The following is a 57671-nucleotide window of genomic DNA, read 5'->3' as shown; positions in this document are numbered from 1 at the left end:
AAGTGATCTAAATAACAAGCATATATAATCGATAATCTATCCGTTTCACGTTACGTCCTTTTGCCACATTTCTATCATCGAAATCATGCTTGTTATTTAGTTGAAACATCTGTCACGGTGGAGGTGACACTTCCTTGCTTTAACCGAGTATGAATTACATCACCATTGCTTAATTGATTGGCATTTTCGATAACATGCTCATTGGTACTTGTGATTGAGTAACCTCGGCTCAAGGTTGCCAGCGGGCTGACGGTATCAAGTTTATGGGCGGCCTGTGAAACTCGTGATTCAGCCTGTTTAAAATAGTCTTTACTGGCGTCGTTAAAGCGTTCAACTAAATACCCAAGCCGCTGTTTTTCTATGGTTAAGGTATTAATAGGTGAACGTTGTTGCAAGCGATTATGTAATTGCTGGTGGCGTAAGGTTAGGCGACTGAGTTTATGCTGTAAGGCATTTTCTAAGCGCATTTGCATTTCGTCAAACCGTTGTTCAAATTGTTGCAGTTTACGTTGCGGCTCATGGCGTTGAAGTTGGTGAGATAACTGAGTTAATCGTCCATACTGCTGCAATTGATAGTGTTTCATGCCCTGCTGCAAACGCGATAACAAGAGCAGCAGCTTTTCTGCTTTATTGCCTTTGTCTTTTGACAGTAACTCTGCGCCGGCTGATGGCGTTGGGGCGCGAACGTCCGCTACATAATCACAGATAGTGGTATCAATTTCATGGCCTACAGCACTAACAACAGGCAATGCACTGTTGTAAATCTCATTGGCTAAATGTTCGCTGTTGAAACACCATAAATCTTCTAACGAACCACCACCACGGGTAAGCAACAGCACATCAACTTCCATGCGTTGATTGGCAGTGACAATTGCTTGGCAGATTAATTGGCTGGCTGTAGCACCTTGAACTTGAGTTGGGTACACAATCACTTCGATTGAGGGATCTCGGCGTGCTAATACATGTAATATATCTCGCAAAGCTGCGCCTGTTGCTGATGTGATAACACCAATTCGTTGGATATTAGTTGGAATAGGGCGTTTGGTTTCTAGGGCAAATAAGCCTTCAGCGGCCAATTTTAGCTTTAAGGCTTCAAATTCCTGTGCGAGTAGTCCGTCACCTGCAGGCAACATTGACTCAAGTAGTAGCTGATAATCGCCACGAGGCTCGTAAACACTGATGGCGCCTTTAATTAGTACTTGTTGACCATTAACGGGTTTAAAGCGCACAGATTGATTACGGCCCTTAAACATGGCGCAGCGAACTTGCGAATGAGCGTCTTTTAAGGTGAGATACCAATGCCCTGAACTTGGGGCCGAAAAGTTTGATATTTCACCATTTAGCCAAATTTTGCCAATTTGACCTTCAAGAATATGCCTCACTTCGCTATTTAATTGCGAAACACTATAAACATTGTTTTTTGTGGCACTCATGAGAGTTCTCATTCTAACGTTAATAAAAATCTATTTTCCATTTACCAACTGCAATATGCAAGGTATAATCTCGCCGCAATATTTCACCCAAAATCCTACTTACTAGGGAGATGTTGCCATGCTACGTTTACTGAAAGATGCACTAACCTTTGATGATGTGTTGTTGGTTCCTGCCCACTCGACCGTACTCCCTAATACCGCAGTTCTTAAAACTCGTTTAACCAATAAAATCGAATTAAATATTCCACTTGTGTCTGCTGCTATGGACACTGTGACTGAGTCTCGTCTTGCGATCGCTATGGCGCAAGAAGGTGGTTTAGGATTTATTCATAAAAATATGAGTATTGAGCAACAAGCCGAAGAAGTCCGTAAAGTTAAAAGTTATGAAGCCGGTATTGTTCAAGACCCCGTTACTGTTACGCCTACCACAAGCTTAACTGATTTACGTTTATTAACTGAACATAATGGTTTTGCTGGTTACCCTGTAGTGAATGATGCACACGAACTTGTGGGTATTATTACAGGCCGTGACGTGCGTTTTGTGACTGATTGGAGCAAAACCGTTGCCGACATGATGACCCCAAAAGATCGTCTAGTCACAGTAACTGAAGGTACTAAGTTAGATGAAGTACAAAAACTAATGCATTCTCATCGTATTGAGAAAGTCTTAGTGGTTGATAAAAACTTTAAACTTAAAGGCTTAGTCACCGTTAAAGATTTCGAAAAAGCTGAACGCAAACCAAACGCATGTAAAGACGAATTAGGTCGTTTACGTGTGGGCGCTGCAGTTGGCGCGGGTCCTGGCAATGAAGAGCGTGTTGACGCGCTTGTAAAAGCCGGTGTTGACGTGTTATTGATTGACTCATCACATGGTCACTCAGAAGGCGTATTGCAGCGTATTCGTGACACTAGAGCCAAATACCCTGATTTACAAATTGTTGGCGGCAACGTTGCCACCGCATCTGGTGCAATTGCGCTAGTTGAAGCGGGCGTTAACGCCGTTAAAGTCGGTATTGGCCCTGGTTCAATTTGTACCACTCGTATTGTAACGGGTGTCGGTGTACCACAAATCACTGCGGTATCTGATGCTGCTGAAGCAGTACTCGCCCTAGGCATTCCTGTTATTGCTGATGGCGGTATTCGTTTTTCTGGCGACTTAGCTAAAGCATTAGCTGCAGGTGCATCATGCATCATGGCGGGTTCTATGTTTGCTGGTACTGAAGAAGCGCCGGGTGAAACTGAACTTTACCAAGGTCGTGCTTATAAATCTTACCGTGGTATGGGATCTCTGGGCGCTATGGGCCAAACCCAAGGTTCATCTGACCGTTACTTCCAAAGCGATAACGCTGCTGACAAGCTAGTACCTGAAGGTGTTGAAGGTCGCGTGCCGTACAAAGGTAAGTTGAAAGAGATCATTCACCAACACATGGGCGGCTTGCGTTCATGCATGGGCTTAACCGGTTGTGCCACAATTAAAGAGTTAAATGAAAAAGCACAGTTTGTAAGAGTGACTTCAGCAGGTATGGGTGAGTCACACGTTCATGACGTGACCATTACCAAAGAAGCACCAAACTATCGTTCATAATTACGATAAGGGCGACGTTATGTCGCCCTCGTTTTATTAGCGTTAATTTGCCCGCATCAATTGGATGCGAGTTATTACACTTAATTAATATGTAAAGGTTATTCATGAGTAATATTCACGATCATAAGATTCTAATCCTCGATTTTGGTTCTCAGTACACTCAACTTATTGCGCGTCGTATCCGTGAAATTGGTGTGTATTGTGAGTTATGGGCGTGGGATGTGAGCGAAGCGCAAATTCGTGAGTTTGCCCCAAATGGTATTATTTTAGCCGGTGGCCCTGAAAGTGTCACAGCAGACAATTCACCGCGTGCCCCTGAATATGTGTTTACTGCTGGTGTACCGGTATTGGGTATTTGTTACGGCATGCAAACCATGTCAGAGCAGCTGGGTGGCAAAGTGATTCAAGGCGTTGGCGAAGGTGAGTTTGGTTACGCACAAATTGAATTGCAAACCACATCAGCTTTGTTTAAAAGCATTGAAGATGCCGTTAGCGAAGAAGGCAAACCTTTGCTTGATGTGTGGATGAGCCACGGCGATAAAGTGTCTGCTATCCCTGAAGGTTTTGTGACCGTAGCGAAAACGGCAACTTGTCCGTTTGCCGCTATGGCCAATGAAGAAAAAGGTTTTTACGGCGTACAGTTTCACCCAGAAGTGACGCATACTCGCCAAGGTCAGCGTATGCTAGAGCATTTTGCGCTAGACATTTGTGGCTGTAAAGCCAATTGGAAGCCATCATCAATTATTGAAGATGCTATTGAGCGTTTAAAAAAGCAAATTGGTGATGACGAAGTTATTCTGGGTTTATCTGGCGGGGTAGATTCATCGGTTGTGGCGATGCTATTACATCGTGCGATTGGCGATAAACTAACGTGTGTGTTTGTTGATAACGGTTTGCTGCGTTTGAATGAAGCGGATCAAGTATTAGAAATGTTTGGCGATCATTTTGGACTCAAAATTGTTCACGTCGATGCTGAAAACCGTTTCTTAGATGCGATGGCTGGCGAAGCAGAACCAGAAGCCAAACGTAAAATCATTGGCCGTGTGTTTGTTGAGATTTTCGACGAAGAATCAAAGAAATGCGCTAATGCCAAATGGCTAGCCCAAGGTACTATCTATCCTGATGTTATTGAATCAGCGGGCAGTGCAACGGGTAAAGCGCATGTGATTAAGTCGCACCACAATGTTGGCGGTTTACCTGCCAATATGAAGATGGGTTTAGTTGAGCCATTACGTGAATTATTTAAAGATGAAGTGCGTAAAATCGGTTTAGAGTTAGGCTTGCCTTACAACATGCTTTATCGTCATCCGTTCCCAGGACCAGGTTTAGGTGTTCGTGTACTTGGCGAAGTCAAAAAAGAATATTGTGATTTACTGCGAAGTGCAGACGCTATCTTTATTGAAGAGCTACACAAAGCTGATTTGTATAATAAAGTCAGCCAAGCCTTTACCGTTTTCTTACCCGTTCGTTCGGTAGGTGTAATGGGTGATGGTCGTAAGTATGATTGGGTTGTATCGTTACGCGCGGTAGAAACTATCGACTTTATGACTGCGCATTGGGCACATTTACCGTATGATTTCTTGGGTCGCGTGTCGAATCGTATTATCAATGAAGTTGATGGGATTTCTCGTGTGGTTTATGATATTTCAGGTAAGCCACCTGCAACAATTGAATGGGAATAACGCTGTAGCGTGACTCCTTACTTTAAATAAAAAAGACGCTGCGGCGTCTTTTTTATTTGCTAGAATAGCCGCGTATGACAATTACCTAGGTTTTATAGAGTGACAGATACCCCAAAAAAACACGTTTCCAGCAATACTTGCCCACTTTCTAATGCGCACAATGAGAAATCGAATCAGCTTCAGCGCGCCATTGATGAAAAGTGGATGCGTTTAGCGATGCAACTTGCCGAGCAAGCCGAGCTAAAAGGCGAAGTGCCAGTGGGTGCCGTATTGGTTAAAGACGATGTATTGATTGCCAGTGGTTGTAATTTAAGTATTGTGAATCACGATCCAACCGCTCATGCCGAGATGGAATGTATTCGTCAAGCCGGCAAGGTGTTAGAGAATTATCGTATGCTCGACACGACTTTATATGTCACGTTAGAACCCTGCACTATGTGCGCAGGTGCCATGGTGCACAGCCGTATTGCGCGGGTTGTTTATGGTGCAGATGATTTAAAAACTGGCGCGGCAGGTAGCGTGATTAATTTATTACAACATCCAGTTTTTAATCATCAGCTTGAAGTCAGTTCAGGTGTGTTGGCAGCAGAGTGTGGTGCGCAGCTAAGTGCATTTTTTCAACGACGTAGAGCAGAAAAAAAAGCACTCAAACAGTTAGCTATAAAATAGACTGATTGAGTGACTGGTTTTTATGTGGTTAACGGAAGATTAATTTTCAGTTTGTACCAATAAAAAATGAGCTCGTTGACGATTTTGAATGCGGCTTTTATGTACTTTAAGCATGACGCGACGACGTGACATGGTGTTGCTTATAGCTCTTCTTCTCATACCGTGATCCCTTAATATTGGCTAACCTCATCGAGGTTACTGATAAACCGCATACTTTAGCAGAATGCTTTCTTACGATAAATTCAGCACCATAGTACCTTATATTCGTGACAATTATCGGTCAGGTTTATGACGATAATCGTGTCAGCACAAAAATTAGTGTGCTGCTTCATGGATATTTTTTGAAGCGTCTTCAGCAATGATTTCAATTTGTTGAGGTTCTTCAATAATCTCCAACTTTTGGGTTTGATTATCGATCCACACTAAGGTGTCGTAATAACGACGAATACTGTCAACATAATGAACAGCTTCGCTACCACGGGCATAACCATATCGAGTTTGTTTATAATATTTAGATTGTTGCAGCAAAGGTAATACTTTTTTGACATCACGCCATGCGCTAGGATCCATTCCCATTGATTCAGTTAATCGTCGTGCATCTTCAACATGACCTAAACCGATATTATAGGAAGCCAGTGCGAACCAGATCCGTTGAGCTTCAGAGATGGTGTCAGGCAATCTCTCCATCATGTCTTTTAAATAAAATGCCCCACCACGTATGCTTTGTTCTGCATCTAAGCGATCATCTACACCAACATAAGCCGCTGTAGGTTGGGTTAGCATCATCATACCTCTCACCCCTGTAGGTGAGCGAGCACTCGGGTTCCAGTGTGATTCTTGATAACTAGCAGCCGCTAATTTACGCCAATCTAACTCTCCAGAATACTGCTCGAAAAAACTACGGTATTCGGGCAGAATGTTATCAATTGCGCGGATAAAGGCACGAGTATCAACGTAATCAAAACGCTTAACATGGCCAAAATACTTCTCGTTTAAATGTTCCAGCGTACCCGCACGTCTTTCTTTATGCCAAAAAGCCAATAGTTTACTCATTAAACGGTCGCTGTTATTCGGCGGTAATAGCCACACCACTTCGACCTTTTCTTCTAAAATCATCCCCGCGCGTAGTTCAGGTAAAAAACGCTGATTGATCAATAAACTATTTGAATCTGAAATGGTGTAGTTCAATTCACCGTTGGCAATTAATGCAAACAGTTCTTCATTGTCTTTGTCGTTGACTTGATTCCACATCAACTCAGGATAGTCTTTTTGTAATTTGGTTAAGGTATTGACTGAAGATGAGTTAGCCATGACAGTAATTTCACCTGACAGAGTACTAATATCTTTGGGTTCCGGAGTACCCTCCTTATAGACCAACACTTGGTTGACTTTATATAAGGTGGGTCCGAGCTTAAATTGTTGACTACGGTTAGGGGTTTTAGCGATGCCAGCCGCAATAATATCAATCTTGTTTTCTTTTAATGCCGCGAATAATTGCTTGCGATTGGTGTACGGGATCATTTCTAAAGGAACGGCTAAATAGTCAGCAAAGCGCTGCGCCATTTCGAAGTCGAATCCGCTTTCACCCTGTTCTGAATTAAGATAAATCTGCGGGCCATATAATGTCCCTACCTTTAATACGGTACGCTTAGGTGCGGGGGCAGCAATATCAACATTTTGAATATCAACAGGTTGACAGGCGGATAACATCCCGCAAAGTAAGATTATGAATAAGGTTTTGATCATATTTATTAATTGGTTATCTTAAGTTGTTTCGTTAATGTCACCAGAGTGATGTGTAAAAACGAATGAAATACCGGTTGAATAGCCTTTAAATATGTAGGGGAGTTAGCTTATTTTTTGCTTACTTTATCAGTAGTTTTCCTAAACGCCTATAGTTGAGTAAATAAGCAGCATTTAGTGGTTGTTTTTTGTTAAAAGGTAAAGTGTTTATGTTATTCATTTTAGCATTACTTGAATGGGATATTTTCCCTATCAGGAAACACTGTTTTCACCTGCGCTTGAAGGTGATTTGTAGTGTGCAATTCCCTATAATAGCGCCAATTCTGATCCTCCTATATTATAAAGGTGAATAGACGTGATGGAAATCATTCGCGGAGCCCCAGCACTATCTGCATTTAGAGTTCAAAAACTCATGGAGGCTTGCGAAAACGCAGCGCTTCCTGTATCGCAAATTTATGCTGAATATGTACATTTAGCCAATTTGAGTGAACCACTAGATGATAATGAACGTCTACAGTTAGAAACTATTCTTACTTATGGCCCAGCTATTGAGTCTCATGCCCCACAAGGCACTTTACTGTTTGTTACTCCTCGTCCTGGCACTATTTCTCCTTGGTCTTCTAAAGCAACTGATATTGCCCACAACTGTGGCTTAGGCAAAGTTAACCGTCTTGAGCGTGGTATTGCTTATTATGTAGAAGCGTCAGTATTAACAGCCGAGCAGCAAAAACTACTGCAAGGTTTATTGCATGACCGCATGGTCGAAGTCATGCTGCCGGCGTTTGAAGCAGCTGAAATATTATTTGCTCGTACAGAACCAGCAAAATTTAGCAGTGTGAATATTCTTGCTGAAGGCCGCCGCGCCTTAGAAGTGGCCAATATTAAGCTAGGCTTGGCCCTTGCCGATGATGAAATTGACTATTTAATTGAAAATTTTGTTCGTTTAAAGCGTAACCCTAACGACATCGAACTAATGATGTTTGCTCAAGCAAACTCGGAACATTGTCGCCACAAAATTTTCAATGCAGACTGGACAATCGATGGCGAAGTACAGCCAAAATCATTGTTCAAAATGATTAAAAACACTTTTGAAGTCACGCCCGATTACGTGTTATCAGCTTACAAAGATAATGCCGCAGTGATGACGGGTCCGGTAGCGGGTCGTTTTTTCCCTGATCCCGATGGTGTTTATAACTATCACACTGAACCAATGCATATATTGATGAAAGTAGAAACTCACAATCATCCAACCGCTATTAGCCCATATCCTGGCGCTGCTACTGGTTCTGGTGGTGAAATTCGCGATGAGGGTGCTACTGGCCGAGGTTCTAAACCTAAAGCAGGTTTATCTGGTTTTACTGTTTCTAACTTGAAAATTCCTGGTTTTGTACAACCATGGGAAGGGGATTACGGTAAACCAGATCGTATCGTCACTCCGTTAGAAATCATGCTCGAAGGCCCTCTTGGCGGCGCAGCATTTAACAATGAATTTGGTCGTCCTGCCATTACCGGTTATTTCCGCACCTACGAGCAATTAGTCTCTAGCCACAATGGCGTTGAAGTGCGTGGTTATCATAAGCCGATTATGATTGCCGGTGGCTTAGGCAATATCCGAGAAGAACATGTTCAAAAAGGTGAGATTACCGTTGGCGCTAAGCTTATTGTGCTTGGTGGACCGGCAATGAACATTGGCTTAGGTGGCGGCGCCGCATCTTCTATGGCGTCTGGTCAGTCTAGCGAAGATTTAGATTTTGCCTCTGTACAACGTGAAAACCCAGAAATGGAACGTCGTTGTCAGGAAGTTATCGACCGCTGCTGGCAGTTAGGTGACACCAACCCAATTCAATTTATTCACGATGTGGGCGCTGGTGGATTATCTAATGCGTTCCCTGAGTTAGTGAATGATGCTGATCGCGGTGGGGTATTCAATTTACGTAATGTTCCTTCTGACGAGCCAGGCATGAGCCCGCTTGAAATTTGGTGTAATGAATCTCAAGAGCGTTATGTGTTATCGGTTGCACCAGAGAACTTACAACAATTTGCTGATATTTGTGCCCGTGAACGTGCACCATTTGCGGTGGTTGGTGAAGCGACTGCAGAGATGCATTTAACGCTTGCCGACAGTCACTTTAATAACAAGCCGATTGATTTACCGCTTGAAGTTTTATTAGGTAAAGCGCCTAAAATGAGCCGTGATGTGGTGACAGCCAAAGCAGTATCGCCAGCGTTAGATCAGACTAAAATTGAGCTAAACGATGCCGTTAAGCGCATTTTAACCTTGCCAACCGTGGCTGACAAAACCTTCCTTATCACCATAGGTGATCGCTCTGTCACTGGTTTAGTTAATCGCGACCAAATGGTGGGTCCATGGCAGGTTCCTGTTGCCGACTGTGCAGTAACCGCATCAAGTTATGACAGCTACTGCGGTGAAGCGATGTCGATGGGTGAGCGTACTCCGTTAGCATTACTCGATTTCGACGCCTCTGCTCGTATGGCAGTTGCCGAATCGATTATGAACATTGCCGGTACCGATATTGGCTCGTTCAAGCGTATTAAACTTTCTGCTAACTGGATGTCTCCAGCGGGTCATCCAGGCGAAGATGCGGGTTTATACCAGGCGGTTAAAGCGATTGGTGAAGACCTTTGTCCTGAACTCGGTATCACGATTCCTGTCGGTAAAGACTCCATGTCGATGAAAACCGCATGGGAAGAAAATGGTACTCAGAAAACTGTCACATCGCCTATGTCGTTAGTTATTACCGCCTTTGGTGTGGTGCAAGACATTCGTAAAACGGTAACGCCACAACTTCGCAGTGATAAAGGTGACAGCGCATTATTAATGCTGGACTTAAGCAATGGCCAAAATCGTTTAGGCGGTTCTTGTTTAGCGCAGGTTTATAGTGAGTTAGGCGATATTGCACCCACATTAGATAAAACCGCCAACTTAGCGGGCTTTTTTGAAGTGATGCAGCAGTTAGTCGCCGAGCAAGCGGTTATGGCTTATCACGACCGTAGCGACGGCGGTTTATTTACCACCTTAGTGGAAATGGCCTTTGCTGGTAATACTGGCTTAATGATTGATTTAGCCAGCTTGAATGGTACTGATTTAGAGCGTTTATTTAACGAAGAAATTGGTGCTGTAATTCAAGTCAGTGCTGTTGATGCCAAAGCCATTGCCGCGCAATTTGAGGCTAAAGGTGTCACGTGTCATCACATTGGTGGCTTACAAACGGCAAACAAGATTAGCATTAACGATGGCGAGCGAGTGATATTTGCTGACAGCCGTACTGCACTGCGTACCTTATGGTCAGAAACAACCTATCGCATGCAAGCGCTACGTGACAACCCAGAATGCGCGCGTGAAGAGTATGAGCTTAAACAACAAGCTGATGCGCCAGGTTTAACGGTTAAATTAGGCTTTAATCCAAGTGAAGATGTGGCTGCACCTTATATTCTTAAAGGTGTCGCACCTAAAATGGCTATTTTACGTGAGCAAGGCGTTAACTCTCATGTTGAAATGGCAGCCGCTTTTGACCGTGCCGGTTTTGAAAGCCGCGACGTGCACATGTCGGACATTTTATCTGGCCGTATTAGCCTTGAAGAATTCCAAGGCCTAGTGGCTTGTGGCGGATTCTCTTATGGTGACGTGTTAGGTGCTGGTGAAGGTTGGGCTAAGTCGATTCTGTTTAATGACCGTGCTCGCGATGAGTTTAGCCGTTTCTTCGAACGTGATTCAAGCATTGCCCTTGGCGTGTGTAATGGTTGTCAGATGTTATCTAATCTGAAAGAAATTATTCCAGGAAGTGAGCATTGGCCGCGTTTTGTGCGTAACCGCTCAGAGCGTTTTGAAGCTCGATTCAGTTTGGTTGAAGTGCAACAAAATCCATCGGTATTTTTTGACGGTATGGTTGGCTCTCGTATGCCTATCGCTGTATCGCATGGTGAAGGCTTAGTGGAATTTGCCAATGCTCAAGCGTTAGCAAATGCAGAAGCATCGGGCACTATTGCACTGCGTTATGTTGATGGTCATGGTCAAATTGCCACCCAGTACCCAGAAAATCCAAATGGTTCAGCCAATGGCTTAACGGGTATTTGTACCACTGATGGTCGCGTAACCATTATGATGCCGCATCCTGAGCGAGTATTTAGAACTGTTGCTAATTCATGGCATCCAGATAACTGGGGTGAAGATAGCCCATGGATGCGCATGTTCCGTAATGCACGAGTGAAAATCGGCTAATCGCAAATTAAATTTTTAGTTTAGCTAAAGCACTTGATTTAGCTAAAACACTTAATTTATAAAGCAAAAGGCGACTCCTTTGAGTCGCCTTTTTTATTGGTTTCAATTTGTTTAGCGCTGCTGATTTTATGTTGTCGTGATAAAGAAAAACCCCATAGATTTATTCTATGGGGTTTTCTGATTCGTTATCCTTGGATCATAACGATTACCGCTTAATATTATTTCTGCGCTAACAAAAACATTCACTAAACACGGTATAGATAAAAACGTGAGCTCGCTTATTTCACTTCTTTAGCAGTAAACATTTCAGTAAAAACACGTTTGTACAAGTTGGCAATATGTTCGAATAATTGAGTCATAGCACATTCTCTCTAGGTTAGGTCACTGGAATTAAGACAACGACTCATTGCACTACTTAGTGTTCGTCTTCTTAATTGTGCGCAAATTATACAATTGAACTAATGTATGCTCAAACGAGAAAAAATGATGTTTGACATTAGTTTATTTAATGAATTATTTTATTATTTTAATTTAATTTTTAAAATAAATTTACTTATACATAATGTAAACAGTATTTTATGAATTTCGTGGTGTATTGTTAATTATAGAAATATTTATCTAATATTAATTTTTTGTGTATTTAACTACTTTTTATTAACAATCTGAGTGAGCAGGGTGTTTTGTCAAAAATAATACATGCTTGCTTTTTATTCCTAGCAATTATCCATTTTTTGTCAATACCTCAAGATAGGGGGTCGATGGTTGTACAATTTTTATTACAACGAATACCACAAGTTTCTTGTTGAGTTGTGATCCATCTGACATCAAATGTGCATCGAATAGGTGTGAGATCGACTGTAAAGGACTGATTTTTTAAGTCAAAAAATTATTCATGCAAATAATCTAATGCTTATCACATTTTTGATTAAAAAATATGATCTACCAAGCCATTATACCGTAAGATATAGGGCGTTTAGGACTGGACTTGAAAACACAGGCAAATAGATTAATTTATCATTTTTCACTCTTTGGTGAGTTGTCCACTGCTTCAATATTACCGTTTTCAGGTATAACATCATCATTATGGTAACCGAGTGTTGCTATGTCGTATTTGGTTGTACTGAAGTAAGGAGTCGCCAATGATTATCGAAGAGGTCGTTGAGCTATCGCGTTTTCAATTTGCGCTGACAGCCATGTATCATTTTTTATTTGTTCCACTCACCCTAGGTTTAGCCTTTATTCTTGCGATTATGGAATCACTGTATGTGATGACCAATAAGCAAGTTTATAAAGACATGACTAAATTTTGGGGTAAGTTGTTTGGGATTAACTTTGCCTTAGGCGTAACAACGGGTTTAGCGATGGAGTTCCAGTTTGGTACTAACTGGTCCTACTATTCTCATTACGTAGGTGACATTTTTGGCGCGCCTCTGGCGATTGAAGGCTTAATGGCATTCTTCCTTGAGTCTACGTTAGTCGGGATGTTCTTTTTTGGTTGGGATCGCTTCAGCAAACGCCAACATTTAGTCGTCACTTGGCTTGTCGCTCTTGGCTCTAATATGTCAGCTTTATGGATTTTGATCGCCAATGGTTGGATGCAAAATCCAGTGGGCTCGGTGTTTAACTACGAAACCATGCGTATGGAAATGACCAATTTTGCCGAAGTGGTATTTAATCCCGTTGCGCAAGTTAAGTTTGTTCATACCGTCGCATCTGGTTATGTTGCCGGTGCCATGTTTGTACTTGCCATTAGCTCATATTACATATTGAAAGGCCGAGATTTACCTTTTGCTCGTCGCTCATTCGCTATTGCAGCAAGCTTTGGTATGGCATCTATTTTATCGGTCATCGTGTTAGGTGATGAATCGGGTTATGAAGTCGGTGAAGTCCAACGTGTTAAATTAGCGGCAATTGAAGCTGAATGGCACACTGAACCTGCACCAGCAGCCTTTACGGCATTTGGTTTCCCTAACCAAGAAACTATGCACACGGATTACGCCGTTAAGATCCCATATGCGATGGGTATCATTGCGACACGTTCTTTAGATGGAGAAGTAACCGGTATTAAGGATCTTATTAAAGATCACGAAGTACGAATTCGTAACGGTATGGTTGCGTATGCTTTACTTGAAAAATTACGTGCTGGTGATAAATCGGTTGAGGTTAGAGAGCAATTTGAAGCAACTAAAATCGATCTAGGTTATGGTTTCTTACTTAAGCGTTATACCGACAAAGTGGTGGATGCGACTGAAGAGCAAATTATTGCAGCGTCTTATGACTCAATTCCTACCGTGGCGCCTATGTTCTGGAGTTTCCGCTTAATGGTTGGCTCTGGGATGATAATGCTATTGGTGTTTGCTGCCGCCTTCTGGCAAAGCACTCGTCATCAAATCGCCGAGAAAAAGTGGGTACTTCGTGCTGCTCTTTACAGTTTGCCACTTCCATGGGTAGCCATTGAAGCTGGTTGGTTTGTGTCAGAGTTTGGTCGCCAACCTTGGACCATTTCTGAAGTGCTACCAACATTCATGTCGGCGTCTAGTTTAACGACGGCGGATCTTTGGTTCAGTATTATTTCGATTACGGTGTTCTATACCATCCTGTTGGTGATAGAGGCTTACTTGATGTATAAGTTTGCTCGTCTTGGTCCAAGCAGCTTAAAGACCGGCCGTTACCATTTCGAAACCCAAGATGCTTAATCTGAGGACCTGATTATGTTTGATTATGAAGTATTAAGATTTATTTGGTGGGCGTTAATCGGCGTGCTGTTGATTGGTTTTACCGTGACAGATGGCTTTGATATGGGCGTAGGTATATTGTTACCCGTTATTGGTAAAGATGATACTGAACGCCGTATTATGATTAACACTATCGCACCACATTGGGACGGTAACCAAGTATGGCTAGTGACGGCGGGTGGTGCATTATTTGCTGCTTGGCCTATGGTCTACGCGGTATCGTTTTCGGGCTTTTATGTGGCAATGATGCTAGTACTATTTGCATTGTTTTTACGTCCAGTCGGTTTTGATTATCGCTCTAAAATTGAAGATCCAAGATGGCGTAAGTCATGGGATAGAGCATTATTTGTCGGCAGTTTTGTACCACCGTTAATCATTGGTGTGGCATTTGGTAACTTGCTTCAAGGCGTACCATTTAACTTTGATGAATATTTACGCGCCACTTATCATGGCGGTCTGTTGGGTTTATTGAATCCGTTTGGCTTATTAGCCGGTCTTGTGAGTGTCACTATGGTGATAATGCAAGGCTCTACATGGTTACAAATGAAGACCGACGGAGAGCTGCGCGTTAGAAGCGCTAAAGCATCGCAAATTTGTGGTGGTCTATTAGTGGTTCTGTTTGGTGCTGCAGGGGTTTGGCTTGTAAACGGTATTGATGGTTATGTTATTACCTCAGCCCTCGACCTTGCTGGCCCGTCAAATCCAACTACTAAGACAGTGGCGGTTGAAGCGGGTGCTTGGTTAACCAACTATGATAAATATCCTCTTACCATGTTATTCCCGGTGTTAGGATTATTAATGCCAATATTGGTGATTTTTGCCAGTCGTTTAAATCGTAGTGGATTTGCGTTCTTTTTCAGTTCGCTTGCGGTTGCTAGTGTCATTTTGACCTGTGGTGCAGCAATGTTCCCATTTGTTATGCCTTCATCATTAGAACCTAATGTCAGCTTAACAATGTGGGATGCTACAGCCAGTCAAATGTCACTTAAAGTGATGACAGTTGCCGCTATTATCTTCGTACCCACAGTATTAAGTTACACCATTTGGACTTACTACAAGATGTACGGCCGCTTAAATCGTGAGTATGTTGAAAACAACAAAAGCTCACTTTACTAAATTAAGGAGCAACGTCTATGTGGTATTTTGCGTGGATTTTAGGGGTATTGTTAGCGTGTTCATTCGGTATCATCAACGCGTTATGGCTTGAGAATACTGAAAATATGGATCGTAACAACGAACTATAAACGTTATATCGTTTGATATAAAAAAACCGCTTTAGTAATAAAGCGGTTTTTTATTGGCTACTCATCTTGTTTACAAAATTAAAATCGACCGGTTTTAACTTATGACTCAAACTAGCATTCATTAGCTTGTTACTTAGTGGCTGTTAACAAAGCCAATTTTATGTTCAGTCGCCGCCTTATAAAAAGCCCAAAAAATATGTAGTACACTCGCCACTGCTAAGTAAGATTTTTATTCAAAGATACCAGGAAATACTGCTCAATTCCCAAGTGTTAACAGAAATATTGTCTATAATTAATTAACGCTAATTGTTTGTTTTTTGAACATGGCAATTTGTTAGTAATGCACTTAACGGGAGATATATAATGAGCAGTTGGATTTTAGTCGCGGATAGCGCACATGCACGTCTATTTAACGCAGAAACAGCAAAATCTACATTAATTGAGATTAAGAGCATGATCCATCCCGAAGCACAGCAGCATGAACAGGAACTAACCTCAGATCTACCAGGCCGTCAGGCTGGAGGAGCAACCAATAGTCATCATTCTGTCGGGGGGAAAACAGAGCCTAAAAAGAATGAGGCTGTCGAATTTGCCAGGGAGATTTGTCGATACCTTGAGGCTGAATATAATGCGCACAAATTTAGCCAATTGATTGTTGTTGCCGCACCTCATTTTCTAGGTAACTTACGCAAAGAAATGAGCACTAACGTCACTAAAGTTGTTACGCTGGAAATAGACAAAGATATTGTAAAGCAGGACATCGACTCGATTAGAGGTCAGCTGCCAATTATCTTACCTAGCTTAGCCACATAAGCTGAAATTTAGATAATTAGGTTCGTTTATTAAGCTGTCATCATCATTACTCGTATGTCGGCAGCTTAATGGGGTATTTTTGTTTTTTTGTCACTTTCATTAAACTGCTGATTGTTAATTAGTCGCTAATCGATGTAATTAAACTATGCCATTAAGCCATGTAATTAAACCGGGGTGGTTAATGCCATATTGGCTCCAGCTTTCGGCTTCATCAATAAGGTATACATTACCGGTACCCAAATCAGTGACAACATAGTGGCTAATAATGTACCGCCAGCGATAGCGATAGCAAAGGGTGGCCAAAAGCCGCCACCGGCAATAATTAGCGGTAAAAAGCCGCCTATGGTGGTGATAGTGGTTGAGCCAATATGACGCCCACAACTGCTCACCGTACTAATGATTAGGGCCAAATTGCCATCGCGCGCCTCGGGAATATCCTCAAGTTCTGCCAAAATAACAATTGCGGCATTAATGGCTAAACCCATCAATCCCAATAAACCGATAATGACGGTAAACCCAAACGGATAGCCAAATACATACACGGATAACAAGCCTAAACCGGCCGATTGAAAAGCACTCAGTAAAATGATGGCGGTTAATCTAAACGAGTTAAACGACAACACCACTGTAGCTAATAATAAAGTGACTACGAGCACAATGTTTGACAATAAATTACCTACCGCCTCATTACGTTTTGCGCTTTCACCACCTATTTCGAGATGATATCCCGCTGGAATGGACAAATTAGCAATAGCATCTTTAACCTCGTTGAGTACTTGTGCTGGTAATACTCCACTGGTGATATAAGCTTCGATAGTATTAACGCGTTCGCCATTTCTGCGCGGTATTGCACCACGACTGACATTTATCTCGTTATAAGATAATGCCGATAGTGGAATGCCTGACCCCGATGGTGACACCAGATTAATCTCGGCTAAACGAGTGGCTTGTTCGCGGCTGTTGTCGCCTAAGCGAACCCGTATTGGCAGTGATTCTGTTTGCTCTAAAATACTGCCACCAATGATCCCAGTAGTCGCCATTTGAATTTGATTAGCAATATCGCTCAAACTTAAGCCACTCATTAAACTGGCGTCTTCATTCACCTGTAACCACACTTTTGGAGCGCCAGAACTGAGGGTGGCACGAGTATGAATCACATCTGGTGTGGCGACTAAAATGCCGCGTACTTGTTCACCTAATGTTTTCAGAGTATCAAGATTAGGGCCATAAATTCGCAGCTCAACCGGAGCGTTAAAGGGAGGCCCTTGTTCCAGTTTTCGCACTAAAATCTGTGCTTGTGGAAATTGGGCATCAAACTCTTTTTGTAATTGCAAAATTAACTGATTGGCGGCGGCATAATCGGTCACTTTAATCATCGCTTGGGCGTAATTGGTTGCCCCTTGTTGCCGTTGAGTTAAGTTGTAATAGAAAGAGGGCGTATTACCGCCAACAACCCATGTAGCTGCGATAATATCGTCAATCTGTTGCAGCTTTTTATCAATCAGTTTGACCTGCTCGAGAGTGTTATCAATACTGACATGAGGTGCCAGGTAGACTTCAATTTGGAACATGTCGCGATCAGACGGAGGGAAAAATTGTTCAGTCATTTTGCCCGCGGCAAAAAAGCCAGCTATCGGTAATATTCCAATTACGATGGCGGTCAGTATTGGCCGAGATAACGCAAACTGTAAACTGGCGGTAAATGCTTGGCTAATTCTTGGGAATGCCATCCCTTGCTGATACCAAGCCGTTGGTTTTTCACTGCGACTGAATCGACCCGCAAGGCCAGCAATAATGGTATGAGAAATAATATATGAGCCGAGTAAGGCGAACATGACCGAAATGGCAATGCCACCCACAAACTCGCCCGCAGCGCCCGGCATTAATACAATAGGTGCAAAGGCTAGCATGGTGGTAATAGTCGACCCTGCTAGTGGTAGCCATAAATGGTGTAAGGTTTTTGATACCGCTTCCAGTTTGCTCATACCTTGTTGACGACGTTGAGCTATGGCATCAACAATCACAATCGCGTTATCGACCATAATCCCCAGCGCAACCACTAAACCTGTTACTGACATTTGGTGGATCGGTAGTCCAGTATATTTCATGCAGGTGAGGGTAAATAATGCGGTTAATGGTAATGATATCGCCACAATCACTGCATTGCGCAGTCCTAATGTTAGCATCAGAACCACTAAAATAATCACAAATCCTTGTAGCAGATTAATCACCAAGTCACCTAATCGGTCACTGGTATAGCTTTGTTGGTCGAATAACCATTGCACCTTAATATTGGCCGGTAAATTAGCTGAAAAATCATCTATGGCGCTGCTTACATGCTGTTGCCACACATCGACTCGATTATTGTTGAGCATGCGTGCAGACACCAAAACGCCTTGCTGACTGTCGATTAAAGCGATACTCGATGCCGGAGTCTTGGCTTGGCGGCTAATATTGGCCACATCCCCTAAGCGAATAATTTGACCATAGTCGTCTACTTTTAACGGCACTTGGCGGATACGATTCTGCGAATCTAACTCACCAGAGACTTCAACTAAGGCTCTAAATTGGCTGTTATTAACTTCACCGGCTGAAATTTTGCTGTCGGCATTATTTAAAATAGCGGCAATACTGGCGGGGGTTAAATGCAATTGACTGATTTTATTACCATCTAGCTCAACTAAAATCTCTTCTTGTGGTGCGCCATAAAGTTTAACAAAATCAGTACCACTGAGCAGTCTTAGACGGCTTTGTAATTCTTTGGCATAACGATTTAGAATATCGGTTCTTACAGGGCTATCGTCAGCCCAAACAAGTCCTAAAATGGCGGTATTGGCATAACCTAGTTGATCATCTAATACACTATTTTGTGCTTCTACTGGCAACAATGATTTACTGTCGGCGATAAGATCTCGAGCGCGTGACCACACCGGATCAGTCTCTGTGACCGTGTCTTTTAATTCTAGCTGGATAACCGAAATCCCGGGGCGAGAGGTCGACTGGACTAGCTTTAAATCTTCTAAACGGCGTAATTGATTCTCTAATACCTCAGTCACAAGTGCTTCAACCCGCTCTGCAGATGCACCAGGGTATTGAGTGATAACAGACGAAAATCGGTTAGTAATATGTGGATCTTCGGTGCGAGGTAGGCTTGAAATCGCCCCTAATCCGGCAACAATTAATAATGCGATAAATAAACTGGTTAGGCGGCCATTTTCTAAAAATGCTTTAATCATAATGCCCCCGCTTTCTTAGTTTGAGCGAGAGTGACTTTCTGGTTAACGACCAATTTATGTAATCCTTGCGATACAATTAAATCGGTTGGTTTTATGGCACCTTGAATATACGCTTGTTGTTCATTGGTATAGATAATCTCTACATCGCGGCGCTCAATGGTATAAAAACCTTGCTCAGCCTCAACTAAGGCAAACACGTTCCATAATCCGCGCACGCCATCGGTTAATGCCGACATAGGCACCCAATAACCAGGTGCTTGCACGTCTTGTTGATACGCCAAATAAGCTATTTCGCCATTGATCACTCTGGCTGAGTCGGGCAAATGAATACGCAACTGAACCGTGCGACTAATGGTATTAACCTCGGCACTAATACCGGCAATTTTAGCGATAAAGGTTTGCTTACCTACACGGACATCTACCATCTGCTCGGCGGTTAACTGCTGTGCGATATCAATGGGTACTCCAATATAAGCCACAGGCTGACTGTTACCAACTAAGGTGAAAACCGGACTGCCTAGCGCAATCACTTCGCCGACATTATGAAAACGTTGGCTGATTTTTCCATTGAATGGGGCTAACAAGGTTGATTTTTCAATTTTCAAATTGGTCGCACTTAAGCTGGCTTCTATACGCTTTTGGTTAGCTTGTAAGCTAATAACTTGTTGCTGGCTTTCATCGAGTTGCTGCTCAGACACATAGTTTTGTTGTTTCAATTTTAGAGTACGGGCTAAGGTGCTTTTTGCTAAATCTATATCCGCTTGAGTTTGCAATAAACTGGCTTGTAATTGCTGTTTTTCTGCGGTCAATAAATCAGTATCAAGCTTCGCTAATATTTGTCCTTTGCTCACAGTATCGCCACTGTCGACTAGGATATTATTCAGTTTACCCGCAAGCTCAAAGCCAATTCCGGTGGTATTGGCCGAGCGAATCGTACCCGTATAAGTTTGCATGTGTTGATAACGGTCGCTTAATGATAAAGGCTGTGACAATACCGTTTGGTACTCAGTTGTTTGTGAATGCTCTTTTACCTCAGAGCCACAACCGCCTAATGAGATTAAGCTTAAACCTAGCGCCCAGTATCGAATGATTGGGGTGAATGTCTTTGACGCGTACATAAGTTTATTCCTTGCAAAGCAATATATTGTGCCAATGTTGATTTATCTTAAAAACCAGTGTTAATAACAATAAGCGAACTCATTAACCGCAAATCGTGACTTGTAACTTAAATGTTAACTAGACTCAGTAGTCTAGTTTTATAAAACTAGACTGTCCAGTCTAGTTTTAGTTACTATAACGCTAAATAATGAGTAGTAACGCTGACACTCGATTGTGCTTAATGGGTTAATTTACGGAACCAACATGACAAAAAAACACACATCGCTTAATAACATTGAACAGGTTAGTTTGAGCCGCAGTGAGCAAAAGCGGGCTCAAGTACTTGAGTCTGCGATTGACCTTTTTTGCCATCAGGGTTTTCCTAATACCAGCATGGACGAAGTGGCAAAACATGCCGGTGTATCAAAACAAACCGTTTACTCTCACTTTGGTTCCAAAGATGATTTGTTTGTTTCTGCGATTGAGTCTAAATGTGTTGTGCATCAACTCACTGGCGAAGCTTTAATTGATGCAGCAAATCCACAACGGGTTATTTTGCAGTTTGCTCTGCAATTTGGTGAAATGATTGTTAGCAAAGAAACCATGACAGTATTTAAAACTTGCGTAGCTCAAGCCGACACTCACCCAGAAGTGTCTAGATTGTTTTATGACGCAGGCCCCAAGCATGTGCTCGGACTGATTAGAAATTACTTAAAAAAGGTTAATGAGCATGGTGAATACTTTTTTGAAAATCCGCACGAAAGCGCAGTTAGATTGTGTTTAATGTTATTTGGCGAACTAAAATTGCGCCTGGAGTTAGGCTTAGAGATAGGTGATTTACTGACAACCAGACAACAATACTTGCAAGATACTGCCGAGATGTTTTTGCGAGCTCATCAAGTTGACGTAAAATAAACCAATAAAAGTTGAACTTAATTGGCGCGATAACAGTATTATCGTAATTAAACTAAGGTGCTATTAACCCAACGTGCTATTAAGCCAAGGTGCTATTAACCCAACGTGCTATTAAGCCAAGGTGCAGTTAAGCCAAGTTAATAGCTAACTTATCTCATTATTTGAAGGGAAGCAGATTGATATGACGCTTTATAACGTTAACGTAATTCAGCCAAAATCATTGAGTACATCAGCTTTGTCAATTTTGCTAGCATCGGGACTGTTGTTAAGTCAGCATGCTTTAGCAGCGCCAGAACGTTCACCATTTTCGCTCACTGTGGCTCGTACATCAACGGGTACCGCTAATGTTGGGGCTGATAGCAATAACCCTAATCAGTTACAACGTGATGCTTGGAAGACCAGTTTTTCGGCTAGCATGCCACTCAATCGTCAGTGGTCAATTGGGGCAAATCTAGGCTACGACAATCTCGATTACGACTGGGATATGAACCAAAACACTCTGTTACGCAGCAGTACTGAACCTTGGTCAACCATACATCAGTACAGTGCTGGTTTATCGTTATCTTACCGTCTTGATAATCATTGGATGTTTCTTATAGCCCCCAAACTGCAATACGCCTATGCCGATACTGCATCATCTTCAAATGCGCAAAGTTATGGTGTCGTTGCCTCGGGCATGTACCGCTTTGATTCCGGCAATATGCTCGGCTTTGGTGTTGCATACTTAAATGATATTTCAGAAGTGCGCACCGTACCTTACTTAGCCGTACGTTGGCAGATAAACGAGAAGTGGGTACTTGCTAACCCGTTCCAAGCTGGTTTTAGTGGTCCTGCAGGATTAGAGTTAAGTTATCAGTATAACCGTGACTGGAGTTTCGGTGTGGGTAGCTCAATGCGAACAGAACGTTTTTTAATTGCTGATGATGACAAAACCATTGAAGTAGAAGAATGGGTAGGCTTTGCTCGCGCAGGCTGGCAAGCAACGAGTAATGTTAGCCTTAATGCGTATGCAGGTTATTATTTTGGTGGCGAAATGGAGTTAAGTTATCCAGACGTTACGGAAGACATGGAAAACCAAGCAGCATTAGGTTTAGTGTTTAAACTGACGTTTTAATGATAAGTGTTAACCTAATATAATAAAAATGCCGCTGATATCAGCGGCATTTTTATATCAACAAGTTAGCGTAAACGTTCAATTAAAAGTAAGTGACTTCTTTTACGCGTTTAGGGCGATTTTGTTGTTCGTACAACTGCCATACTTGTTTAAAGTCCAGAGCTAGCTCCGTGACATAAAACTCACCAGAAGGGTAGGTCTTAACCACTTTAGCGCCGCGAATAATACCACTCACGCTAGATTTAACGTTGTCGTCAGTTAGTAACCATTCACTTACGTCGCTATTAGCCGAAATTTTTTGTCCATATACCTGTTCCGCCAACTCACGGTAAGCGGCAATTTTTGAAGCTTGCATCGCCATTAAAATACGATGTGATGGCTCTTTACTGGGCTGAGTCGCCAAAGGGGCATAACCAATTGCCGTTAGCGTTGGGAACGAGGCTGGCGCTTCGGTTTCCCACTGAACATATTTATCTTTGCTCACACAGCCAGTGAGCAGCAATAGCATAATTAACATCAACGACTTCATAGCTTATCTCCTAATACGGTGTAACGACTGTCGCCCTTATTCTCGTGGCGATACAGTAAACCATTGCGTGATTCAATGAGTTCAGAGGGTTGTAAATAACCCGACAAACTCGATGCTGCCACAAATGATTGCACCGCTGAAAGGACGCGATTATTGGTCACATTAACCACACGGCCGTTAAACACAATTCCTTCAGGGGTTAGGGTCATGGTTGACACTAATACGTGTGAAACCGGTAAATCTGCACGTAACAGTTCCCAGTTGCGGCTCAACATAAACTCGCCTTGTTCTGTGGCGCGCAAATTTGTCGCCACATTTAAATCGACTAAGTTAAATTCATGAGCGTGGAACGCCGCGAGTAATCCTTGTTGTAACTGTAATGCTAATTCATTGGTTGCATTTAAATTACTGGTCATCACTGGCGTAGAAATCAGCAGTGGTTGATCTGGGCGCAAGGCGTCGTTTTGTAACACTAACTCGTTAACTAACTTTTCTGCCCACACATTCACTTGGCCTTTGGGTGATATCCCCGCAGCCTGAATATCATAAGCCAGTTTATCGTGATAAACCTCATTTTCGTCGACGATTTTGACAAATTTACCGTTATTGCTAAAGGCAAGGTTATTGGCAGCATTAGGCGTTTGGGTGCATGCCGCTAACGATAACGACGCAAGCATGACCGTGGAGATAAAAAGCCTGTTAATCATAATAATTCCTCTAACAAATAATGCCGCTAGTCTTGGTATAAATGAGTCATTTAATCGCCTTGTACATCGATAACTAAGGCCAATTATGTACTCTTTCTTATTGGTGTCTTTATATCGGCAAATGCGTTAAAAGCTTTACTGTAATAGTGCAACATCGAAAATAACCACTAATATAGTTAGTCGGCACAATTTTTGCTTTGATTAAAATAGAGTAAGCTGAATTTACACAATTGTGCAAAATAGACGATTTTTTGACATTAGGACATTGTATGTTGATCCGACACAGCCCTGTTAACCGAACTAAAACCTTCAATCACCTTGCCGTAATAGCAATGCTATGCGTGAGTGCATTGTGTGTATCGTCGGTATTGGCTGAACAAATTGAAGTGACTGGTAAGGCTAAAATCGTGAATGGCGATATAGATAAAGCCCGTGAGGACGCCATAAGCCAAGCATTAAATTACGCCAGTTTAAAAGCCGGGGTGAACTTTTCCAGTGAACAACAAGTCAACCAAGGTCGGCTTACTCAAGATACCTTTCAAATTCAGCGGATGGGATCGGCCAATAACGTTGAATTAATGAGTGAAATGATCAGCCAACACACCATTACCGTGGTGTTACAGCTTGATCTCAGCGAACAAGAACCTAACGCACAATGTAAAAGCCAGTCTCTCAAGGCCGCGATTATGTTGCCACAAGCCTATTTACAAGAACGCGAACAGTTACGTTATGGTCAATTAGCTCACTTTGAAGAGCGGATCACCGAGCAATTAGGTAAAGCTATCAATGCACAGTCGCGATACAGTTTTGCACGACTACATGCCGATGAAAAAATTGATAACACCAATCAACTGGTCAACTTTAAAGGATATCGTATTCCCAGTTGGTTAGGCGAAATTACCGACAGCCAATATCTGCTGCAACCTGAAATCATTGATATTTCGACCGAGCCAGCTCAAAGTAGTTATATGGGCTTTGTCGAGGATGATCCACTAAGGCAGTTTATTTTTAAATTAACCCTTTACCATGGGATCAGCGGTGAAGTGGTGTGGTCAGAATCATTCGCCACCTCAGCGCCGTGGGAATTTGAAAGACAAGAAATCGTCTCACCTGCTAACCAGCGGTTTTGGCGATCATCTTATGGTCAGGCGATCAGCGATATTTTACAGCAAAGCGTGATGTCGCTGGATAAGCAGTTAAACTGTCGTCCATTACTAGGCCAAATTGTTGCCAGGCAAGGGGATCGTATTATCATCAATTTAGGCCGTAAAAATGGCGTTAAAATGGGTGATAAGTTCCAAATCGTATTACAAAAAAATATCCCAGACAGATTTAATTCCATGCGCGCCATCGCCACTAAAAGTCGTGCCAATGTGGTTATCGAACAAGTTACCGAAGACAGCTCAACCGCAATATTTGACGGCATCGACAGTGCAGATAATATTCAAGTAAATGATATTGCGATTAAGAACTAATGATTGGTTACTAGAAGCTAATTGTTCAGACTTAAGTGCTAAGTGCTAAGTGCTAAGTGCTAAGTGCTAAGTGCTAATCGATAAGAGTAAGTCGATTATGAATTAGTTGGTTGTTAATCAAGCAATTAAATATAAAAGGTTTAATTCGATTATAAACTCAGTATAATCACTGGGTCTCTCTATAGCTCAACAGGATAGAGCAGCCGCCTCCTAAGCGGCCGATCGGGGTTCGAGTCCCTGTGGGGAGACCATATGACCTATTTTCACCTTAAAAATCAAATACTTAACAAAATCGTAAAAAGTTGTGCCGCCTATGTGCCGCCTCTGGAAACCCTTTTTTTGTAATTTTTTTTCGAGCATTCTTCAAAACTCCGCTTTTCGATAGTTTTAACTCAATCATGGACCTTAATCGCTGTTTCTCATTGTTTGCTTGTTAAAAGTAAAACTTGGTTTGTGTTGGCATAACAAAGTATTAAGGACATATTGAACCCTTCGAAATATGATAATCTTACTATTATCAACATTATGCTAAAAATTAAAAAAATTGAAGTCTTTTCCATACTGCAAAGTTGTGATAAATATAATGACAACACCGCTTAAGCTGCTTAAGTAGTAACTCAAATTTGCAGTCTGTTAAACTAAAATATTAGCTTAATCAAAGATATACAATCAGTATCATAAAAATGGATTTTTATCGTGATCACTAAGAATATTTCTCAAGCTCAAATGCTGTTCCCCAAGTCTCAGTACCCGATACACAGCGCTTATATTGATTTGTTTACTACAATGATTAGTCGCGTTGATAGTGGTGTGACTGAATCTGATATCGAAATTTTATCAATTGCTTTGGGTGATAAAGCACATCAGCTATTCAAGACAGTGATCGCTAAGGCTGGTGTTACAGATAAATTAAACAGTTTAATGCTTGATGCGCTTCAACTTAAAATTGAAAATAAGAACAGGCTTACAGCAAAGCAATCTGAGTTACCCAAAGGGTCTAATAAAGCCGTTGTGGAGTTGATTTTATTACAATATAAAGTAAAGCCCAATGAAATTGAAATTAAAAAAAGACTCACTACAAACCAAATTGTGCGCCCTAAAATAGCTAATAAAGACATTATTGATATTGTTACGCCAAAGAGTCAAAGCAAGCCAGGCAATGTTGCGGTTGGTGTACAACAAACTATTTTACAACAGCAACTCATTGTGGCGCGGCATAACCTGACTGCGATATTACAAAGTAAGGATCAAGAAATTGATGTAAACACCTTGCGGCAAAAAAAAATAAAACAAATCAAACAAATCAAACAGATGTTCCCACCAGAACAGTATCCCAAGTACCGTCAATTCATAGACTTTTTAATTCAATATTCAACGAATGACCCTCTACACATTTCAGCTGATGATATGCAAAATATATCAGCTGCATTTGGTACTGAAGAGCTGAATATTTTCAGGTCGATCAGTGGTGATATTACGATAGAGGAAAAAATTAAGCACATAAGCTTTAAAGGGCTTCAACTTAAAATATCAATTAGAAAAAGGCTCAACGATACAAATCTAGAGCTATCCAAGGATGCTAGCTTAGCCGTCATAAAGGACGTTATAGGACGATACCAAGCTAAAATTAACGCTATTGAAGTTAAGATACGTCAAGAATTACAAGAGAAAGAACAAGCACACAAAGCTGAGCAATTAAGGTTAAAAGAACAACGCGAAATCGAACGGAAAAAGCACTTTTCAGATTTCCCTGCTTTTGGGATCAAAAATATTCCAAAAGACTCTGAAGCGGATATTCTTCTAAATAAGCTAATGAAAAAGCAAATCAGTCAGGATGAAAAAAAGTGGCTAGATAATAAAAGCTTCACTAATGATCTGGTTGAAAAAAAATACCATCTTCAACTCGCTCACAACCATTATCAAAATTGGAAGCAAAAAAGCTTACCTTGGGAACTGGTTAATGCCAGCGCAGCCTATCGCAAGGCGGAAGAACTGAGCAAAATTAAAAAAGCGTTAGATGAATCATATCCTTTTAATATTCCTAAGAAAGAAAAGAAATTAAAATCTGCCTTGTTAACCACCTATGGTGGAGTGTGTAGAGACTTAGCCATGTATGGCGATGCTATTAAGTTAGGCCTTGAAGCACATAACGTGACGCCTCTAAATTTCAGGCCATGCACTTTGCTCGGTGCTATTCATATCGCAACAGGGGAGTTTACTGCAGGTCACGAGTGGTACGACAAAGCAAAAGAGCGAGGTTTTAGCCAAGAGGCCTATGATAACGATATAAAATCTATTTACCTTAGAGCCAGTGATGATATCAAAACTAGACTCAAACAAAACCTAATATCCACCGGGCACAAGTATAAATGGCTGATAAGTGATTAATGCCTGTGATAGCAATGCTTACAGCGACTCAACACCGGCCAGAATGCTTTGTGCTATGTAGTGTTAATTAGCACTACATTAGCTTCTGGAATTCTTGAAATAATCCAAGGTTGTAATGCTGGAATTCATGTCGAAACAAGAGCAGGAATTTCTGGCAATTCCCGCAATCAATCTGAAGCTCGTAATTACAAATCTAATCGCTATGGTGATGAGTTTGTTGTGCAGTTGAATTAGGGGGTGAAATCGTGACTAGAGTACATGAGTGGACGTTAAGCTATTCACAAGCTAATGGTAAAATTGAGCCTAACCGCTCTAACTTGGAGTTCTGTCAATAAGTGTACGTAATCCGAAATTAATAGTTAAATGAGGTCGTAATAAAAATGTTCAACTAAGATAGAAAAAGGAGTATTGTTAGTGCGTTATAGAATATTCAACATATGCTTAAGGAAGAGTAATGGATCCATTTTCACAATTGTTTGCAGCTTATCTGCACACGGTAAGCAATAGTATTGCTGAAGTGTATGTTGATTCAATGAACACCACGGTTACCTCGCAAAGCTTAGTATACAACGATACTAATATTCGATTTCAGCATCAGTTATGGAAGATAAAACCGACTAGCGTTTGTTCAGACCTTGAGCAACAAGCTACTCAATTCTCTAAATGCACTCAACAAGCCAAGGCTATGTTCACCGAACTTTGTACTCAGCTATCCAGCATGGAAAATCTGAATCAGAAAGGGCGAAGCTTATCTAATATGTATTGCAATGCATCACTAAGTTACAAACCTATGATTGCCTATATCAGCGAACCTAAGCAAAAGACTGAGCAAGAATTGAAAGAAAAGGAATGTAATTTTATGATTTTGAAAGCGATTCAAGATAATAGTTCTGAAACTTTGAAGCAGAAAGATACCGCATGTGACTTTGTAAGATAAGGAAGAAAATTGAGAATTAAACTTAATGGTATTCATTAGATAAAAGTAGCCAATTCAGTTACTATATCAAAAATGAATTTATAAAAATATTTAACAAATAATGGCTAGTTCAACTCAAATTAAAGCACTAATGCAATCGTATATTGATAAAGATGACGACAGATTTTTATCTGTTGCGCTTCAGGTTGCCGCTCATGAAGCCAGAAATGGGCACGGTAAACTTGCTCAAGAGCTTAAATTATTAGTTGAATCAGCTAAAAAAATTAGTGCAAAAAATCTCCCTATTTCAATTGCCAGTGGCGTGAAAGATTCATCAGGATTACTTACAACAACACATCCAAAACTTCGCTTTTCAAATTTAATAGTATCTTCAGAAGTAAAAGACCAATTAAACAGGTTAGTAAAAGAACAAAAGCATCTCGCAACTCTAAAGAATCATGGCTTATCTCCTAGGAGAAAGCTTCTTCTAGCTGGTAAGCCTGGTACAGGAAAAACATTTACAGCTTCTGTATTAGCTGGAGAGTTAGATTTTCCTTTATTTGAAGTTCGTTTAGATGCTGTAATTACAAAGTATTTGGGAGAATCTTCTGCAAAGCTTCGCCAAATATTTGATACTATTAGAGAAGTTCGTGGTGTTTATTTCTTTGATGAGTTTGATGCCTTAGGTTCACACCGCGGAAATAGTAATGATGTTGGAGAAGCGCGCCGAATTCTTAATAGCTTTTTACAGATGCTTGAGCAAGATAATTCAAATAGTGTGATTGTTTGTGCTACTAACCACATAGAAGCTCTAGATCATGCATTATTTAGGCGTTTCGATGATGTGATTCGGTATCAATTGCCCTCGAAAGAAGAAATTATTGAATTATTTAAAACTAGGCTTCAAAGTTATGTCGCGAGTAATTTTTCATGGAAAAAACTTCCTTTAATTTCTGAAGGGTTAAGTAACGCTGAAATTACTATTGCAGCAAATGATGCTATCAAAGAAATGCTAATTTATGATCACAATTCAATTACACTCTCGATGCTCCAACAAGCTATTGAGGGTAGAAAAAAAATCAGCCAACACTTTATGGTGTAAGAAGGATTCTTAATGGCACGTAATAGATTTGATAAACCGCATTTTTTTATAAACCGTTCAGCTACTTCTTACGAATTTTCTTCACCATCTATAGGTGGGAGTTCTTCCTCTGAAATACCAGCTCAAGACAGACATCATCATAGTGGTAAGCTTCGGCAAGAACTAGAATACGTGGTCAAGGACTTATCACGAGTAAAGCAGTACATACCTGAAGCATTTCTTGAGATGGGAGTTGGAATTCAAGTAGAGTTTGAAAGCTTTCCCAATGTTGAAATGGCAGTCCAAAGTCTTGCAAATGACACTCAAGGGATCGTCTTACACAATGTAAAGACGATTAGTGTTAATGGGCAAAAAACCACCATTGCTACAGCTTTTGTACCTGATGGCAAGTTAGATTTTTATGAAAAGAAATTAACTGATTATGAATCGTACAAAACAAACAAAAATGACAAACCAACAGATCATCAAAAATTAATTGATTCCATTAAATCAATTCGTAGTGCTTCATTTTTTGCAATTTGGGCAGATGATGACTCCCTCCTTCCTGAAGATAAAGATTCTGACGTTTGGTGGGAAGTGTGGTTATCTACACCGAAAAAAAGTCGTCAGACACATAATTATTACAATGAGATCATTTCAGACTTTACTAAACTGGCAGGCATTGCTGAAATCGAGGTATCTCAACATAAACTTCGATTCCCAGAGCACACTGTGGTTCAGATAAAGGCTAGCCAAAGTCAGTTGGAACAAAACGCTAACCTGCTTTTTAGAGTATCTGAAATACGCTACCCTAAAGTCACCGCTGAATTCTTCGATTCTATGGAGCCAGCTGAGCAAGGTGAATGGTCAGAAGAATTACTTCAACGTCTAAATCATTCTTATACTGAGGCTTCTCCATATGTTTGTATTATTGATTCTGGTGTAAATGTTGCTCATCCTTTGTTGTCGCCATTTGCTGGTTTAGCAGATCAAAGAACAATAACAGATGATAGTGATCCCACTGACGCAATGGGACATGGCACAGAGATGGCTGGGATAGCAATGTGGGGAGACTTAACTGATAGATTAAGTTCATCAGATATAATAACAATTAATCATAGGTTAGAATCAGTCAAAACCATCCGATTTAATGGTGATAATGTAGGTAAGCCTTTAGGATTAGTTACTGAAAATGCTATATCGGAAATAGAAAACTACAAACCTGAACGGTCACGTGTTTACTCAATGTCGTTATCATCAGGTATTGGGACCGATAGAGGAAGGCCATCATCTTGGTCTAGTGCAATGGATATGCTTGCAGTCGATTACCTCGGAGAGGGTGCATTTCCTAGATTATTTACTGTATGTGCGGGGAATGCCTTACCTATTGAGGGGATTGAGTACCCCGAGCGGAATTACCTAAGTGATATTCATGATCCTGCACAGGCATGGAATGTATTAACGGTTGGTGCCTATACAGAAAAAAATACACTTACAGAAGCTTCTGACTACCAACCTTTAGCCCCGAAAGGTGGTTTATCACCATACTCGACAACATCTCTCAATTGGGATAGAAGAAACACACCTATAAAACCTGAAGTGGTATTTGAAGGTGGAAATGTTGGCCAAGATCAATTAGGCGTCAGTGTAGGAATGCAAGATTTACAGTTGCTTACTACAAATAATAACTTCTCACAAAGGCACTTCCAATGTACAAATGCGACCAGTTCTGCAACAGCATTGGCAGCAAGGTTTACTGCCCAAATAAAATCACAATATAGCGACCTTTGGCCTGAAACCGTTAGGGCGCTGATAGTTCACTCTGCAGATTGGACTGATGCAATGTATTCTTTGATTTCCGTAAACCGTAATCAAGATAACATCAAGAAGTCAGATATGGCTAAATTAGTTCGTAAAGTAGGCTTTGGAGTCCCTAATCTTAATAAAGCTCTGAATAGTGCAAGTAACTCTTTAACATTGGTAATTCAAGATGAATTACAGCCTTATGTTAAGCCAAAATCTAAAGAGACAAAGACTAAGGATATGAATTTACATGATTTGCCTTGGCCAGTTGAAGAATTAATGAAAATTGGTGAGGCTGATGTAGAGCTTACAATAACAATTTCTTATTTTATTGAGCCAAACCCGTCAAGCCGTAATGTGTTAACTAAATATAGTTATGCTAGTCACCAGCTGAGGTTTGACGTCAAGCATCAAGGTGAATCAGACAAACAGTTCATGAGGCGTATCAATAAAAAGGCAGAGGGAGACAAGCCTGATACTTTAGACGATAGCCATTGGCTCCTAGGCAAGCAACAACGTCATAGAGGATCTATTCATAAAGATGTTTGGCGCGGCAGTGCTGCAGATCTTGCTTCTAGAGGAAAGATCGCTATTTATCCTACCAGTGGATGGTGGAAGACTCGTAAAACACATGAGCGATATAATTCACAAGCTCGATATGCGTTAATAATTTCACTTTCGGTTCCAGAAGTTGAAGTTGATATATACAGTGAAGTCGCACAGAAAATTTCTACTAATATACAGACCCCAATAGCCATTAGTGTTTCATAATTTTGATACTAATAAGAATTTGTTGTATCGCAATTTAAATTCTTATTAGTAGTTCCTTTCTCTCCTCAGATGAAAGCTGTCCTATTTCCCTAACCAATCTATTAACATTCGACTCTTGTTCAAAAGTTCCAAGCAGATGCGCAGTAGTGATACCTAGTTCTTGCCTAACATGTTCAATATCTAAATGAGCATAGGTACTTGCTGTGATGCTGGCTCTTTTTTAAATCTCTGTCTCGCGCCAGTCTGCTATGACCTAACAACTTTCCTGACAGAGGGGGGGAGTTTGAATAAAGTACTAAAAAGTTGCCGCCATCCATAACGCTCCAGCTTGCTAGGGTGCGTCTTAAATCGTCAATGGTGATAAATATTTTGAAAGCACGGTACTTGGTTCAGTACCGTGACGTTTAGTAACAGATCGGCTAAGTCATACCAAAAGCGACCTCTGCCTGCTCTTTTGAACACTTTCTTCGAGCACTTTTTTCGATCATGTATTCGGGCACTTTTTTCGATGATGTTTCAATTGCATTTTTGATGACTTTTTTATTTATAGGCAGATCATTTATGTCTGTCGCTATCGCAGTCTGATCGGCTTTAGCGTTATAATTGCACTTCATTTTTTGTTGCTAGGAGCAGTTGTTTGTCACATTCATATATTCCGTTGGATCTTTATAAGCGTAAGTGGATTTTTAACCATAAAGATTTGCCTGTATCAGATGATGATAAGGCCTTGATTAAGCCATTGACCGATAAAAGTGCCATGGAAGTGTGGGATAAGTGGATAAGCAATAAGAGCAGTCGTGCAGAGCTGTTTGAAAAAGGTGATTGGCCAATAAAGCAAGATGCTTGGGCGGCAACTGAACATTGGCAGTCGGCATGGGATTCTAATGATAATGCGATGCCTGAAGCAATTATTGCGCATATTCAATGGCCTGATGATGCGGTGGTGTACTTTTGCTATGAAAAATACCAAATAGTTGAAACTCGCTGGGATGTGTTTGTGCGTAATTGGAAGTGCTTTTTATTTTTTGATGATGGTCCAATTTTAATCTCGCCAAAGCACAAGCAAGCATTGATGTTTCTACAGAATGGCCAATATAAATTAGGCGTTCGCGGTTAAATTACCCGACTTGAGTTGCGGTTGTTGGTTAAACGGCTGATGGTGTAGTCGTTGATATTGCAGTTTTTTAGAGAGTTTATATGAAATTATTAGCTTCAATTGGATTGAGCTTCTCGTTAATGATGCCGTTGTTGGCGCAAGCTAGCATGATTGCAGATGTTGGTGTAGCAGAGCAAATGACAGTAGCAGAGCAGCCATTGATATTGAATGGCGCTGGTGTACGCAATAAGTTTTTTATGGATTTATATGTGGGTAGTTTATATCTGCCAACAAAAGTGCACACTCTAGAAGATGTGCTTACTCAGCCGATAGCGGTGATCCAGCTAACGATTACTTCTGGGATGATCACTTCAAACAAAATGCGTGATGCCATTACTGACGGTTTTGAAGCTGCTACAGACAATGACACACACTCAATTGCCAAAGATATTGAACATTTTACCCAATTGTTTGCAGATGAAATTGTCGACGGTGATCAATTTACTTTTGTCACCCAAAAAGGCAAGGGCGTGAGCAGTATCAAAAATGGTAATGCTCAGGGAGATATTGCTGGAGAGGCATTTCGTCAGGCTTTACTTAAGATTTGGTTAGGTGAAACTCCGGTACAACAAAGTTTACGCCAAGCTATGCTAGCTCAATAAATCACCTGCTAGGTTCTAGGGCGGACTACTAGGTTCTAGGGCGGACTACGTCCTGCTAGGTTCTAGGGACAGCTTCGCTGCTAAGATTTTATAGCCTCTAGCCGCGAAGCGTCCTAGCAGCGCAGCGCTCTAGGCTGTTGCTAAGTTTTATTAGGCTGAAAAGTCATTACCCAGTGTTGAAATGGTAGAAGTTTTACCTTTGTCATTGTAGGTCAAGCTTGAGGCATTGCGGCTGGCTTGTAATGCCTGGGCAAATCGATTGAGGCTGGCGATATTGAGCTCAATCAAGCTGGCATTCTGACTGTTGATGTCTTTGCACTCGGCGAGAATAGCTTTAGCTCGTGAGACTTGTTGTGCCAGTTCAGTATCGGTGGTGAGCAGATTGTGTTGTGGGTGGCTTGCCAGTTTTTCGTCAGTGGCTTTCATATTGAATAAGCACTGGGTTTTATCTTTGGAAAGCGCCAGCAGTTTGTCGGCATCTTGTTTGGATAATGCCGCTTTCTCTTCAACAATAAGCGATTTCAGCTGCGTTAATGTCTGATTTTGACTATCAAGCAGTTGGTGTAGCTCTTTGCGTTGATCTTCGCTTGCTTGCTTGTGTAATGGCTGGTTTAACTCTGTCATAAATTACTCTTAGGTTTTTTTAACTAACACTTCTCTATGATGCAAGTTTGCACCTATTATCTGTGTGTCGTTAAAACAAGTTAAAGAGTAACGTTTAACGGTTACTCTCTGTCAAACGATAAACCGCCTAGCTCTGCTTCAAAGCTGGCAATATTCGCTGCAAGCTTTTCTGGATCGACTTTATATCGTCCCTCAGAGATTGCTTGCTTAATTTCAGCGACCTTTTTTTGGTCTACTTCTGGTAACGATGCCATTTTTGTTTGCGCGCTCTGAAGCTGTTGAGCTTGAGAGGTAATGCTAACGGAATCTGTTTTAACCGGTGCAGCTGATTTTGGGGCTGCAGTAGTTGTAGATTGCGTAGCAGACTGCGTGTCACGTGCAGTGCGCATTTGTGTATTGGTAGCAGTGTTATGCTTAATATCAATTGCCATGGGAGGCTCCAGCGTAATGAATCAGGTTTTCCAATCAGGCTATCGGCACCCCAGGAAAAAACTTTAACGCTATTTTACATTCTTACTTCAACTTCGCCAACGCCAATTACAACCGCATCGAATTGTTTGCTAGTGTTACTGTTTTTTACTCTGATAACCTCATCGATATTGCCATCACGCAGTGCTTCTCCAAGGGTTTTTATTTCTACATTAGTGGTTTTAGCATAAATAGAAACAGTGTCACCTTTGCAAACAAAGCACAGGTTATTACTTAATACTGGAGAGTCTTTCGCTACCCGACGTTTCACCCGCGAGCCGATTAATGTCGTGGTGTCGGAAAAAAACTGACCTTTTAAGCTATATTGGTCAACATACATGACTTGTAAATGATGTTCGCCAATAATTTGGTCTGGGGACAATAGTTGGTTAGCTACCACAACAGGGTATTGGATTTCGACTCGAACAGAGAGATACATTTGCCATGGATAGTCATAGTCTGGGCTATTACAACTGAGTTTTACCATGTTATTTCGACTAATAGCCCTTTCACTGGCAAGTTCGACATTAATCGGTGGGTAACAGGCTGGTGGACTGATTCTGCCCTCAAGGTTTTGTGGGGTTATTTGCACTTTAGCTTTTGAGTCAGCATCAATTTTTTTGGCTACCGCCTCTTTAGCTAACGCATAAATGGTCGATAGTGAAGGTGTGATAATTTCTTCGCTAGCAATTGCAGGCAAAGAAAATGTTATTGAACACAAAAAACATAAAAAAAATACTTTCATAATGAAGATACTAGCTTGTTTTGCCAGAATGCACCTATACTTTGAAAAACGAAAAATATGCGAGTAATCTCTGCATACACAATAAGCTAAAATAAATGGGCTAGGGGACATAAGAATAACATTATCCCTTCGTCAAAAAAGTGTCAGTTCACAGTGCGAGCTAATTTATACAAAATTAAAGCAAGTTGCATGCCCACTTTTTGATTCATTAAATTGAGATGTATTTGTTACATTGGTGATGGTTTACACTCAAATTGAGTGACCATCAGTAAAATATGTACTAACCGTATTATGCTAAACCAAGGTTTACTATAATTTCAAAGAACAATTTTTATCCTTTTGGGTGACAGTTAACTACAAGGCCTTGTTATGTCGAGCATTTTAGATTCAGTAAATAAACGTACCCAACTTGTCGGGCAAAACAGACTCGAGCTGCTATTGTTTAGGCTTAGCGGCCGTCAACGGTTTGGCATTAACGTGTTTAAAGTGAAAGAGGTGTTGCAATGCCCACCACTGACTACGTTGCCTAAATTAAACCGTTTTGTTAAAGGTGTTGCTCATATTCGTGGCTCAACCATTTCCGTTATCGATTTAAGTGCCGCAACGGGTGGACGCCCACTGACATCAACAGAAAATTGCTTTATTATCATTTCTGAATATAACCGAAGTATTCAAGGCTTTTTAGTCAGTTCAGTTGAACGTATTATCAACATGAATTGGGAAGCCATTATGCCTCCACCGCAAGGTTCTGGCCGCTCTTCTTATTTAACTGCGGTGACAGAGATTGAAGGTGAGTTGGTAGAGATTTTAGATGTTGAAAAAATTCTTGATGAAATTTCACCGGTTAAGACTTCTATCAGTAAAGAGCTCAATGAAGCATTAACTATTGATAGAGAACAGCATTATCATATTATGGTTATTGATGATTCTGCTGTAGCACGTAAACAAATTATTCGTTCGTTAGAGTCATTAAATCTGCAAATCGATACCGCTAAAGATGGTAGAGAGGCGCTGGAAAAACTGAAAAGTATTGCCGCAGAAATGGATGATGTTTCAGTTGAAATTCCGTTAATCATTTCTGATATTGAAATGCCTGAAATGGATGGTTATACCTTAACGGCTGAAATTCGTAATGATCCAAAATTAAAGAATATCAAAGTAGTATTGCACACATCATTAAGTGGTGTATTTAACCAGGCGATGGTACAAAAAGTAGGGGCTAACGACTTTATTGCTAAGTTTAACCCCGATGAGTTAGCCGCAGCGGTTAACAAACATTTAAGTTTATAAACCTTTTATTATTGCAAAAGATTGCAAAATATTGGAGGTTGAGTTCATAGGCTTACCTATTAGGAAGATAATGTGACAGATAAATCACTTGCTGAAGCAGAGTACAATCAATTTAGGCTGTTTTTAGAACAGCATAGCGGTATTGTGTTAGGTGAGAACAAACAATATTTAGTCCGCAGTCGTTTAGCGCCTTTGATGGGGAAGCATAATTTGCCTTCTTTGTCTGAGGTAGTTAAAAAGTCGATGAAACCGATAGAACGGCAACTGCGCGCTGAAGTGATAGATGCGATGACCACCAATGAAACGTTATGGTTTCGAGACCGTTATCCATTTGAATTACTGCACAATACTCTATTGCCTGAATACAGTAAGCTTGGCAGACCATTAAAAATTTGGTCGGCTGCGTGCTCTTCAGGTCAAGAACCTTATTCGTTGGCCATGACGGTGTTGGAATATCAACAACGTAAACCTGGTGCTTTACCAGGAGGCGCGACAATTCAGGCAACAGATTTATCACCTTCTATGCTAGATCGTTGTAAAAATGCTGAATATGATGGTTTAGCACTTGCTCGTGGTTTGTCTGAAGAACGTAAACGTCAGTTTTTTGATGCTTTACCTTCGGGTAACATGAAAGTTAAAGATAATGTGAAGCGATTAGTTAACTTTAGAGCCCATAATCTACTTGAAAGTTATAGCCTATTAGGTAAGTACGATATTATTTTTTGCCGCAATGTGTTGATTTACTTTGCTCCTGAGGCAAAGGCTAAAATTTTGCGGCAATTTGCTGCCGCACTTAATCCTAAAGGTATTTTATTTTTGGGTGCGTCAGAATCTCTTGCGGGATTAACCGAAGAATTTAATATGGTTCGCTGTAATCCTGGAATTTATTATCAAAAGAAAACCTAGATAATATAATAGCTTAATCTATTTATCATGCCGGCATTCGTCGGCATGTTTGTTTTTATCTTTTATTACCTCATAAATTAAATTGTTGGCATAACCTTTGCTTTATTTCTACCAGTTAGCTGATGGAGGCAATTTTATGGCGATTAATTTCGATAATGCATTAGGTGTTCACCAATACTCTTTGGGCATTCGAGCTCAAAGAGCAGAAGTGATTTCAAGTAATATCGCCAATGCCAATACTCCTCATTATAAAGCTCAAGATGTCAATTTTGCTTCTGCTATGCAAGCGGCAAGCTCGCATCAGAAAGGCTTGAGTATGAGCCAAACCACAGAGAAACATTTTGATTTAACGGCGTTAAGTCAACAGCATGTTCAATATCGTATGCCAAATCAAGCTGATACTGGCGATGGTAATACTGTCGATACGCAGAAAGAGCAAGCAGCATTTATGCAAAATGCGCTCGAATATCAAATGTCATTAGGCTTTCTTGAGGGAAAATTTAGTGGCATGCGTAAAGCATTGCGAGGTGATTAATTATGAGTTTATTTAATATTTTTAATGTTTCTGGTTCAGGTATGTCTGCGCAGTCAGTGCGTTTGAATACCACCGCCAGTAATATTGCCAATGCTGATTCTGTGTCTAGCAGTGTCGATAAAACCTATCGCGCGCGTCATCCTGTTTTTGAAGCCGAAATGCTAAAAGCCAATAGCCAGCAAAACAGTTCGCCTGGCGTAACCGTTAAAGGCATTGTCGAAAGTAATAAGCCATTATTAAAAGAATACTCGCCAGACCATCCCATGGCGGATGGTGATGGTTTTATCTATAAACCTAATGTCAATGTGATGGAAGAAATGGCGGATATGATTTCTGCATCGCGTTCTTATCAAATGAACGTTCAGGTGGCTGATGCAACAAAGTCTATGTTGCAACAGACATTAAGGATGGGTAAATAGTATGATTATTCAAGGAGGTAACAATGAGCCTCGTTAATTCTTACAGTCAGTCTTTACCGCAACAATCCAGTAGTGCATCTAATACTAGCGCTACAACGAAAAGTTCTGTACAGACAAATACGACCAGCACGACTACGGGTAATCCTTTCCTTGACGGAATTCGTTTGCCTGAAGAAAGCGCTATCCCTGAATCAAAAGATCAGATGTTAAAGCAAGAAGATTTTTTTGCTTTACTCAGTCAGCAATTGTCGATGCAAGATCCGTTTAAACCGGTTGATAACGATCAAATGATTGCCCAAATGGCATCGTTTTCTACAGTCGATGGTATTTCAAATCTTAATGATGAAATCCTTAACCTTAATACTGTGATGAGTTCTAGCCAGGCGTTACAAGCTTCAGGCTTGGTTGGCCGCAAAGTGCTCATTCCTTCTGATACCGGCGCTATCTCTACCGAAAGCTCTGAGATAAAAGGGGTGATCAGTACGCCGTCAGCAATTGAAACGATTACGGTAAGGGTTGAAGACGAGTCGGGTCAGCTTATTAAGAGCTTTAATGTTGACGGCAGTAAAGGCGGCAATGTTGATGTGACTTGGGATGGTCTAGATAAAAGTGGTAACCCAGCTAAAGCGGGTAATTATGCCATTAAGGCCAGTGGTAAAGTCGATGGAACGTCACAAGATTTAGCCGTATCGACTTACGCTCATGTTACCAGTGTGTCATTAGGCACTGTAGCAACAGGAGCAATTTTGAATTTGCGTGGAGTAGGTGGAATTAAGTTATCTGACGTACTCGCAGTATCTGAAACATAGTACGGCTAACAACGAATCGTTAGTTGTCATCATAAATGAATTAATTGTGAGAGGTGTAATATGTCATTTAACATCGCATTGAGTGGTATCGCTGCCGCGCAAAAAGATTTAAATACAACCGCGAATAACATCGCTAACGTCAATACTATTGGTTTTAAAGAGTCTCGAGCTGAATTTGCTGACGTTTACGCCAATTCAATTTTTTCTAACAGTAAAACGGCTGTGGGTGGCGGTACAACTACTACACAAGTTGCGCAGCAGTTTCATCAAGGTAGCTTGCAATTTACCAGTAACTCATTGGATATGGCGATCAGTGGTGGTGGTTTCTTTGTTACCTCTTCTGAATTAGGTTCGCAAGATCAGTCATATACCCGTGCGGGTGCGTTTAAAGTTGATTCGGCCAATTATATGGTTGACTCAGCAGGGAATTTTTTACAAGGTTTCCCGGTGGATGAAGACGGTAACTCAACCTCGGTGAGTTTAACCACAACCCAACCGATTAAGATTCCTGACACGGCGGGTAGCCCAGTGCAAACTGAAAATGTTGGTTTGCAGATGAATCTCAATGTGAGTGAAATAGCCCTAGATCCAATTAATTTTAATCCTGCAGATTCTGATACATTTAATAATTCCACCTCGGTGACGATTTATGATTCGTTAGGTGAATCGCATATTATGACCACTTACTTTGTTAAACCCACTGGTGGTTCGCATACTGGCGAAAGTAATTGGGTGGCTTTTTATGCTGTTGATGGTGATCCTGTCGATGTAACAACTGCTGGAGAATATATTACTGATACCGATACTGACACTGATGGTGATGGTCTCGTGGATGCAACAGGGATCGCATCAGCTGCCAACCCTAGTGGTGTTGGCACATGGTCAGGTGCGGTGCTTAAGTTTAACTCTGTTGGTGCTTATACTATCAGTGACCCTACCACTATTACCACTGAGGCTTTAGGTGCTGCTGGTGCAGGTGCTTTAGGCCCTGGGGCCGATGGTACTCAAGCGCTTACGATAAAATTTAATAATCCGACTCAATATGCTTCTCCGTTTGAAGTCACTGAATTAACTCAAGATGGTATTACCGTAGGTCGATTAACCAATGTTGGTATTGGTTCAGATGGTTTAATTACCGCCAGTTACAGTAATGGCTCAACGGTTCCGTTAGCGCGAGTGGCTTTAGTTCGTTTTGCTAACGAACAAGGGCTCACTCAAGTGGGTAATACTTCCTGGAAAGCCAGTATCGATTCAGGTGCTGCATTAGCGGGAGAGGCCAATAGCGGTACATTTGGTAGTATTCGTTCATCTGCGCTTGAGCAATCAAACGTTGATTTAACCACAGAGCTGGTTGATTTAATCTCGGCTCAGCGCAACTTCCAGGCTAACTCGCGTACGCTTGAAGTCAACAACACCTTAAATCAAACGATATTACAAATCCGCTAAGTTTACGTTTACTTTTACCTTATCAATTTATGTTTACGTGATAATAGGTGTTGCCGTTTACGGCAACACCTTGCCTTTATCCTTGTTATTGTTACTCCTCGCTACTCTTTGTGACTCCTCGTTAGTACCTCACTAGTGTTGATAGATGCTTTTTTGACACTCATGCGTTATTCACTAATTTTATTGATTAACCGATTCATGTAGTTACCTCCTTACAACACAAATTAAATCTCATTGGCATGATGCTTGCTTGTTCTGTGTATATAGTGTTTTTGCAGAAAGTTTGACGGAGCAAAAAATGGACAAATTTCTTTATATTGCCATGAGTGGCGCAAAGCAGGGGATGAATGCCCTAGCAGTGAGTGCGAACAATCTTGCTAACGCCAATACTGATGGATTTAAAGCTGACATGGTCCAAGCCCGTTCAATGCAGGCATTTGGTGAAGGCTTGCCTACACGGGTATTTTCGATGATGGAAAGCCCAGGCAGTAATTTTAACGGTGGTCCTATTAAAACCACTGGTCGTGACCTTGATATTGCGGTTAAGGGTGATGGCTGGCTTGCAGTGCAAGCGGCAGATGGTTCTGAAGGATACACCCGTGCGGGCAGTTTAAAAATTGACAGTACAGGTTTGTTGTTAAATAGCAGTAACCGTCCGGTAATGGGAGCTTCGGGTCCTATTGTGTTACCCATCCCGGTTGAGAAAATAGAAATTTCCGCCAACGGTATTATTTCAGTACGTCCGCAAGGAGCAACCGCGGAAGTGATAGAAGAGGTCGCGAGGATTAAATTAGTTAATCCTGGTAACGAAAACCTAATGCGCGGTGAAGATGGTTTGTTTCGCTTAACTGCGGGTGGCAATGCACCAAATGACCCCGGCGTTCAAGTTGAAAGCGGCGCGGTTGAAGGCAGTAATGTGAACTCAGTGCATGAAATGGTCGCCATGATTGATATTCAACGTCAATACGAAATGCAAGTCAAAATGATGAAGAACGCTGAAGAAATTGATCGGGCGTCCACTTCCTTGATGAGAATTAGTTAGGAGTAATTATTATGCATCCAGCGTTATGGATAAGTAAAACCGGTGTCGATGCCCAGCAAACTAACATTGCCGTTATTTCAAATAACGTGGCCAACGCCAGTACTGTCGGATTTAAGAAAAGTCGTGCGGTATTTGAAGACTTACTTTATCAAACGGTTAATCAAGCCGGTGGCATTAGCTCAGACAACAGCAAGTTACCCAATGGTTTAAACATTGGTGCGGGTACTAAAGTTGTTGCTACCCAAAAAATGTTTACCCAAGGCAACATGCTGACTACCGATAACTCATTAGATTTAATGATTGAAGGTTCGGGCTTTTTTGAAGTGCAAATGCCAGATGGCACAGCAGCCTACACGCGTAATGGCCAGTTCAGCTTAGATGATACTGGTCAGATTGTAACCCCGGGTTCAGGTTATGTGGTGCAACCGCCAATTACCATCCCGGATGATTCCACCAGTATTACGGTATCGGCATCGGGCGAAGTGTCAGTGCAAACCCCTGGTACCGCAGCCAGTCAAGTTATTGGCCAGTTAACCATGACCGATTTTATTAATCCGGCAGGTTTAGACCCGTTAGGACAAAACTTGTATACCGAAACGGGTGCAAGTGGCACACCTATTCAAGGTACAGCGTCGCAAGACGGCTTAGGTTCTATTCGCCAAGGAGCACTAGAAACGTCTAACGTGAATGTAACAGAAGAGTTGGTCAACCTTATTCAAGGTCAACGTATTTACGAGATGAACTCTAAAGTTATCTCAGCAGTTGATCAGATGCTGTCTTATATTAATCAGAATCTCTAAGGAGCTAACATGATTAAATACATTGCGTTAGCCTCAGTAGTGTTATTGGCTGGCTGTAGTTCTACTGCCAAGAAACCGATTGCTGATGACCCATTTTATGCGCCGGTATACCCAGATACCGTTCCGACGCAGGTGGCGCCAACGGGATCTATTTATCTTGATAGCCAAGCATCAAGCTTGTATTCCGATATTCGTGCGCATCGCGTCGGCGACATTATTACCGTCACCTTAAAAGAGTCCACTCAAGCGTCGAAAAGCGCCAATAACGAAATCAAAAAAGGCTCAGACTTAAGCGTAGAGCCCATTTATGCCGGCGGTAAAAATATTTCCATCAGTGGTGTCCCAATTGATTTGGGTTACTCCGACAGCATGAATACCAAGCGCGAATCTGACGCCGATCAATCTAACAGTTTAGATGGCAGTATTTCGGCCAATATCATCCAGGTGCTCAGTAACGGCAACTTGGTGATCCGCGGCGAAAAATGGATTTCTATTAACAACGGTGATGAGTTTATTCGTGTCACCGGAATGATCCGCAGCGAAGACATTAATCCAGACAATACAATCGATTCGACACGAGTGGCTAACGCTCGTATTCAGTATAGCGGTACCGGTACGTTTGCTGACTCCCAAAAAGTCGGTTGGCTGAGTTCATTCTTTATGAGTGACTGGTGGCCTTTTTAAGGAGTAATGCATGAAAATTAAACTGATTACGTCGGCTGTATCGATAGTCGCATCAATACTAATGCTAACCGCACCTGCACATGCAGAACGGATTAAAGACATCGCCAGTATTCAAGGGGTGCGAAGTAACCAATTAATCGGTTATGGCTTGGTGGTCGGTTTGCCAGGTACTGGGGAAAAAACCCGTTATACCGAACAAACTTTCAGAACCATGCTCAAAAATTTCGGCATTAATTTACCAGACTCTGTTCGTCCTAATTCAAAGAACGTCGCTGTCGTTGCGGTGCATGCCGAAATGCCTGCCTTTATTAAACCGGGTCAAAATCTTGACATTACCGTGTCCAGTTTAGGCGAAGCAAAAAGTTTACGTGGCGGTACTTTATTGCAAACCTTCCTAAAAGGGGTCGATGGCAATGTGTATGCCATTGCGCAGGGCAGTTTAATTGTCAGTGGTTTTAGTGCCGAAGGACTTGATGGCTCATTGGTGATCCAAAATACCCCAACCGTTGGCCGCATTCCAGGTGGTGCCATTGTTGAGCGCAGCGTTATTAGTCCGTTTGCTAGCGGTGATTACCTTACGTTCAATTTACGTCGCTCAGATTTTTCAACCGCCAAACGCACCGCAGATGCGATTAACGATTTACTGGGTCCGGATATGGCAAAGGCCATTGACGCCACTTCTATTCAAGTGAGCGCGCCACGCGATGCATCACAGCGGGTGTCGTTTTTATCGGTATTAGAAAACATTGAAGTCATACCGGCAGAAGAGTCGGCCAAAGTGATAGTTAACTCACGTACCGGCACCATTGTGGTTGGCCAAAACGTCAAGTTATTACCCGCAGCTGTCACTCACGGTGGATTAACTGTCACCATTGCTGAAGCCACACAAGTGTCCCAACCCAATGCATTAGCGGGTGGTGATACGGTTGTAACTACAAACAGTACGATTGATGTGTCAGAAAAAGATCGTCGTATGTTTATGTTTAATCCAGGTACCACACTTGATGAGCTTGTAAGAGCCGTGAATTTAGTGGGTGCAGCACCATCAGACGTACTTGCCATACTCGAAGCGTTAAAGATGGCAGGCGCTTTGCATGGTGAACTTATCATCATCTAATTATTGTCGGAATGACTATGGAAAAGTTGTCAGCTTCATCGAACTTTCTGGATCTAGGAGGACTAGATTCACTTCGTGTCCAAGCCCAGAAAGACGAGAAGGGGGCACTTAAAGAAGCTGCAAAGCAATTTGAAGGTATTTTTATTCAAATGCTGATGAAAAGCATGCGAGATGCTAATGCCGCGTTTAAGTCAGACAATCCAATGAACAGTGAAACCACTGCGTTTTTTGAACAAATGCGCGATCAGCAAATGTCAGTCGATTTATCCAATAAAGGCATGTTGGGCTTGGCTGAGATGATGGTGCAGCAATTAGACCCAGATGATAGCCCTATTACGCCAGCATCGGTATTACGTGGCAATAGTGATTATAAAGTTAACCCAAGTATGTTTGTTGCTCCAGCAACAGAGTTAGATAAAGACACTCTCGATATTATTGCGCCAAAAGATCAAATAGCCGCATCGCATTCTGTTATCGGACATTCTGTTACAGCCCATTCTGTTATAGATAGCGCCGAATCGATGCGACCAATGTCAGCCCAACTTACTAATGTGCTAGACGGTGAACAATTAAACAGCGTATTACGCGGTGAGCAATTAGCCAGTCAAGCAGTACAAGTAGGCAAGGTATTGCCGCAAACAGATGTTGCAGTACCTAAAGCTAAAGGCATTGCAGTGAGTCAATTTACCAGCCCAGAACATTTTATTTCAGTCTTGTATCCCCATGCTGAAAAAGCGGCTAAATCGTTAGGCACCTCAGCAGAGGTATTAATTGCCCAGTCCGCGTTAGAAACCGGTTGGGGCCAAAAAGTGGTACGCCGTAACGACGGCACCATGAGTCATAACCTGTTTAATATTAAAGCAGACAAGCGTTGGCAAGGTGACAAAACCTCAGTCAATACATTGGAATTTGAAAAGGGCATTGCGGTGCAACAAAAAGCGGATTTCAGAATGTATGACAACCTTGAACAGAGCTTTAATGACTTTGTGTCGTTTATTAATCAAGGCGATCGTTATCAGGATGCACGTAAAGTGGCTAGCGAGCCAACTCAATTTATTAAAGCATTACAAAAAGCCGGCTACGCCACCGACCCTCAATATGCCAATAAAGTCATCAATGTGATGAAGTCGGTAAAAGAAGGCCTTAAATCTATATTACCTGTGGAGACTAAATAATGTCGATTGACTTACTCAATATCGCTCGCACAGGCGTTCAAGCATCTCAGGCTCAGTTAGGGGTGACCAGTAATAACATCGCTAATGCTAATACTGAAGGTTACAACAGGCAAGTTGCCACTCAGGCAACCACAGAATCACAACGCTTGGGCAATAGTTTTTATGGCACGGGTACGTATGTGTCCGATGTTAAACGTGTTTATAACGAATTTGCTGCACGTGAATTACGCATCGGCCAAACCAGCATGAGTGCTGCTGAAACGTCTTACAATAAGTTAAGTGAGTTAGATCAGATTTATTCTCAAATTGGCAAAATGGTCCCAGAAAATCTAAACAACTTTTTTGCAAGCATTAATAGTGTGGCCGATTTACCGACAGATCTTGGTATTCGTACAAACAGTTTAAGTTCTGCGCAGCAGTTGGCCATTGGCTTAAATCAAATGCAATCACAACTTGATGGCCAAACAAAACAAACCAATAACCAAATAGAATCCATTACTACTCGTATAAATGAAATCAGTAAAGAGCTAGGCAACATCAATTTAGAGTTGATGAAATCTCAAGACCAAGACAGCCAAGTACTAGACAAACAAGACTCACTCATTTTAGAGCTCAGCCAGTATGCTCAGGTTAATGTTATTGCGTTAGATACTGGTGCAAAGTCAATTATGCTGGGCGGCTCAGTAATGTTGGTGTCAGGTGAAGTGTCGATGTCGATGGGCATCAGTACCGGCGATCCTTATCCAAATGAACCGCGCATTAATGCTTCTATTGGTGACAAAACCCTTAATGTTGATCCGTCTAAGCTGGGTGGTCAACTTGGCGCATTATTTTCATTTAGGGACGATACCTTATTACCGGCCAGTACTGAACTCGGCCAATTAGCGTTAGGCATAGCAGACACCTTTAATGAAATGCAATCCAAAGGTTTTGATTTAAACGGTGACGTTGGTAGCGATATTTTTCGTGATATTAACGACCCATTAATGGCATCTGGCCGTGCGGGAAGTAATTCTACTAATAGCGGTACGGCAGCCATGTCGGTCAATATTGACGATGTGGGCGCATTGTCAGGAAGCACCTACCAACTAAGTTTTACCACAGCGAATGGTTACCAATTAACAGATAACCAAACCGGAAAAGTATCAAACTTAACATTATCGGGTACTCAATTAACAAGTAGTGCAGGTTTTAGCATTAATGTTGCCGGCGGCCCAATAGCGGATGGTGATAAGTTTGAAATTCGTCCAACGGCTGGTGCTGCTGCAGGTTTAAAAGTAGTGATGACCGACCCTAAAGGCATTGCTGCTGCAGGGCCTCAAATTACGCCAAATACAACCAACTCTGGTGAGTTAGCGGTAAAAGTGAATGCCATTAATCGTGCAGACGCTAACTTCCCAGTTACAGGAAGTGAACTATCGGTTCGAGTTAATACCAATACCGCTATAAAAACTTTTGAAGTTTTTAATGCCGCTGGCACGAGCGTTGGTGGTCCAACCGCATTTACTCCACCACAAATTAATACGGGTTTTGGTTTTAGTTTCGAAATTGACGATCAATCCACTGCTGGTGTTACCGATACATTCACGTTTGATTTAGCATTTGCCGAAGGCGACAACAGTAATGCCGTTGAAATGGCTAAGCTGTCGGACACCAAATTGATGAATAACGGCACTGGCACCTTAACCAGCGTGTTTGAAAATACTAAATTAGATATTGGTAGCCAAACTAAGTCTGCTGAAGTGCGCGTGGGCTCGGCGACGGCAATATATCAACAAGCTAGTACCCGAGTGCAAAGTGAATCGGGTGTAAACCTTGATGAAGAAGCAGCAAATTTATTGCGCTTTCAACAATCTTATCAAGCAGCCGCCAGAATTATGACTACAGCACAAACCATTTTCGATACTTTATTAAGCTCGGTTCGCTAGGAGATACATCATGAGAATTTCTACCGGACAGATGTTTCAGCAAAACACTAATAGCATATTAAATAAGCAATCTGCCACTAACACTATCATGGCGCAAATCTCTAGCGGCAAAAGGGTTAATACCGCTGGTGACGACCCAGTTGCGGCTATTGGTATTGATAACTTAAAGCAAAAAAATACCTTGATAGATCAATTTGTAAAAAACATTGATTACGCCACTAGTCACATTCAACAAGCCGAAAGTCAGTTAGGTCAAGCCGATACCTTAGTTGGCAGCATGAAAGAGTCTGTGCTTCGCGGCATTAACGGCAGCATGACTTCCGCCGAGCGGCAAGTGATTGCCGATGACATGCGTCAAAGTCTTGAACAATTAATGTCCATTGCCAATACCAAAGACGAATCGGGTAATTATATTTTTGCGGGCAATAAAACTAACAGTGCACCTTTTGCATTCAATAATAATGGTGATGTGGTTTACAGCGGTGATTCCGGTATTCGTAAAAGCAATATTGCTGCAGGGGTACAAGTTAATACCAATGTGCCAGGCGACGACGCCTTTATGAACGCGCCCAATGCCATGGGCGATTATGGCGTCAATTATTCGTCATCACAGCAAGGCGACTTTGTGGTTACTAGCGCCAAGGTTACTGATACCGCGGCTTATGTTGATAATGACTACACATATAGCTTCGCATTCACTGATGACGGCGCTGGTGGCCTGAACGTCGAGGTGACAGATAACGCCTCTCCTGCAAATCCTTCTGTTTATGGCCCAGCATCTTTTGACGCTTCTGCGCCGATAAGCTTTAACGGCATGGAAATTAAACTAGAGGGTACGCCTGAAATTGGTGACACTTTCAGCATTGAAGAACAGCCGCAAGTCAGTATTTTCGATACGTTCAGCAAGGCTATCACATTATTCGAAAGCGGCAACGATGCACAAACACCTGCTGGTCAAGCAGAGTTGGCACAGCTCTTGAATAACATTGACAGTGGCGTCAATCAAATGAGTCAAGAGCGAAGCGTAACCGGCAACAGTTTAAAAGTGTTGCAACAGTACAGCGACAATCACATTGACGAAAAGTTGATTAACACCTCGGCGCTATCAAAGTTAGAAGACTTAGATTTTGCCTCAGCGATTACTGAATTTGAAAAACAACAACTCGCACTCAGCGCAGCGTCGAGTTTGTTCAGTAAGGTAAGTTCGACCAGTTTGTTTGACTATATATAAGTGAGCTTTAGATTTGGTTCAACACAAGGTCTTTTGTAGCAAGCTTTATAAATTAACAAGGTCTTTTTTAACAAGCTTTTTAACGAGCTTTTTAACAAGCTTTTTAAGTAAGCAAATAAGCATTTTATAAAAGCCACACATTAAACAGTTTACATGATTAACCGTTTAGCCAAGCTCCGAGTCTTGGCGTTCAACTAAGAAGAGGATTTACATATGGCTATTTCAGTTAACACCAACGTCACATCCATGAAAGCCCAAGGCAACTTAAATAAGGCGCAAAGTGCCACATCCATGTCTATGGAACGTTTAGCGTCAGGTTTACGCATTAACAGCGCCAAAGATGATGCCGCAGGCTTGCAAATCGCAAACCGTATGACCAGCCAAATTAATGGTATTGGTGTCGCAATGCGTAACGCTAACGATGGTATATCGATTGCGCAAACCGCTGAAGGTGCGATGGGCGAGTCAACCAACATCCTCCAGCGTATGCGTGACCTGTCACTACAATCTGCTAACGGTTCTAACTCTAGCGGTGATCGTGAAGCGATGCAAAAAGAACTTTCAGCATTACAATTAGAGTTAACCCGTATTTCAGACACAACTGCCTTTGGTGGTCAAAAGCTCCTTAATGGCGATTTTGGATCTAAAAGTTTTCAGGTAGGCTCTAATGCCTACGAAACAATATCGCTTAGTTTAAAAGATATTTCAGCCGACAAAATTGGTCGGACTAGCATGGGGACTACTGGCGCTATTGATGCCACCACTGTCGGTGAGTTAATTACCAATGATGGCGTTGAAGAGCTAACGTTTAAGTATACAAAAGCTGATGGCGTTGAATCTACATTGACTACTGAGCTAAGGGGCGTTACCGACATTGATGGGTTGGCAGCTGCAATCAATAACGCTTTGTCTGATACAGGCGCAACCGTAGCGAAGGATGCCGCTGGTACTGGTTTGGTATTTGGCGGGGGTATTGATGTTGGCACCATATTGGCAGTCGATACTTCAAAAAAATCCGATGGTGCTACTCCTCCCGTAGCAGCCCCTTTAACAGCAGCACCCTCCATCACGACAGCAGCTGCATCAGCCGCTACTCTTTCAAGTATAAAAAATGTCGATATATCTAACCAAATCGGCGCTCAATCGGCGATAGCTGTGATTGATGGAGCAATAGAGATGATTGATAGTAACCGAGCCGATTTGGGTGCGGTGCAAAACCGTATGGACTTTACCATCAATAACTTGGGTAACATCCAAAATAACGTCTCTGATGCACGTAGCCGTATTCAAGATGTTGACTTTGCTTCAGAAAGTGCTCAGTTGAGTAAGCAGCAGATTCTATCTCAGGCATCTTCAGCAATGTTAGCGCAGGCGAATCAGTTACCACAGGTTGCGTTATCTTTACTGGGTTAATAATAAGCTAAGTCATTAACCATTAGTTGTTAGGTATTAAGCGCTAGCTATTAAGGGTATTAGTAAACCCCGCCACTTACTTCAAGTTGCGGGGTTTTATTTAATAAGCTTAATTTATTGAAGGTAGGTGTTTATTGCGTTCTTATCGAAATTTTTTTGAGTAGTTGCAAAAAAAACTAAAGTTCTAGATTTTAATGCCGTTACCTTAACTGTAACCAATAAATGATCCGCCTGGCTTAATACAGACAGGCAATGTCTACAGTCAGGAATACGAGGAATTAAATCATGGCTATTTCAGTAAATACTAACGTCACATCAATGAAAGCGCAGGGCAACCTAAATAAAGCCCAAAGCAGTACAGCTACCTCTATGGAGCGTTTAGCATCTGGTTTGCGCATCAACAGCGCTAAAGATGACGCTGCCGGTTTGCAGATTTCTAACCGTATGAGCAGCCAAATTAATGGCATCGGTGTCGCCATGCGAAATGCCAACGACGGTATCTCAATTGCGCAAACAGCTGAAGGCGCCATGAGTGAGTCGACTAACATTCTACAGCGTATGCGTGACTTGTCATTACAATCCGCTAACGGTTCAAACTCTAGCGCTGATCGTGAAGCGATGCAAACAGAAATTACTTCTTTAAGTAATGAGTTAACCCGCATTTCAGACACAACTGCCTTTGGTGGTCAAAAGCTCCTTAATGGCGATTTTGGATCTAAAAGTTTTCAGGTAGGCTCTAATGCCTACGAAACAATATCGCTTAGTTTAAAAGATATTTCAGCCGACAAAATTGGTCGGACTAGCATGGGGACTACTGGCGCTATTGATGCCACCACTGTCGGTGAGTTAATTACCAATGATGGCGTTGAAGAGCTAACGTTTAAGTATACAAAAGCTGATGGCGTTGAATCTACATTGACTACTGAGCTAAGGGGCGTTACCGACATTGATGGGTTGGCAGCTGCAATCAATAACGCTTTGTCTGATACAGGCGCAACCGTAGCGAAGGATGCCGCTGGTACTGGTTTGGTATTTGGCGGGGGTATTGATGTTGGCACCATATTGGCAGTCGATACTTCAAAAAAATCCGATGGTGCTACTCCTCCCGTAGCAGCCCCTTTAACAGCAGCACCCTCCATCACGACAGCAGCTGCATCAGCCGCTACTCTTTCAAGTATAAAAAATGTCGATATATCTAACCAAATCGGCGCTCAATCGGCGATAGCTGTGATTGATGGAGCAATAGAGATGATTGATAGTAACCGAGCCGATTTGGGTGCGGTGCAAAACCGTATGGACTTTACCATCAATAACTTGGGTAACATCCAAAATAACGTCTCTGATGCACGTAGCCGTATTCAAGATGTTGACTTTGCTTCAGAAAGTGCTCAGTTGAGTAAGCAGCAGATTCTATCTCAGGCATCTTCAGCAATGTTAGCGCAGGCGAATCAGTTACCACAGGTAGCATTGTCACTACTGTAATCGCTACTGAAATCACTATTGGTGCTATTGTTACAGCTAGTAAGTAATAGGTAGTGATAAGTAGATGATTGACTGTTACGCACTGAGTGAATCGGTAATATAACGGCAATAGAGAAAAGGAAGATTCACAGTTGAATCTTCCTTTTTTGCTTTATGCGATTAGCAATTATTCTTAGATACTTTGCTTAGTACTTAGTACTTAGTACTTAGTGTTTGGTGCAGGGCGCTTAGTATTTGTTGCATATAAGTGAGTAATGCAGATAGATGATTGATGCTAGCTTATAGCTGCTTGGCCTTAGTGTTGTGTTAGCATGTGTTGTTAAATGATTGCGGCAATTGGAGGATGTTATGGACAATAATTCAATGGGCATTACAAGTTCGCCTGTAAGCCCTTCGGTAACAAATAGACCTGAAGTAATATCCGATGTTTTACCGGGTCGTAATGGCGTGTCAAATATCGCCGCTGAAGCAAGCATTCATGCGCCCGAAGTTGACAAGGTGTCGTTGACCAAGACGATAGCGGAAACTCAGACTGATGCTAACGCTGCAGCCGAGACTAAAAAAGAGCAATCAGATGCTGAAGCGCTCGCGGCAGTGGTTGAGCAGTTGTCAGAGGTGATGTCGATAATGAATAAAGGCTTGGCATTTTCGATTGATGACGATTCAGGCTCGGCGGTAGTGAAAGTGATGGATATCGATACCGGTGAGTTGATAAGACAAATCCCCAACGATGAAGCGTTAGAGTTGGCGCAAAAATTGCTAGATGTAAAAGGGCTGTTGATGAGAACCGAAGCCTAATTAGTTTTGCGATGAATATTTGATAAAAGATAATGATACTTTTTAAAGAAATAAGTTGAGGTAAATATGGGATTAACATCGGTAGGGTTAGGTTCAGGCCTGGACATTAACGGTATTGTATCGGCTTTAGTTAGCTCGGAACAAGCTCCTAAGGTGGCTCAATTTGACGCAAAAGAAGGTGCCATTAATGCTGAAATATCAGCGCTTGGCTTTTTAAAAAGCTCGTTATCTGAATTTAAAAGCAGCTTAAGCTTTCTCTCTAAAACAGATTCATTTGATAGTCAGAGTGTTTCGCTATCTAAGAGTACTTACCTAAGTGCGACTGTGAGTAACAGTGCGGTGTCTGGCAGTTATAATGTTGCCGTTGAACAACTCGCCGTTAGTCAAAAAGTTGGCTCTGCGCCTGTGAGCGATGTGACGGCGGCTTTAGATGAAGGCTCGTTAAATTTTGCCGTCGATGGCAACAGCTTTGATGTTGCTGTTACCACAGAAGATACTTTACAAATGTTAGTGTCTAAAATTAACTCCGCTAAAGATAATGTTGGCGTTACCGCGACCATAGTCAACAGCGATGCAGGTGCGAAATTAGTCTTAACTTCCAATAAAACGGGTACCGCTAATAATATTACTGTTTCAGCAACTGATACCGGCGCAGGTACAGTGTTGGCAGATACCTTTGCCATGACTGAATTACAACCAGCCAAAGATTCGATTGTTTATATTGATGGTTTAAAGCTTACTTCGAGCAGTAATACAGTAGAGGGTGCCATTGATGGTGTGACCCTTAACCTTAAAGATGCCGATATCGATAAGCCAACCACATTAACCGTTGCCCAAAATACTGGCTCAATAAAAACGGGTATAAAATCGTTTGTTGAAGCGTTTAATGCGATGTCGAAAACAATAACTGATTTAACCAGTTACAATGCTGCGACTGAAACAGCGGCTGTTTTACAAGGGGATTCGTTACCTCGCGGGATACAGAGCCAATTACGTGGGGTTATTTCATCAGCATTTGCAACATCCAATGGTAATTTGTCGCTTGCTTCTATCGGCATTACTACTACGCGCAGTGGCACCTTAGAAATAGATGACGAGATTTTAACCGCCGCTTTAAAAAACAATGTTACTGGTATTAAAGAAATGTTTACCACCGAAGATACCGGTGTAGCCACCAAATTAGACGGTTACCTTGATTCGTATGTTGGCACCGGCTCTATTATTGATAGCCGTGATAGCTCCCTAGACGGTAACTTAGAGCGTTTAAGTGATCAACGAGAAGTATTTGCTCGAAAAATGGCGGCATTTGAAGCGCGTTTGTTTAAGCAATATAACTATATGGATTTGATTGTCGGTCAATTAAGTACCCAGAGTTCCGATTTACAATCACGACTCGATTCACTTCCTGGGCTTGTGAGTCAAAATAATTAATTAGAATGTTAATTAACCGTTTGAACAACCTTTTAGTCAATCTGTTTAATCAATTTTTTTTAAAGATAATATCGAGATGAAAATCAAATGACCACAACAGAGCAACAAGTGCTAATTGATGATTTGGATGCAACCGGCGAACAATGCAAGACAGTACTGAACCGTTTAAAAAGCAAAAATGACATCGAAGAATTTGATGAGTTGGTATTGAATTTGCAAGAGTTGGTAACTAAGCGTCAAAACTTATTGAATGCTTTGATTGCAGATGATTCATTTGTGCAAAGAGACTATTTGCAACGCCAATTGGAGTTGACATTAAGCCTTGAAGTGAAAGCAAAGCTAGTGTTAAACAGTTTGCATTCTGAGATACATCTAGGCAAAAAAAACCAACGTCAAGTTAATGTTTATAAGAGTATTGATTCAGATAGGTAGGTATTTATGAGAAGCTCACTACAGTCATATCGAAAAGTTTCGCTAGAAAGCGAAATAGCGGTGGCTTCGCCACATCGCATTATACAAATGATGTTTGAAGGCGCATTGCAGCGTATTGCCCAAGCAAAATATGCTATTCAACAGAAAAACCCTGCGCAAAAAGGCGAGAATATCGGTAAAGCCGTTAGTATTATTGCTGGGTTGAGCGGTAGTCTAAACATGGATGCGGGTGCTGATGTTTCTGCTAATTTAGATTCACTTTACGAATACATGTTAAGACGATTATCTGAGGCTAATGTAGCGAATGATGTAGAGATGCTCGAAGAGGTTTCTGCTTTACTCAGAACCATTAAAGAAGGTTGGGATTCAATCCCACAAGATATGCATGAGCTAACTTCTGAAGCGAGTTAATCGTTACAGCAAACTGTATGTAAACTAAAAAAGACGCTTTGCGTCTTTTTTTGCTATCTGTTTTAGTTTTTGAGCCTGTAAATAATTTTATTACCTGCAATTCATGTATCCATTTCAAATACTTAATTTAAGCTAATTCATTAGCATCATCTATTTTCCGTGAGAGAGCGTTTCTTGCGAGTGTATTGATTCTCATAACCGAAATGATCCTCATAACCGAAACAAAATTTTCTCCATTAGATTTTTTGAATGAAAAACCACCATTTTCAACATAAAATGCTATCTGTTGTAGATAATATGTAACTGATGCTTGCTTATAGTGGGCTGATAATACAATATTTAACCTCAACTCGGGTTAAGATGTGGGTTATGTAAGGCAAAATGACAACATGCGGCCTATTTCATATCAAACTTGTCATTTGTTTTGCTAACAAGGCGCATAGGCGCGCCAATAGCTAGCCTATTGCAAGTCAATGCAACACAGTTAGCGAGACAAAGGGCTGTTTGATAACCATTTATTATCCCTAGCTGAGGTTATTTACCATCGAGTTCGTTTTTATTCACTGTATGTAGCGGATTAACGATGCTGTTTTAGGAATAATGCTAGAATAATGTCAGTGTTGTCAGTTGTTATGACGGCAATGTACTTTGGTTTATGTGGCGATATGCGGCATAATCATCCCGAATCAATACCTATAACAAGAGCTTTTGGCCTTCTGAATGATGCAAATAGAACAAAGAATTTTAATTGTCGGTACCCCATCAGAGCGCGTGACTCGTTTGTGCTGCATTTTGGAATTCCTAGGTGAACAGTGCGAAATTGTTTCTAATGAATCTTTTGCAGCCTTAATCGAACAGTCTCGGTATCGCGCTGTCGTTATCGTTGATGAAAATATCAGCGTCGAGAGTATCAAAAACATTGCCGCAATAGTGCCCTGGCAACCGATGTTGTTATTAGGCGACACCGACATCAATTTATCTAATTTGCTCGGAACCATCGAAGAGCCGATAAATTATCCGCAATTGACTGAGCTGCTGCATTTTTGCCAGGTATTTGGCCAGGCTAAACGCGAACATACCTTAACCAGTGGTAATCAAACCAAGTTATTTCGCAGCCTGGTAGGCCGCAGCGAAGGTATTGCTAAAGTCCGCCATTTGATTAACCAAGTATCGAGTTCAGATGCGACCGTGCTGGTATTAGGCCAGTCGGGAACTGGTAAAGAAGTCGTGGCGCGTAATATTCATTATTTATCTGAGCGCCGTGATGGACCGTTTATCCCGGTCAATTGTGGTGCGATTCCTGCTGAATTACTTGAAAGTGAATTATTCGGCCATGAAAAGGGCTCTTTTACTGGTGCCATATCCGCGCGTAAAGGCCGTTTTGAATTAGCAGAAGGCGGCACACTGTTTTTAGATGAAATTGGCGACATGCCACTGCAGATGCAAGTTAAGTTGCTGCGCGTATTGCAAGAAAAGGTATTTGAGCGTGTTGGTGGCAGCAAAACGATAGCAACTGATGTGCGTATTGTGGCGGCGACCCATCGCGACCTTGAAACCATGATTATAGATAACACCTTCCGTGAAGATTTATATTATCGCCTTAATGTGTTCCCAATTGAGATGCCTGGGTTAAGCGAGCGCCGTGATGATGTGCCGTTATTGCTACATGAATTAGTTAACCGAGTGTTTAATGAAGGCCGTGGTAAGGTTCGTTTTACCCAACGCGCTATTGAATCGTTAAAAGAACATCCCTGGTCTGGTAACGTGCGTGAGCTGTCTAATTTAGTTGAACGCTTAACAATTTTATATCCCGGCGGATTGGTTGATGTAAATGATTTACCGCATAAATACCGTTACATTGATGTACCAGAGTATTGTGTTGAAATCAGTGAAGAGCAGTTAGAGCGCGATGCTTTAGCATCAATATTCAGTGATGAAGAACCGGTTGAAATACCTGAAACGCGTTTCCCAAGTGAATTACCGCCAGAAGGGGTCAATTTAAAAGACTTACTGGCAGAATTAGAGATCGACATGATCCGTCAAGCACTTGAGCAGCAAGACAGTGTGGTGGCAAGAGCCGCTGAAATGCTCGGTATTCGCCGTACCACCCTCGTTGAGAAAATGCGTAAATACGGTTTGAGTAAAGATTAACATTTGCTTTGTTATTGCTTTTGCAATGATTTAATAAAACACATCTTCGGATGTGTTTTTCGTTTATTGAACCCCGAATCCCGAATCCAGATGTTGCACCCGCACGTCATCCTCGAATGCTTTAATTGGGGATCCAGGTGTTGCTTAGATTTTAGAGCGCAGAACTCCGAATCCAGTACCCCAGTATCCAGATGTTGCACCACCCGCACGTCATCCTCGAATGCTTTAATCGGGGATCCAGGAGTTGCTTAGATTTTAGAGCGCAGAACCCAGGATCCCGAATCCCGAGTCCAGTACTTCGCATCCATAACCCCAGAACCTAGATGTTGCACCACCTGCACGTCATCCTCGAATGCTTTAATCGGGGATCCAGGTGTTGCTTAGATTTTAGAGCGCAGA

Annotated in this window: 46 protein-coding genes and 1 tRNA gene; 38 read left to right on the top strand and 9 right to left on the bottom strand. The window is 41.6% G+C overall.

The genetic code is table 11. The annotated features are described in order from the left end of the window. Positions 1–92: 92 nt before the first annotated feature. Positions 93–1433 carry an exodeoxyribonuclease VII large subunit gene (gene xseA, locus AAEY97_RS15665; RefSeq protein ID WP_350999892.1) on the bottom strand — a complete coding sequence of 447 codons (1341 nt, stop codon included), beginning with the start codon at positions 1431–1433 and terminating at the stop codon, positions 93–95. Positions 1434–1551: 118 nt separating this feature from the next. Here xseA and guaB point away from each other — a divergent pair, with 118 nt between their 5' ends. The 3 genes from guaB to tadA all read left to right on the top strand — a co-directional run bounded on the left by guaB (position 1552) and on the right by tadA (position 5369). Further along, positions 1552–3018 carry an IMP dehydrogenase gene (guaB, locus tag AAEY97_RS15660; protein WP_350999889.1) on the top strand — a complete coding sequence of 489 codons (1467 nt, stop codon included), beginning with the start codon at positions 1552–1554 and terminating at the stop codon, positions 3016–3018. Positions 3019–3122: 104 nt separating this feature from the next. Beyond that, positions 3123–4700: a glutamine-hydrolyzing GMP synthase gene (guaA, locus tag AAEY97_RS15655; protein ID WP_162022616.1), complete on the top strand. Its 1578-nt coding sequence runs from the start codon at positions 3123–3125 to the stop codon at positions 4698–4700. A 189-nt stretch (positions 4701–4889) separates the two neighbouring features. After that, positions 4890–5369: a tRNA adenosine(34) deaminase TadA gene (gene tadA, locus AAEY97_RS15650; RefSeq protein ID WP_206780909.1), complete on the top strand. Its 480-nt coding sequence runs from the start codon at positions 4890–4892 to the stop codon at positions 5367–5369. A 315-nt stretch (positions 5370–5684) separates the two neighbouring features. Here the strand turns inward: tadA and mltF are convergent, their stop codons facing one another. After that, entirely contained in the window at positions 5685–7115 is a 1431-nt protein-coding gene (mltF, locus tag AAEY97_RS15645; RefSeq protein ID WP_192115362.1) for a membrane-bound lytic murein transglycosylase MltF, read from the bottom strand. A gap of 355 nt (positions 7116–7470) precedes the next feature. Here mltF and purL point away from each other — a divergent pair, with 355 nt between their 5' ends. The 5 genes from purL to AAEY97_RS15620 all read left to right on the top strand — a co-directional run bounded on the left by purL (position 7471) and on the right by AAEY97_RS15620 (position 16144). Then, complete coding sequence (purL, locus tag AAEY97_RS15640; RefSeq protein WP_350999886.1) at positions 7471–11352, top strand: phosphoribosylformylglycinamidine synthase; 3882 nt, start codon at positions 7471–7473, stop codon at positions 11350–11352. Positions 11353–12491: 1139 nt separating this feature from the next. Continuing rightward, positions 12492–14048 (top strand): cytochrome ubiquinol oxidase subunit I, encoded by a 1557-nt coding sequence (locus AAEY97_RS15635; RefSeq protein ID WP_162022620.1) that lies wholly within the window; start codon positions 12492–12494, stop codon positions 14046–14048. A gap of 15 nt (positions 14049–14063) precedes the next feature. After that, positions 14064–15203, top strand: a complete 1140-nt coding sequence (gene cydB, locus AAEY97_RS15630) for a cytochrome d ubiquinol oxidase subunit II (protein WP_182743939.1) — start codon at positions 14064–14066, stop codon at positions 15201–15203. A gap of 17 nt (positions 15204–15220) precedes the next feature. Then, complete coding sequence (gene cydX / locus AAEY97_RS15625; RefSeq protein WP_011636618.1) at positions 15221–15331, top strand: cytochrome bd-I oxidase subunit CydX; 111 nt, start codon at positions 15221–15223, stop codon at positions 15329–15331. A 363-nt stretch (positions 15332–15694) separates the two neighbouring features. After that, positions 15695–16144 (top strand): host attachment protein, encoded by a 450-nt coding sequence (locus AAEY97_RS15620; RefSeq protein ID WP_101085462.1) that lies wholly within the window; start codon positions 15695–15697, stop codon positions 16142–16144. A gap of 164 nt (positions 16145–16308) precedes the next feature. Here AAEY97_RS15620 and AAEY97_RS15615 read toward each other — a convergent pair whose 3' ends face one another. Together AAEY97_RS15615 and AAEY97_RS15610 are read right to left on the bottom strand one after the other, a co-directional pair. Next, on the bottom strand, positions 16309–19380 hold the full coding sequence (locus AAEY97_RS15615; protein WP_350999883.1) for an efflux RND transporter permease subunit: 3072 nt from the start codon (positions 19378–19380) through the stop codon (positions 16309–16311). After that, the gene (locus tag AAEY97_RS15610) at positions 19377–20498 is read right to left on the bottom strand and encodes an efflux RND transporter periplasmic adaptor subunit (RefSeq protein WP_350999880.1); all 1122 of its coding nucleotides are present in this window, start codon (positions 20496–20498) and stop codon (positions 19377–19379) included. Before AAEY97_RS15610 ends, AAEY97_RS15615 begins: the two co-directional genes overlap by 4 nt. Before the next feature lie 244 nt (positions 20499–20742). On the opposite strand from AAEY97_RS15610, the gene AAEY97_RS15605 reads away from it, so the two are divergent. Next, positions 20743–21393 (top strand): TetR/AcrR family transcriptional regulator, encoded by a 651-nt coding sequence (locus tag AAEY97_RS15605; protein WP_182743935.1) that lies wholly within the window; start codon positions 20743–20745, stop codon positions 21391–21393. A 181-nt stretch (positions 21394–21574) separates the two neighbouring features. Beyond that, positions 21575–22507, top strand: a complete 933-nt coding sequence (locus tag AAEY97_RS15600; RefSeq protein ID WP_101085452.1) for a DUF6268 family outer membrane beta-barrel protein — start codon at positions 21575–21577, stop codon at positions 22505–22507. A gap of 82 nt (positions 22508–22589) precedes the next feature. Here the strand turns inward: AAEY97_RS15600 and AAEY97_RS15595 are convergent, their stop codons facing one another. Both AAEY97_RS15595 and AAEY97_RS15590 read right to left on the bottom strand, forming a co-directional pair. Next, complete coding sequence (locus AAEY97_RS15595; protein WP_011636625.1) at positions 22590–23036, bottom strand: LPP20 family lipoprotein; 447 nt, start codon at positions 23034–23036, stop codon at positions 22590–22592. After that, complete coding sequence (locus AAEY97_RS15590) at positions 23033–23743, bottom strand: FlgO family outer membrane protein (protein ID WP_350999877.1); 711 nt, start codon at positions 23741–23743, stop codon at positions 23033–23035. The genes AAEY97_RS15595 and AAEY97_RS15590 overlap by 4 nt, the downstream gene beginning before the upstream one ends. Before the next feature lie 269 nt (positions 23744–24012). Here AAEY97_RS15590 and AAEY97_RS15585 point away from each other — a divergent pair, with 269 nt between their 5' ends. The 8 genes from AAEY97_RS15585 to AAEY97_RS15550 all read left to right on the top strand — a co-directional run bounded on the left by AAEY97_RS15585 (position 24013) and on the right by AAEY97_RS15550 (position 33935). Continuing rightward, positions 24013–25218 carry a flagellar assembly protein FlgT gene (locus AAEY97_RS15585; RefSeq protein WP_350999875.1) on the top strand — a complete coding sequence of 402 codons (1206 nt, stop codon included), beginning with the start codon at positions 24013–24015 and terminating at the stop codon, positions 25216–25218. A gap of 175 nt (positions 25219–25393) precedes the next feature. Next, a tRNA-Arg gene (locus tag AAEY97_RS15580) sits at positions 25394–25469 on the top strand. Between the two features lie 445 nt (positions 25470–25914). Further along, positions 25915–27606 carry a hypothetical protein gene (locus tag AAEY97_RS15575; protein WP_350999873.1) on the top strand — a complete coding sequence of 564 codons (1692 nt, stop codon included), beginning with the start codon at positions 25915–25917 and terminating at the stop codon, positions 27604–27606. Positions 27607–28060: 454 nt separating this feature from the next. Further along, positions 28061–28543 carry a hypothetical protein gene (locus AAEY97_RS15570; protein ID WP_350999870.1) on the top strand — a complete coding sequence of 161 codons (483 nt, stop codon included), beginning with the start codon at positions 28061–28063 and terminating at the stop codon, positions 28541–28543. 100 nt (positions 28544–28643) lie between these two features. Continuing rightward, the gene (locus AAEY97_RS15565; RefSeq protein ID WP_350999868.1) at positions 28644–29624 is read left to right on the top strand and encodes an AAA family ATPase; all 981 of its coding nucleotides are present in this window, start codon (positions 28644–28646) and stop codon (positions 29622–29624) included. A gap of 12 nt (positions 29625–29636) precedes the next feature. Beyond that, positions 29637–32177 carry a S8 family peptidase gene (locus AAEY97_RS15560; RefSeq protein WP_350999865.1) on the top strand — a complete coding sequence of 847 codons (2541 nt, stop codon included), beginning with the start codon at positions 29637–29639 and terminating at the stop codon, positions 32175–32177. Positions 32178–32814: 637 nt separating this feature from the next. Then, positions 32815–33294, top strand: a complete 480-nt coding sequence (locus tag AAEY97_RS15555) for a DUF2947 domain-containing protein (protein ID WP_350999862.1) — start codon at positions 32815–32817, stop codon at positions 33292–33294. An 80-nt stretch (positions 33295–33374) separates the two neighbouring features. Then, complete coding sequence (locus AAEY97_RS15550; protein ID WP_350999859.1) at positions 33375–33935, top strand: chalcone isomerase family protein; 561 nt, start codon at positions 33375–33377, stop codon at positions 33933–33935. Between the two features lie 150 nt (positions 33936–34085). Here AAEY97_RS15550 and AAEY97_RS15545 read toward each other — a convergent pair whose 3' ends face one another. The 3 genes from AAEY97_RS15545 to flgA all read right to left on the bottom strand — a co-directional run bounded on the left by AAEY97_RS15545 (position 34086) and on the right by flgA (position 35772). Then, on the bottom strand, positions 34086–34559 hold the full coding sequence (locus AAEY97_RS15545; protein WP_182743882.1) for a flagella synthesis protein FlgN: 474 nt from the start codon (positions 34557–34559) through the stop codon (positions 34086–34088). 101 nt (positions 34560–34660) lie between these two features. Next, complete coding sequence (flgM, locus tag AAEY97_RS15540; protein WP_011636631.1) at positions 34661–34990, bottom strand: flagellar biosynthesis anti-sigma factor FlgM; 330 nt, start codon at positions 34988–34990, stop codon at positions 34661–34663. A gap of 74 nt (positions 34991–35064) precedes the next feature. Next, complete coding sequence (gene flgA / locus AAEY97_RS15535; protein ID WP_101085442.1) at positions 35065–35772, bottom strand: flagellar basal body P-ring formation chaperone FlgA; 708 nt, start codon at positions 35770–35772, stop codon at positions 35065–35067. Between the two features lie 369 nt (positions 35773–36141). Here flgA and AAEY97_RS15530 point away from each other — a divergent pair, with 369 nt between their 5' ends. The 20 genes from AAEY97_RS15530 (at position 36142) to AAEY97_RS15435 (ending at position 57272) form a co-directional block, all read left to right on the top strand. Then, positions 36142–37062 carry a chemotaxis protein CheV gene (locus AAEY97_RS15530; RefSeq protein WP_162022644.1) on the top strand — a complete coding sequence of 307 codons (921 nt, stop codon included), beginning with the start codon at positions 36142–36144 and terminating at the stop codon, positions 37060–37062. 72 nt (positions 37063–37134) lie between these two features. Beyond that, complete coding sequence (locus AAEY97_RS15525) at positions 37135–37968, top strand: CheR family methyltransferase (protein ID WP_101085440.1); 834 nt, start codon at positions 37135–37137, stop codon at positions 37966–37968. A gap of 136 nt (positions 37969–38104) precedes the next feature. After that, positions 38105–38503 (top strand): flagellar basal body rod protein FlgB, encoded by a 399-nt coding sequence (flgB, locus tag AAEY97_RS15520; RefSeq protein WP_182743881.1) that lies wholly within the window; start codon positions 38105–38107, stop codon positions 38501–38503. 2 nt (positions 38504–38505) lie between these two features. Beyond that, entirely contained in the window at positions 38506–38922 is a 417-nt protein-coding gene (gene flgC, locus AAEY97_RS15515) for a flagellar basal body rod protein FlgC (RefSeq protein ID WP_101085435.1), read from the top strand. A gap of 23 nt (positions 38923–38945) precedes the next feature. Then, positions 38946–39731, top strand: a complete 786-nt coding sequence (gene flgD, locus AAEY97_RS15510; RefSeq protein WP_162022646.1) for a flagellar hook assembly protein FlgD — start codon at positions 38946–38948, stop codon at positions 39729–39731. A 60-nt stretch (positions 39732–39791) separates the two neighbouring features. Next, on the top strand, positions 39792–41177 hold the full coding sequence (gene flgE, locus AAEY97_RS15505; RefSeq protein WP_350999849.1) for a flagellar hook protein FlgE: 1386 nt from the start codon (positions 39792–39794) through the stop codon (positions 41175–41177). A 298-nt stretch (positions 41178–41475) separates the two neighbouring features. Next, entirely contained in the window at positions 41476–42219 is a 744-nt protein-coding gene (flgF, locus tag AAEY97_RS15500) for a flagellar basal-body rod protein FlgF (RefSeq protein WP_101085429.1), read from the top strand. An 11-nt stretch (positions 42220–42230) separates the two neighbouring features. Then, positions 42231–43019 (top strand): flagellar basal-body rod protein FlgG, encoded by a 789-nt coding sequence (gene flgG, locus AAEY97_RS15495; protein WP_123777077.1) that lies wholly within the window; start codon positions 42231–42233, stop codon positions 43017–43019. A 9-nt stretch (positions 43020–43028) separates the two neighbouring features. Further along, positions 43029–43703, top strand: coding sequence for a flagellar basal body L-ring protein FlgH (gene flgH / locus AAEY97_RS15490; protein ID WP_101085425.1), 675 nt, complete (start codon positions 43029–43031; stop codon positions 43701–43703). Positions 43704–43713: 10 nt separating this feature from the next. Beyond that, positions 43714–44820 carry a flagellar basal body P-ring protein FlgI gene (locus AAEY97_RS15485; protein ID WP_101085423.1) on the top strand — a complete coding sequence of 369 codons (1107 nt, stop codon included), beginning with the start codon at positions 43714–43716 and terminating at the stop codon, positions 44818–44820. Between the two features lie 17 nt (positions 44821–44837). Further along, on the top strand, positions 44838–45995 hold the full coding sequence (gene flgJ, locus AAEY97_RS15480) for a flagellar assembly peptidoglycan hydrolase FlgJ (RefSeq protein WP_350999844.1): 1158 nt from the start codon (positions 44838–44840) through the stop codon (positions 45993–45995). Further along, a complete protein-coding gene (gene flgK, locus AAEY97_RS15475) occupies positions 45995–47923 on the top strand; it encodes a flagellar hook-associated protein FlgK (RefSeq protein ID WP_350999841.1) in 1929 nt (642 codons plus the stop codon). Before flgJ ends, flgK begins: the two co-directional genes overlap by 1 nt. 10 nt (positions 47924–47933) lie before the next feature. Next, on the top strand, positions 47934–49154 hold the full coding sequence (gene flgL / locus AAEY97_RS15470; protein ID WP_350999838.1) for a flagellar hook-associated protein FlgL: 1221 nt from the start codon (positions 47934–47936) through the stop codon (positions 49152–49154). Positions 49155–49367: 213 nt separating this feature from the next. Further along, positions 49368–50567: a flagellin gene (locus tag AAEY97_RS15465; RefSeq protein WP_350999835.1), complete on the top strand. Its 1200-nt coding sequence runs from the start codon at positions 49368–49370 to the stop codon at positions 50565–50567. 285 nt (positions 50568–50852) lie between these two features. Continuing rightward, positions 50853–52049 carry a flagellin gene (locus AAEY97_RS15460; protein WP_350999832.1) on the top strand — a complete coding sequence of 399 codons (1197 nt, stop codon included), beginning with the start codon at positions 50853–50855 and terminating at the stop codon, positions 52047–52049. 348 nt (positions 52050–52397) lie between these two features. Next, positions 52398–52847 (top strand): flagellar protein FlaG, encoded by a 450-nt coding sequence (locus AAEY97_RS15455; protein ID WP_350999829.1) that lies wholly within the window; start codon positions 52398–52400, stop codon positions 52845–52847. A gap of 66 nt (positions 52848–52913) precedes the next feature. Further along, positions 52914–54278: a flagellar filament capping protein FliD gene (gene fliD / locus AAEY97_RS15450; RefSeq protein WP_350999826.1), complete on the top strand. Its 1365-nt coding sequence runs from the start codon at positions 52914–52916 to the stop codon at positions 54276–54278. An 87-nt stretch (positions 54279–54365) separates the two neighbouring features. Continuing rightward, positions 54366–54710, top strand: coding sequence for a flagella biosynthesis chaperone for FliD, FliT (locus AAEY97_RS15445; protein WP_350999823.1), 345 nt, complete (start codon positions 54366–54368; stop codon positions 54708–54710). Between the two features lie 6 nt (positions 54711–54716). After that, the gene (fliS, locus tag AAEY97_RS15440) at positions 54717–55121 is read left to right on the top strand and encodes a flagellar export chaperone FliS (RefSeq protein ID WP_124730237.1); all 405 of its coding nucleotides are present in this window, start codon (positions 54717–54719) and stop codon (positions 55119–55121) included. Between the two features lie 720 nt (positions 55122–55841). Beyond that, on the top strand, positions 55842–57272 hold the full coding sequence (locus AAEY97_RS15435) for a sigma-54 dependent transcriptional regulator (protein WP_124730238.1): 1431 nt from the start codon (positions 55842–55844) through the stop codon (positions 57270–57272). Positions 57273–57671 lie beyond the last annotated feature (399 nt).

Source organism: Shewanella sp. TB7-MNA-CIBAN-0143, from assembly GCF_040310065.1.
In the GTDB taxonomy this organism is placed as follows: Bacteria; Pseudomonadota; Gammaproteobacteria; order Enterobacterales; family Shewanellaceae; genus Shewanella.
The sequence above is the reverse complement of the archived record's forward strand: the minus strand, read 5'-3'. Positions and strand labels throughout refer to the sequence as shown.

Excerpts from the sequence above, each read along its gene's own strand:
- xseA (WP_350999892.1), bottom strand. The coding sequence starts at position 1,433 with ATGAGTGCCACAAAAAACAATGTTTATAGTGTTTCGCAATTAAATAGC.
- guaB (WP_350999889.1), top strand. The coding sequence starts at position 1,552 with ATGCTACGTTTACTGAAAGATGCACTAACCTTTGATGATGTGTTGTTG.
- guaA (WP_162022616.1), top strand. The coding sequence starts at position 3,123 with ATGAGTAATATTCACGATCATAAGATTCTAATCCTCGATTTTGGTTCT.
- mltF (WP_192115362.1), bottom strand. The coding sequence starts at position 7,115 with ATGATCAAAACCTTATTCATAATCTTACTTTGCGGGATGTTATCCGCC.
- purL (WP_350999886.1), top strand. The coding sequence starts at position 7,471 with ATGGAAATCATTCGCGGAGCCCCAGCACTATCTGCATTTAGAGTTCAA.
- AAEY97_RS15635 (WP_162022620.1), top strand. The coding sequence starts at position 12,492 with ATGATTATCGAAGAGGTCGTTGAGCTATCGCGTTTTCAATTTGCGCTG.
- cydB (WP_182743939.1), top strand. The coding sequence starts at position 14,064 with ATGTTTGATTATGAAGTATTAAGATTTATTTGGTGGGCGTTAATCGGC.
- cydX (WP_011636618.1), top strand. The coding sequence starts at position 15,221 with ATGTGGTATTTTGCGTGGATTTTAGGGGTATTGTTAGCGTGTTCATTC.
- AAEY97_RS15620 (WP_101085462.1), top strand. The coding sequence starts at position 15,695 with ATGAGCAGTTGGATTTTAGTCGCGGATAGCGCACATGCACGTCTATTT.
- AAEY97_RS15615 (WP_350999883.1), bottom strand. The coding sequence starts at position 19,380 with ATGATTAAAGCATTTTTAGAAAATGGCCGCCTAACCAGTTTATTTATC.
- AAEY97_RS15610 (WP_350999880.1), bottom strand. The coding sequence starts at position 20,498 with ATGTACGCGTCAAAGACATTCACCCCAATCATTCGATACTGGGCGCTA.
- AAEY97_RS15605 (WP_182743935.1), top strand. The coding sequence starts at position 20,743 with ATGACAAAAAAACACACATCGCTTAATAACATTGAACAGGTTAGTTTG.
- AAEY97_RS15600 (WP_101085452.1), top strand. The coding sequence starts at position 21,575 with ATGACGCTTTATAACGTTAACGTAATTCAGCCAAAATCATTGAGTACA.
- AAEY97_RS15595 (WP_011636625.1), bottom strand. The coding sequence starts at position 23,036 with ATGAAGTCGTTGATGTTAATTATGCTATTGCTGCTCACTGGCTGTGTG.
- AAEY97_RS15590 (WP_350999877.1), bottom strand. The coding sequence starts at position 23,743 with ATGATTAACAGGCTTTTTATCTCCACGGTCATGCTTGCGTCGTTATCG.
- AAEY97_RS15585 (WP_350999875.1), top strand. The coding sequence starts at position 24,013 with ATGTTGATCCGACACAGCCCTGTTAACCGAACTAAAACCTTCAATCAC.
- AAEY97_RS15570 (WP_350999870.1), top strand. The coding sequence starts at position 28,061 with ATGGATCCATTTTCACAATTGTTTGCAGCTTATCTGCACACGGTAAGC.
- AAEY97_RS15565 (WP_350999868.1), top strand. The coding sequence starts at position 28,644 with ATGGCTAGTTCAACTCAAATTAAAGCACTAATGCAATCGTATATTGAT.
- AAEY97_RS15560 (WP_350999865.1), top strand. The coding sequence starts at position 29,637 with ATGGCACGTAATAGATTTGATAAACCGCATTTTTTTATAAACCGTTCA.
- AAEY97_RS15550 (WP_350999859.1), top strand. The coding sequence starts at position 33,375 with ATGAAATTATTAGCTTCAATTGGATTGAGCTTCTCGTTAATGATGCCG.
- AAEY97_RS15545 (WP_182743882.1), bottom strand. The coding sequence starts at position 34,559 with ATGACAGAGTTAAACCAGCCATTACACAAGCAAGCAAGCGAAGATCAA.
- flgM (WP_011636631.1), bottom strand. The coding sequence starts at position 34,990 with ATGGCAATTGATATTAAGCATAACACTGCTACCAATACACAAATGCGC.
- flgA (WP_101085442.1), bottom strand. The coding sequence starts at position 35,772 with ATGAAAGTATTTTTTTTATGTTTTTTGTGTTCAATAACATTTTCTTTG.
- AAEY97_RS15530 (WP_162022644.1), top strand. The coding sequence starts at position 36,142 with ATGTCGAGCATTTTAGATTCAGTAAATAAACGTACCCAACTTGTCGGG.
- flgB (WP_182743881.1), top strand. The coding sequence starts at position 38,105 with ATGGCGATTAATTTCGATAATGCATTAGGTGTTCACCAATACTCTTTG.
- flgC (WP_101085435.1), top strand. The coding sequence starts at position 38,506 with ATGAGTTTATTTAATATTTTTAATGTTTCTGGTTCAGGTATGTCTGCG.
- flgD (WP_162022646.1), top strand. The coding sequence starts at position 38,946 with ATGAGCCTCGTTAATTCTTACAGTCAGTCTTTACCGCAACAATCCAGT.
- flgE (WP_350999849.1), top strand. The coding sequence starts at position 39,792 with ATGTCATTTAACATCGCATTGAGTGGTATCGCTGCCGCGCAAAAAGAT.
- flgF (WP_101085429.1), top strand. The coding sequence starts at position 41,476 with ATGGACAAATTTCTTTATATTGCCATGAGTGGCGCAAAGCAGGGGATG.
- flgG (WP_123777077.1), top strand. The coding sequence starts at position 42,231 with ATGCATCCAGCGTTATGGATAAGTAAAACCGGTGTCGATGCCCAGCAA.
- flgH (WP_101085425.1), top strand. The coding sequence starts at position 43,029 with ATGATTAAATACATTGCGTTAGCCTCAGTAGTGTTATTGGCTGGCTGT.
- AAEY97_RS15485 (WP_101085423.1), top strand. The coding sequence starts at position 43,714 with ATGAAAATTAAACTGATTACGTCGGCTGTATCGATAGTCGCATCAATA.
- flgJ (WP_350999844.1), top strand. The coding sequence starts at position 44,838 with ATGGAAAAGTTGTCAGCTTCATCGAACTTTCTGGATCTAGGAGGACTA.
- flgK (WP_350999841.1), top strand. The coding sequence starts at position 45,995 with ATGTCGATTGACTTACTCAATATCGCTCGCACAGGCGTTCAAGCATCT.
- flgL (WP_350999838.1), top strand. The coding sequence starts at position 47,934 with ATGAGAATTTCTACCGGACAGATGTTTCAGCAAAACACTAATAGCATA.
- AAEY97_RS15465 (WP_350999835.1), top strand. The coding sequence starts at position 49,368 with ATGGCTATTTCAGTTAACACCAACGTCACATCCATGAAAGCCCAAGGC.
- AAEY97_RS15460 (WP_350999832.1), top strand. The coding sequence starts at position 50,853 with ATGGCTATTTCAGTAAATACTAACGTCACATCAATGAAAGCGCAGGGC.
- AAEY97_RS15455 (WP_350999829.1), top strand. The coding sequence starts at position 52,398 with ATGGACAATAATTCAATGGGCATTACAAGTTCGCCTGTAAGCCCTTCG.
- fliD (WP_350999826.1), top strand. The coding sequence starts at position 52,914 with ATGGGATTAACATCGGTAGGGTTAGGTTCAGGCCTGGACATTAACGGT.
- AAEY97_RS15445 (WP_350999823.1), top strand. The coding sequence starts at position 54,366 with ATGACCACAACAGAGCAACAAGTGCTAATTGATGATTTGGATGCAACC.
- fliS (WP_124730237.1), top strand. The coding sequence starts at position 54,717 with ATGAGAAGCTCACTACAGTCATATCGAAAAGTTTCGCTAGAAAGCGAA.
- AAEY97_RS15435 (WP_124730238.1), top strand. The coding sequence starts at position 55,842 with ATGATGCAAATAGAACAAAGAATTTTAATTGTCGGTACCCCATCAGAG.